This window comes from Pseudonocardia alaniniphila (assembly GCF_022524485.1).
Taxonomy (GTDB): domain Bacteria; phylum Actinomycetota; class Actinomycetes; order Mycobacteriales; family Pseudonocardiaceae; genus Pseudonocardia; species Pseudonocardia alaniniphila.
Genome location: NZ_JAKXMK010000027.1, coordinates 1 through 56,356 on the forward strand (window position 1 = coordinate 1; position 56,356 = coordinate 56,356).

Sequence of the window (56,356 nt, forward strand, 5' to 3'; positions counted from 1 at the left end):
GCTCCGGTCGTCCCAGCTCCGGTCGTCCCAGCTCCGGTCGTCCCAGCTCCGGTCGTCCCAGCTCCGGTCGTCCCAGCTCCGGTCGTCCCAGCCCCGGTCGTCCCGATCCCGGTCGTCGCTACCCCGGTCGTCGTCGCGCCGGTCGTCGGCGTCGACCCGGGTGATCGCGCCGGTCGTCGCGTCCACGCGCACGTCGTGCTCACCCGTCCGGCCCACGATCTCGACCTTCCACTCCAGCCGGCCGTGCTCGAACTCCCGCTCGATCTCGGTGACCCTCCCGGTGCCCATGTGCGCCAGGGCGATCGCGACGGCCTCGTCGCGAGAGATCTCGCCGACGCGGGTGGATCCCGCCTGCGTCGTGACCGGGACCGTGGTGGGAACCGTCGTGGTGCTGCTCCCGTCCTGGACGGCGACGGGCCGCGGGGTGGCCGTGCTGCTCGTGTCGGCAGTGGCGGCAGTGGCGATCGCGGTGCCGCCGATCAGCAGTGCGGCGACCGTGGCGGTCGTGGCGATCACGATGCGGGGCGTGGGCATTTCTGCTCCTTCAGGTCGTTTGTCCGTCGACCTGGACAGTGCCGATCATCGGGCTAGCGCCACGCTGCAAGAGTCCTAAGCGCGCCTTAGGCCGGAGTGTCGGGGCCACCGAGGTCGACCACGACCTCGAGCCCACCGTCGGCGGAGCGACTCAGCTCGAGCTGCCCGCCCGCCTGCTCGGCGCTACGGCGGGCGATGTCGAGCCCGAGGCCCGTTGATCCGGCGCCGCTGGTGCCGCGCCGGACGGCTGACCCGTCGGACAGGCCCGGTCCGGAGTCGGCGACCACCAGCCGGGCGCCGCCGTCCGGTCGCGGCGTGAGCCTCACCGCGAACGACGTGCCGTCCGGAGTGTGGGCGAAGACGTTGCCGAGCAGCGCGTCCACGCAGGCCGCGAGGTCCGCCTCGCCCAGCGCTACCGGCAGTGGTCCCGCCGCGATGTCGACCACCGTTTCCCGGTCTGTGTCCTCGGCCAGAACGGCCCAGAACTCGACGCGCTCGCGCACCACTGCTGCGGCGTCGCTTCCGGTGCGTCCCGCGCCCGGGCCGGTGCCGCGGCGCCTGGCCTGTTCGATCGCCTGGGTGACCGCCCGCTGTACCGCGTCGACGCCCGCGCCGATCCGGGCCGCGTCGCCCTGAGCGGAGAGTGCCTCGGCGTCCAGGCGCAACGCGGTGAGCGGCGTGCGGACGCGGTGGGCGAGGTCGGCCACGGTCTCGCGCTCCTCGCGCAACAGGTCCGTGATGCGGGCGGCCAGTCCGTTGAGTGACTCGGCGACCACGCCGAGCTCGCTGGGCGCGCTGCTGTCGGCGCGGGCGTCCAGCTCGCCGATGGCGAGGCGGTGCGACACCGCTGCAAGGTCGGTGGTGGACCGGACCAGGGAGCGGGCGAGGCTGTCGGCGACCGCGAGGCTGAGCCCGAGCAGGCCGACACCGAGCGCTCCCAGCATCAGCCACGCCCCCGGAACGCCACGGCCGAGCTCGGCATCAGGCACGAACGAGCGGATCACTCCGGCGCCACCGATCTGGTCGCGCACCGCGAAGACGATCTCCCGGCCGCCGTCCACCTCCGCGGAGCTGCTGGTGCCGAGCGCTCCCAGCTCGACGAGCGGAGTCCGATCGGCGGCCGAGCCGAGGACGGCGCCGTCGGCGAGGAACACGCTGACGGCGTCGGGCGAGCTGAGATCGAGCTGCTGGACGGCGAGCGCGAGGGCGGCCCGGTCGGTGGTGCCCACGAGCGAGCTGAGCGACTGGGCCTCGACGGTGGCGGCCTGCACCGCCCGGTCGGCGGCGACGGTGCGCAGCAGCAAGGCGAGCGGCACGAGGAAGGCGATGAGGACCAGCGACGTCGTCGCCCCGACGAGAACCAGGATGCGGCGGCGCATCTGCTCCCCTCAGCCCTGCGGTGCGGAGATCCGCACCCCGACGCCGCGCACGGCGTGCAGGTAGCGCGGCTCCTGTGCGGTCTCCCCGAGCTTGCGGCGCAGCCAGGAGAGGTGGACGTCGACGGTCTTGTCGGCGCCGCCGTAGGGCAGCCGCCAGACCTCGGTGAGCAGCTCACGCTTGCTGACGACCTGGCCGGAGCGGGCGGCGAGGTAGTGCAGGAGGGCGAACTCGCGAGGTGTGAGGTCGAGCGCGGTGCCGTCGAGGCTCGCCTCCCGCGACCGCGGGTCCACCCGCAGACCGCCCACCACGACCGCTGCGTCGGCCGCGGTGTCCCCGCTGCGGCGGAGCACGGCCCGGATGCGGGCGTCGAGCTGCGCAGCGCTGAACGGCTTCACCAGGTAGTCGTCGGCGCCCGCGTCGAGCACGGCCACGATCTCGGCCTCGTCGTCGCGGGCGGTCGCCACGATCACCGGCACGCGGCTCGCCCCGCGCAACATCCGGAGCATCGTGGTGCCGTCGAGGTCGGGAAGGCCGAGATCGAGCACGACGAGGTCGGGCCGGTTCGTCACGGCCGACTCGAGCCCGGGGAGCGCTGCGCCGGCGGAGTCGACGGCGTGACCCCGCTCGGTCAGTCCGCGCTTCAGCGCGCCGCGGATAGCCGGGTCGTCCTCGATGAGAAGTACCTGGGCCACCTGCCGAACCGTAGGACAACGGACATCGTTCCACGCGAAATCCGTGACGCGGCGGCTTTGCGATAGTGCGGCCTTAGGAGAGTCTTAACCCCCGCCACGACAGGCTGAGCGGATGTCGACGCCCCGACGCCCGCGCCCGGCTCTCGTCGCCCTCGCCTGGGCGGCGGCCGTGGTCGCCGCGACGCTCGTGGGGATGAGCGCGGTCGGCGCGATCGGCACCGGCATCCTCGGGGGCGGGCAGCAGCCGCTCACACCCGCCGAGGTGGACCGGGCCCTCGCCGCAGCCCGCTCGGCGCCGACTCCGCCGCTCGCTGCGCCACCACCGGTGTCCCCGCTACCCCCCTCGCCTGCCGCCGCCGACGTCGTCGCGAGCCCCGGCGGCACGATCGTCGCGCGATGTGCAGGAGATGTCGTCGAGATCGTCTCCGCGAGCCCCGCTCAGGGCTTCCGGCTCGACGACGAGCGGGAGGGAGCCCGCGTCGAGTTCGAGTCCGAGGAGCAGAAAGTGGAGGTACGGCTACGCTGCGAGAGCGGCCGTCCGGTCGGCGCGGTGCGGCTCGACGACGACTGATGGGCCGTCGAAATCCGGTGGTCGCACGGAGCAGAGTCCTGCACTGTGAGGCCGTGCGAGCACTGACCGACGAGCAGGTCGACCGTTTCGTCGACGACGGCTTCGTGCACGTCGAGGGCGCGTTCCCGCGTGAGCTGGCCGATGCGGGCCGGGAGCTGCTGTGGACGGCCACCGGCTGCGACCCCGCGGACGCCACCACGTGGACGCGCCCCGTGATCAGGCTGGGTGACTTCCCGCAGGAGCCGTTCCGCGCCGCGGCGAACACGCCACGGTTGCACGCGGCCTTCGACCAGCTGGTGGGGACCGGGCGCTGGTTTCCGCGTGGCAGCCTCGGCACCTTTCCCGTCCGGTTCCCGCACCCGGACCCGCCCGGCGACGACGGGTGGCACGTGGAAGGGAGCTTCGCCAACGACGGCGGCGGCTACCAGCTGAACATCCGCTCGCGCGGCCGCGCGTTGCTGATGCTGTTCCTGTTCTCCGACGTCGGCCCCGACGACGCCCCCACCCGCGTCCGCACCGGTTCGCACCACGACGCCGCCCGGCTGCTCGCGCCCTACGGCGACGAGGGGGCCGAGTTCTTCGCCTTCGCGCGCGAGGTGGTGCCGGCCACCGAGCACCGGCCTGAGGTCGCGGCCACCGGGGCGGCGGGCGACGTCTATCTCTGCCACCCCTTCCTCGTGCACTCCGCGCAGCCCCACCACGGCACGACACCGCGGTTCATGGCCCAGCCGCCCCTCATGCCGAGAGGCGAACTCGATCTCGAGCACCCGGCGTCGCCCGTGGAACGGGCCGTGCACCTCGCGTTGGCGTGACCGTCAGCCCAAGCCCGATACGCGGAGCGTGATGTTGAGCCTGCCCGCGGCGAGCCCGGTGTCGGGCAGGTCGAACGCGGGGAGCAGCTTCGGCACGCCGTGGTAGGCCAGCCTGCTCTCGTCGCCGAAGACGACCAGATCGCCGGAATGCAGCTCGACGTCGGTCCACGGCCGGCCGCGGTTCTCCGTGTTGCCGAAGCGGAACAGGCACGGCGCCCCGATGCTGAATGACACGACGGGCTCCAGCGACTCCTCGTCACTGTCGCGGTGCAACCCCATCTTCGCGCCGGCGTCGTAGTGGTTGATCAGCGCGATGTCGGGCCGGTAGCCGCGGGCGCGCTCCGGGTCGTCGTAGGCCTCGGCCAGGGCATCACGGCCGAGGTCGCCGAGCCAGTCGGGGAGCGGGGTGACCGGCGAGCCGTCCTGGTCGTCGCGGGTGCGGGAGTAGCGGTAGGGGTACCAGTGCCAACCCAGGCAGACGCTGCGCACCGACATCTGGCCGCCGTTCGGCATGACGGCCGCGCGGATTCCCGGACCCTCGCTCGCCCATTCACGGCAGGCACGAACCAGCTCGCGCTGCCTGTCGAGATCGAGCCAGTCCGGCACGTGCACAGCGCCCGGGGCGAGCACCCGCCGCTCCCGGGGAATCAGGCCGGGTATCACGGCTCCAGTGTCCCGGAGCCGCGGTGGCGCGTCAGGGGATCGGGGCGGTGCCGTCCAAAACCCGCGAGTGCACGACGGGGGGTACGTGATCACATAGCGCAATGACGACTGACACGACGGCGACCGCCCACGCGACCCGGTTCCGGCAGCTGCACGAAACCGGTGTGCTGGTGCTGCCGAACGCGTGGGACGCGGCCTCAGCCCGTCTCATCGAGGACGCCGGTGCGCAGGCCATCGCCACCACCAGCGCAGGCCTCGCGTGGAGCCTGGGACACGCCGACGGCAACCACCTCCCCCGCGAGCTCGCGGCCGATGCCGTCCGGCGGATCGTGAACGTGGTGAGCGTGCCGGTCACCGCCGACATCGAGACGGGCTACGGCGAGACCCCAGCCGAGCTGCGCAGCACGATCGAGGCGATCATCGGGGCCGGCGTGGCAGGGATCAACATCGAGGACGCCGGGGCTCCGCTACGGGAGACCGGCGAGCAGGCCGGGCGCATCCGCACCGTGCGCGAGGCCGCTGATGCGACGGGCGTGCCGCTGTTCGTCAATGCCCGGATCGACACCTACCTACGTCAGGTCGGCGATCCGGCGGGCCGGCTGGACGAGACCGTCTCGCGGGCTCGCGCCTACATCGACGCAGGTGCGGACGGGATCTTCGTGCCCGGTCTGCTCGACGCCGAGACGTTGCGCGAGTTGGCAGGCCTGCTCCCGGCCCCGCTGAACGTGATGGCGGGACCCGGGGCCCCTGCGGTCGCGGAACTCGCTGCGCTGGGGGTGCGCCGGGTCAGTGTCGGCACGGCGATCGCGCAGGCGGCGTACGCGACGGCACGCCGTGGCGCCCGCGAGCTCCTGGGCAGCGGTACGTACGACTCGCTGGCGGTGGGCGGTGTCGACTACGGCGAGCTGAACGCGCTGCTCTCCTGATCCGCCGTCAGCGCGCGTTGTGGAAGATGATGCCGAGCACGTGCCGCTCGCCGCTGTGCACGGCGCTCACGCCGTGGCGCATCTGCACGCGGTGATAGCCCCGTGAGCCGAGTTTCGGCCGGTTCCGCACCGGGAAGATCACGGCTTCGCCCTGGCGCGGGCGCACCACGACGGGCCGGGACTGCTGGCGGGGGCGCTGCTCGACGAACACGCTCTCGCCGCCGCTGAAGTCCTCGTCCGGCCTGCTCAGCATCACCAGGAACTGCAGCGGGAACGTGAGGTCCCCGTAGACGTCCTGGTGGAGGCAGTTGTAGCCGCCGGGGCCGTAGCGCAGCACGAGTGGGGTGGGCCGGTGCTGGCCCAGCGCCGCGCATTCGGCCAGTAGCTCGTCGAGCGTGGTGGGGAACGTGCGCTCGCCGAGGCGCTCGGCCCACCGGTTGGCGATGGTGGCAAGGGGCGGGTAGAGCTGCTCGCGCAGCGTCTGGACCAGCGGCGGGAGCGGGTCGGCGAAGTAGCGGTAGCTTCCTTCGCCGAACGCGTGCCGGGCCATCACGACCGTGCTGCGGAACCGCTCGACCTCGTCGAACATCGCGACCACGCTCGAGCACTGCTGCGGTGACAACAGCGGTGGGGTGGTGGCGACACCCTCGGCGTCGAGCTGTTCCTGCAGTGCCGGCCAGTCCAGACGGTGCAGGGCACGTTCCGGTGCAGCGGTACTCATGACTCCACTGTCACCGATACCCGGGTCCGTTGCTGGCGGGAAACGGCCACCGGGTCAGGGCAGGATTGCCGCTCATGCGGACCGGACCGAACAACGCCCTGACCGACGTGCCCGGCCTTCGGGTCGGGCATGCCTCCCTCGCCGGGCGCGGGGTGCTGAGTGGCACGACGGTCGTGGTCGCGCCGCCCGACGGAGCCGTCGCTGGCGTGGACCTGCGCGGCTGGACGCCCGGCACCCGCGAGACGGATCTCCTCGACCCGGGCCGGATGGTGCAGCGGGTGCATGCCGTCGTGCTCACCGGCGGCAGCGCCTACGGGCTGGCCGCTGCCGACGGCGTGATGGCGCGGCTGGAAGCGGAGGGATGCGGGTTCACGGTGCCCGGCGGGGTGGTGCCGATCGTGCCCGCCGCCGCCATCTGTGACCTGGGCCGCGGCGGGGATCGCGGAGTGCACCCGGACGGGGCGGCCGGGGCCGCCGCGTTCGACGCCGCGAGCACCGGCCCGGTCGCCCAAGGGTCGGTCGGAGCGGGCACGGGGGCCGTCTCAGGCGGGCTGAAGGGAGGGGTCGGCACCGCGAGCACGGTGCTCGACGGGGGCGCGGTGGTGGCCGCGCTCGTGGTCGTCGACTCGGCGGGGTCGGGTGTGGACCCGGCCACCGGCACGCTGCGCGGAGCGCGGGCCGGGCTGCCCGGCGAGTTTCCGGACGAGGCCGTGGACGAGGCCGGACGATCCGCGCTGCTCGCCGCCGCGGCAACCCCGCCGACAGCGGACCCGGCGACGACGCTCGCGGTGGTGGCCACCGACCTCGCACTGGACAAGGCGGGATGCGCTCGGCTGGCTGCGATGGGCCACGACGGGCTCACCCGCTCGATCCCGGCAGGGCACATGGGCTCCGACGCCTGCGTGGTCTTCGGTCTCTCCACGTCCGCCGGCCCCGCCCCGGGGATGCTGGACCTCTTCGTGCTCCACGCCGTGGCCGCCGACGTGGTGGCGCGGGCCGTCGCGCACGCGCTGCTCGCGGCGTCCACCGTGAGCACGGACTCCGGCTCGTGGCCGGCCTACGGTGATCTTGCGATCCGCGCCGTGTCAGATTGAGACGAGGAGCCCGGCGGATCGGCCTAGCGTGCGTGAGCGCCGTCACGGGTGTGGCGGAGCACCGTCGCGAGGAGGAGCCGATGAAGGCGCTCGTCTACCACGGCCCGGGCCAGAAGTCCTGGGAAACCGTTGCGGATCCCAAGCCGATGGACCCGACCGACATCGTCGTGCAGATCGACACGACGACGATCTGCGGGACGGACCTGCACATCCTCAAAGGAGACGTTCCCACCGTCGAGCCGGGCCGCATCCTCGGACACGAGGCCGTGGGCACAGTCGTCGCCGTGGGCACGGCCGTGAGCGGTCTCAAGGTCGACGACCGGGTGATCGTCCCAGCGATCACGTCCTGCGGGCGCTGCGCGTACTGCAAGCGCGGCATGCCGAGCCACTGCCAGGGAGCCGGCGGAATCGGCTGGATCTTCGGCCACCTCATCGACGGCACGCAGGCCGAGTACGCCCGCGTGCCGTTCGCCGAGACGAGCGTGCACAAGGTGCCCGACGGGGTGACCGACCAACAGGTGCTCTTCCTCACCGACATCCTGCCCACCGGCTACGAGGTGGGCGTCCGCAACGGCCGGGTGAAGCCGGGCGACGTCGTCGTGGTCGTCGGGGCAGGCCCGGTCGGCCTGGCCGCGATCCAGACCGCGGAACTCGCGGGAGCCGCCACCGTGGTCGCCGTGGACGTCGCCGACTCGCGGCTCGAACACGCCCTCCGGTTCGGCGCCGACCACGTCCTCAACTCCGCCGGTGGGAACGTCGAGGAGCTGATCGCCTCGCTCACCGACGACGGGCTGGGTGCCGACGTCGCGATCGAGGCCGTCGGGATCCCCGAGACGTTCGACCTCTGCACCCGCGTGGTCCGCCCCGGCGGCGTCGTGGCCAACATCGGCGTGCACGGCCACCCCACGACGCTGCACCTCGAAGACCTGTGGATCAACAACGTGACCATCACGACCGGGCTCGTCGACGGGACGACGGTGCCCATGCTCATGAAGCTCGTTCAGTCCGGCAAGATCGCGGGCGACCTGTTCGGTACCCATGAGTTCGCGCTCGACGACATGCTGTCGGCCTACGACACCTTCGCCGAGGCGGGCGCGAACAACGCCCTCAAGGTGGTGATCAGGAGGTAGCCGGACGGGGTCAGCGCTGTTTGTTCGCTACGCAAGCTCCGCTCAGCGGACCTGGACCTCGTCGCCGATCTGCAGAGTGTCGAAGAAGGTGACCGCATCGTCGTGCGAGAGGTGTACGCAGCCGGCGCTCTGCCGCTGCAGGCTTCCCTCGTGGAAGGCGATGCCGCCGGGGGCGAAGAACACCGAGTACGGCATCGGCGCGTTGTTGAACTCGGCGCTGCGGTGGTCCTGCTCCTTGCGCTGCACGGTGAACGTGCCGGGCGGGGTCTCCTGGCCAGGCGCGCCGTGGGTGATCGGGACCGCTCCGCGCACGACCTGCCCGTCCTCGATCAGCCATGCCTTGTTGTGCGCGAGGTCCACGCAGGCCTCTGCGGTGACAGTGCATGGCGTGCCCGGCACGAGCTCCGCCTCGTCGCCTGCTGGTGTCACGTCTCCTGCCGGAGCGGTGGCCGCTCCTGGTGTGGCGGCCATCGCGAGGCCGGCCAGTGGTGACGCCGTGAGGCCGATCATCCCGGCTCCGACCGCTCCGGTCAGCGCCGCCGCGCGACCCGCTCCCGCCCACGGGCGGACCTTCTGCTTGCTGTGCCTACCCATGTGCGCCCACGTCCGCCCTTCACGCTCCCACCCGCCCAACTGGGTGGCGCGGGGGGAGGTGACGGGCGATAAACGTGATCAACATGACAGTGCGTGCATCAGACCGTCTGTGATTCCCCCGTTAGGAGGACATGGAGCCGGTGATCCACGGGCAGAGCGGGCTCAGCCCCCGGCAAACGGCGGGAGCACGTCGAGCGTGGCGTTGTCGGGGAGCCTGGTCGACCGGTCGCGCACGGCGACCTCGTCGAGCAGGAAGCTGCAGCGTTCCAGCACCCGGGCCAGCTCGCCACCGTGCCGATCTCCGACGGCGGCGAGCACGCTGTCGACGGTGACGTCGCCGGCCAGCTCCAGCGGTTCCGTCTCGGCGCCTGCGGCAGCCCTGGCCGCGGCGAAGTACCGGACGGTCACGCGGGTCATCGTGGTCGTGCTCATGTCTGCCATCCTCGCTCAGCCGCCGATCGCGCTCATCGGGCGGTCCGGCTGGAGGAAGCCGGGGTCGTCGATGCCGTGGCCGGCGAGCTTGCCCCACATGGCGTTGCGCCAGACGTCGGCGATCTCGGCGTCGGTGGAGCCGCCGCGCAGCAGTGCCCGCAGGTCGGTCTCGGTGCGCGCGAACAGGCACGAGCGGATCTGGCCGTCGGCGGTGAGCCGGGTGCGGTCACAGGCGCCGCAGAACGGACGCGTGACGGACGCGATGACGCCGACCACGGCGGGACCGCCGTCCACGAGCCAGCGCTCGGCGGGGGCGCCGCCACGCTCCGTGGGGTCGGGTGTGAGCTCGAAGCCCTCCCGCAGTCGCTGCATGACCTCGCCGGCAGTGACCATCTCCGAGCGCTCCCAGCCGTGCTGGGCGTCGAGGGGCATCTGCTCGATGAAGCGCAGCTCGTACCCGTTGTCGATCGCGAAGCGCAGGAGCGGGACTGCCTCGTCGTCGTTCACGCCGCGCAGCAACACCGTGTTGATCTTGATCGGGTTGAGCCCGGCCGCACGCGCCCCGGCGAGCCCGTCCAGCACGTCGGAGAGCCGGTCGCGCCGGGTGATGCTGGCGAACCGCTCCTCCTGCAGCGTGTCCATCGAGACGTTCAGGCGGTTGACGCCGGCCGCCGCGAGCGCTTCCGCCCGGCGGGCGAGCCCGACGCCGTTCGTGGTGAGTGAGATGTCCGGGCGCGGTTCCAGGGCTGCCGAGGCGGCGATGATCCCCTCGAGTCCCTTGCGCAGCAGTGGCTCGCCGCCGGTGAACCGCAGTTCCTCGACGCCGAGGTCGCGCACCGCGATGGTGATCAGCCGCAACAGTTCGTCGTCGGTGAGCTGCTCGGCGCGCGGCATCCAGTCGAGGCCCTCCGCCGGCATGCAGTACGAGCAGCGGAGGTTGCAGCGGTCGGTCAGTGAGATGCGCAGGTCGGTGGCCACTCGGCCGAACGAGTCGATGAGTCGGGGGTCGGCGGGGCGGGCTGGGTCCCGGGGCGCGGCACGCCGCACCGCGGGGATACCGAGATCGAGAGCCGTCACAACAAGAGCCTAACCGCCTTGAATGCCCGTTTGCGCGGCGACAAACAGCAGCTCAGAGGCTGTCTCCGCATCTGCGGATGCTTACCCGTGCCCTGTTCCGCAGCTGCTGATCCGTTCCCTGTTCTCGGCTATTCAAAAGGAGCGGTTGATCACGCTGCGGAATAAGGAGCCAGCATGAGGGTTCGTCAGGTGTGCCGGGCCAGCTCCTGACGGGCGACGGTGCGCATGTGCACCTCGTCGGGACCGTCGGCCAGGCGCAGGGCCCGCGCCCAGTTGTAGAAGTAGGCGAGCGGCAGGTCGTCGCTCATTCCGGCGCCGCCGTGGATCTGGATGGCCCGGTCGATCACGTCGCACGCGATGCGCGGGCACACCACCTTGATCGCCGCGATCTCGGTGGCCGCGCCCTTCGACCCGAACCTGTCGATCAGCCAGGCCGTCTTCAGCACCAGCAGCCGGGCCTGCTCGACCTCGATGCGCGACTGCGCGATCTGCTCGCGTACGACGCCCTGGTCGGCCAATGGCCTGCCGAACGCCACACGTGAGTTCGCCCGGCGGACCATCAGGTCGATGGCCCGCTCGGCCATCCCGATCAGGCGCATGCAGTGGTGGATGCGCCCCGGGCCCAGCCGGGCCTGCGCGATCGCGAAGCCGCCACCCTCCTCGCCGAGCAGGTTCGCCCCCGGCACGCGCACATCGTGGAACACGAGTTCCGAATGCCCGTGCTGATCCTGGTAACCGAAGGTCGGCAGGTGCCGGACGATTTCCAGTCCGGGGGTGTCGCGGGGCACCAGCACCATCGACTGCTGCCGGTGCGCGGCCGCGTCGGGGTCGGTCTTGCCCATCGCGATGAAGATCTTGCAGCGCGTGTCGGCCGATCCGGAGATCCACCATTTCCGGCCGGTGATCACGTAGTCGTCGCCGTCGCGGTGAATTCGGGTCTGCACGTTGCGGGCGTCCGAGGACGCGACGTCGGGCTCCGTCATCGCGAATGCCGACCGGATCTCGCCCTCGAGCAGCGGGGTGAGCCACTCCTGCTTCTGCTCGGGTGTGCCGAACAAGTGCAGCGTCTCCATGTTCCCGGTGTCCGGCGCCTGGCAGTTGATGGCCTCGGGGGCGATCACCGGCGACCAGCCGGAGATCTCCGCCACCGGCGCGTACTCGAGGTTCGACAGGCCGGAGACGCTCGGCAGGAACAGGTTCCACAGACCGCGGGAACGCGCCTCCGTCTTCAGCTCCTCGACGACGGGTGGCAGGTCCCACTCCTGCGGGGTGCCGCGCCGCTCCGCACGGAACGCGTCGTACTCCGCCTCTGCCGGCAGCACCTTCTCGTCGAGAAACGCCCGCATGCGCTTGGTGAAGTCGGCAGCAGCGGCGCTGGGTTCGAAGTCCACGACCTGCACCCAACCACAGCGGAACCCCGGCGTGGGCGAAGTCGCATTCGCGGCTTTAGGATCTGCGATGTGCCGCAATTCAGGATCTCCGATGCCGCTCGTCTGCTGGGAGTCAGCGACGACACGGTGCGTCGCTGGGTGGATGCGGGGACGCTTCCCGTCCAGCCCGACGCCTCGAACCGCAAGGTGATCGACGGCGCGGCGCTCGCCGCGTTCGCGCGCGAAAACGCGCACACCCCACCCGACCCCTCCGACGTGCAGAGCTCGGCGCGCAACCGCTTCGTCGGGCTGGTCACGTCGGTGATCACCGACACGGTGATGGCCCAGGTCGAGATGCAGTGCGGGCCGCACCGGGTGGTGTCCCTGATGTCCAGTGAGGCAGTGCGGGAGCTGGGGCTCGAGCCCGGCGCCCTGGCCGTCGCAGTGATCAAGTCGACCACGGTCGTCATCGAGACCCCCGGAGGAAGTTCGTGAGAACGCGGATGATGACCGCCACGGCCGCGGCCGGGCTGGTGCTCCTGGCCGGTTGTGGCGGCGGAACGCCGAGCGACACGAACGCCGGCGGCGCACCCACGCCGGAGAACCGCACCCTCACGGTGCTGGCTGCCGCCTCGCTGACCGAGACGTTCGGTGAGCTGGAGAAGCAGTTCGAGACCGACAACCCCGGCGTGGACGTCGTCATGAGCTACGGCGGCTCGTCCGACCTGGCGCAGCAGATCGTCAACGGGGCGCCCGCCGACGTGTTCGCCTCGGCGAGCGACGCCACGATGAAGACGGTCACCGACGCCGGGCTCGCCAACGGGGCGCCCACGATCTTCGCCAAGAACGTGCTGGAGATCGCCACCGTGCCGGGCAACCCGAAGGGCATCACGACCTTCGCCGACCTCGCGAACCCCGACCTCAAGGTCGTCGTCTGTGCCCCGCAGGTGCCCTGCGGCGCCGCCGCTCAGAAGGTCGAGACCTCCACCGGCGTGGACATCAAGCCGGTCAGCGAGGAGACCGACGTCAAGAACGTCCTCGGCAAGGTCACCACCGGCAACGCCGACGCCGGCCTCGTCTACGTCACCGACGTCACGGCGGCAGGGTCCCAGGTGCAGGGCGTGAACTTCCCGGAGGCCGAGCAGGCCACCACGAACTACCCGATCGCCACGCTCAAGAACGGCCCGCAGCAGCAGCTCGCGGAGTCGTTCGTGAGCCTGGTGACCGGTACGCAGGGTCAGAAGGCGCTGCAGGCAGCAGGTTTCGGAACGCCGTGACCACAACCCTCGGCGAGACGCCGACCCGACGCCGGCCCGATGACCACGAGGTCGGCGTCGGAGTTCCCCGTCTGCTGTGGGTACCAGCCGGGCTGGCCTTCGCGCTCATCGCGTTGCCGGTGCTCGGGCTCGCGATCAAGGCCGACTGGCCGCAGGTGCCGGCGCAGCTGGTCAGCCCGGCTGCGCTCGACGCACTGCGGCTGTCGCTGATCACCGCGACGATATCGACGCTGCTCTGCATCATCTTCGGTGGCCCGCTCGCCGTGGTGCTGGCGCGCAGCAGGCTGCCCGGCCTGCGGCTGCTGCGTTCGGTGGTGCTGCTGCCGCTGGTGCTGCCTCCCGTCGTGGGCGGCTTGGCGTTGCTGTACCTGCTCGGGCGCACCGGGTTCGTCGGTCGCGGACTGGATCTCGCGTTCGGCGTGACGATCCCGTTCACCACGAGCGCGGTGGTGCTGGCGCAGACGTTCGTGGCGATGCCGTTCCTCGTCGTCAGCATGGAGGGCGCGCTGCGCACCGCCGGCCGGCGGTACGAGGCGGTGGCGGCCACGCTCGGGGCGTCGCCGGGGCTGGCCTTCCGGCGCGTGACGGTGCCGCTGGTTCTCCCGGGGCTCGCCTCGGGTGCGGTGCTGGCGTTCGCCCGGTGCCTCGGCGAGTTCGGGGCGACGGTGGCCTTCGCCGGGAGCCTTCAGGGCACCACCCAGACGCTGCCGCTGCTGGTCTACCAGTTGCGCGAGACCGACGTGGAAGCAGCGGTGGCGCTGTCGCTGCTGCTGGTCGTGGTGGCCGTCGCGGTGATCGCGGTAGCGGCGCCACGCACCGTCGAAGTCCGGTGAGCGGCCTCGACGCGCGCGTCGTCGTGCGACGCGCGGCGTTCACCCTCGATGTGACCCTCCGGGCCGAGCCGGGGCAGGTACTGGCGGTGCTCGGCCCCAATGGATCGGGCAAGTCGACGCTGCTCGGAGTGCTGGCCGGACTCTTGCGCCCCGACGAGGGGCACGTCCGGGTCGGGGACGAGCTGGTGACCGACCCGGCAGCACAGGTGCTCGTGCCGCCCCACCAGCGCGGAGTGGGGTTGCTGGCACAACAGGCCCTGCTCTTCCCGCACCTGACGGCCGTCGGGAACGTCGCCTTCGGCCCCCGGGCACACGGCGTGCCGCGCCGCGAGGCGGAGGCGCGGGCTCGCGAGCTGCTCGAAGCGGTCGGCGTGGCGGAGCTGGCCGACCGGAAACCCGCCCGGATGTCCGGCGGGCAGCAGCAGCGCGTGGCGCTGGCGCGGGCCCTGGCGCCGGACCCAGGCCTTCTGCTGCTCGACGAGCCGCTGGCAGCGCTCGACGTCGACGCGACTCCGGCGATGCGCTCGTTGTTGCGCCAGATGCTGCGCGGTGAGCGTGCGAACCGCCCCAAGCAGACCGCCGTCCTGGTCACCCACTCGGCGCTCGACGCACTCGTGCTGGCCGATCACGTCGTGGTGCTGACCCAGGGTCGTGTGGTGGAGGAGGGCCCCGTCCGGGACGTGCTCGCCCGCCCGCGAAGCGCGTTCACGGCGCGGATCGCCGGCCTGGACCTCGTGCCGGGCACGGCGTGCGCCGAGGGGCTGCTGACGGCCGACGGCTTGGTCGTATCGGGCATGTCCGGTCGCGACGGAGAGGTTCCCGCCACCGGCGAATCCGTGGTTGCGGTGTTCCCGCCCTCGGCGGTCGCGGTCTTCGCGGACCGGCCGCACGGCAGCCCGCGCAATGTCGTGCCGGTTCGCCTGGCGGCGATCGAGCCGCGCGGCGACATGGTGCGGCTGCGTGCCAGGGCGATGCCCGGCGGCCCGCATTGGGTGGACGGGCTCGCTGCCGACGTGACACCCGCGGCGATGGCCGATCTCGCCGTCGAGCCGGGAGCCGAGCTGTGGTTCGCGGTCAAGGCCGCCGAGGTGGCGATCCACGCGGCCGACTGATCTCCGGGTTCGGTGAACCATCTCCCCTCAGGATCCGTAACTTGTTATAGTTGTTTGCAAACAAGTCACGTGGAGGGGGAATCATGGCTGGTCAGTTCGGGGGGACGTACCGGCGCGCGGTGGTCACGCTCGTGCCGCCGGTGGTAGCCGCCGCGGTCGTGGTGGGCGTGTACGCCGCGCTCGCCCATCGGCTTCCGGCTCAGGCGTACGGGACGGGCGGATTCGGCGACTCGACGTCCTGGAGCCAGGTGATCGGGGTGAGCGTCGGATGGTCGGTCGCCGCCATGATCTGGGGTGGGGCCTGGCTGTACGGACGTCGCCGGATTCCGACGGCGCAACGGTGGATCGGTGTGAGCACGTGGGTTGCATCGGTGCTGATCGCCGGCTACGTGCTCCAGGTCGTCCTGCGCAATGTGGATCTCGCGGGCCCGCCCGCACGGCCCGAGCCCGCCTGGGCCTCGCCACTGGTTGTCGTGCCCGTGCTCGTGGTCGTGGGGCTCCTCGCATGGTGGGCGATGGGTCCCGACCCGGAGCAGCCCGACGCCGCGACCGGTCCTCGGCCCGGCGCTCCGCGTCTTCAGCTCTCGGGTGGGGAGCGCGCCCTGTTCACGCGCTCGGTGTTCTCCCGGCGCAGTCTCGCGTGGGTGCTCTTCTGGGTCGTGCTGGCTGTGTGGCAGTTCGCCACCGGAACCGGCTACCTGGTCGCCACCTTCTCGGTGCTGGCCGCGCTCGCGGCGGCGTGGCAGTCCTGGGTCCGTGTCCGTGTCGACGAGCAGGGTGTCCGGGTCGTCCAGCCGCTGCTCGGGCGGGTCATGCTCGGAGTGGAGACCCGGCACCTCGTCGAGGCGACGGCGGGCACGCTCGACCCCCGCGCCCTGCCTCGCGGGACCTACGGCGTGTTCCACACCCCGCAGCTCTCCGGCTACCGGGCGAGCGTCAGTGGAGAAGTGCTGCGGCTGCAGACGTCGAACGGACACTGGTTCATCGTCACCGTCCCCGGCGCGGCCACGGCTGCGGGCCTGGTGAACACCCAGCTGGACCGGCGGCGCGAGACAGCGGGCGACGACCGTTGCTGATCCGCATCGACCCGACGTCCGCCGTACCGCTGGGCGACCAGGTGGCCGCCTCGGTGCGGCGGGCGATCGCCGACGGGCAGGTGGTGGCGGGGGAGAAGCTACCGCCGGCCCGGGAGGTCGCCGAGTCGTTGGGCATCAACCTGCACACGGTGCTGCGCGGCTACCAGCGCCTGCGGGACGAGGGGCTGGTGGATCTGCGCCGGGGCCGCGGCGCCGTGCTCACCTCGGCGGCGACGAGCGGCCAGGCCAGGATCGCCGAACGTGCGGCCGAGCTGGTGGATCTCGCCCGCAGTATGGGTCTCGGTGAGCAGGACGTGCTGGGCCTCGTCCGAAGCGCGTTCCAACAGGGATAGCGATGGGGTCGGCGGATCCGTCGCGGGGTCGGATCCGCCGACCATCTGCTGCTCTGTGTAGTCACAGATGACGCAATGCGACAAGCGATCGTCACATCCGTAACTTACGCCCCTATCGTGTCTCTGTTCCCAATGTTGCTGTATCCGTAGCGTCGCTCCACGTGACGCGCCTGCCCACGTGGATCGCCCCGGTGGCGACCGCACTCGCGCTCCTCGGTGCGTTCGTGAGCCCCGGGAGCGCGGAGGCGCTCGTCGAGTCGCCCCGGACCGTCGAGTACGTGGTGCACACCCACTCCGCGACCGACACGGCGGCCGTCGCCGGTGCGCTCGGCGTCCGGCCGACGGCCACGTTCGATCGGGCGTTCGCCGGCTTCGCCGCCCGCCTTGATCAGGCCCAGGTCCAACGGCTCGGTGCGCTGCCCGGCGTGGTCGGCTTCGAGGAGGACCGCAGGCTGGACGTGCTCGTGCCGCGAGCCCTCCGGGGGCTGAAGGCGCTGGAAGGCGTCCAGGACAGCCCGCCCAACTGGGGGCTCGACCGCATCGACCAGCGGGGGCTCCCACTCGACGGCCGCTTCACCGCGCGGGCGACGGGCGCAGGCGTGACGATCTACGTGTTGGACACCGGCATCGACACGACCCATCCCGAGTTCACCGGGAGGGCCACAGTCGGGCTGAACTCCGCTGACGACGTCAACGGCGACTGCGACGGCCACGGCACCGTGGTGGCGGGCATCGCGGGCTCCTACCACTACGGGGTGGCCAAGGAGGCGCAGCTGCGCTCGGTCAAGGTGCTCGACTGCGGTGGCTCGGGCTCCTTGTCGTCCCTGCTGGCGGGGATCGACTACGTGGCCAGGGACCACCGGGGTCCGTCCGTCGCGGTGATGTCGTGGAGCTACGGCCAGTCGGATGTGCTCACGTCAGCGGTGACGGAACTCGTCAACAGAGGCGTCTTCGTGGCCTCGTCCGCGGGCAACTCCGGTTCGAACGACTGCGGGTCGGCGCCGCGCGCATCGCGGGGTGTGCTGGTCGTGGCGAACTCGACCATCGACGACGAACGGGGTCCGAGGTCCTCCACAGGAGACTGTGTGGACCTCTATGCCCCGGGCACGGGCATCCGGTCGACCTTCCCCGGCGGCGGCACGGCGTCCTACACGGGCACGTCGATGGCCGCGCCGCACGCCGCCGGGGTGGCGGCCCTCTACAAGCAGACCTACGGTGACGCGCCCAGCAGCACCGTGGAGCAGTGGATCGTGGGCAGCGCGACGCCGGGTGTCATCGACGGCGGCGGCGCGGGTGGCACCCCGAACCTCCTGCTCTACATGGGCGGCCTGTGACGAGTCAGGTGCCGGACCTGCTCAGTACTTGCTCATGACGTGCTTGATGCGGGTGTAGTCCTCGAGCGAGTACCCGGACAGGTCCTTGCCGTAGCCGGACTCCTTGAACCCGCCGTGCGGCATCTCCGCGACCAGCGGGATGTGGCAGTTGACCCAGACGCAGCCGAAGTCCAGGGCCCGCGACAGCCTGATCGTGCGGGAGTGGTCGCTCGTCCAGACGCTCGACGCGAGGCCGTAGGGCGTGCCGTTGGCGAACGCGACGGCCTCGTCCTCGTCGGTGAAGGTCTGCACCGTGATGACCGGGCCGAAGACCTCGGTCTGCACGATCTCGTCGTCCTGCTGCAGCCCGCTCACCACGGTGGGCGGGTAGAACCAGCCCGGGCCGTCGGCCGGTGCGCCACCCGTGAGCACCCGCGCGTGCGACGGCACCCGTTCGAGCAGGCCCGAGACCTTCGAGAGCTGGTCCGGGTTGTTCAGCGGCGGGATGAAGAGGTCCTCGGCACCGGGCTGCTCGTCACGGGAGAACAGGACACCGCCTGCCTCCGCGGCCAGTGCCTCTGCGAGCGCGTCGGCCACGTCGGCGTGCGCGATCACCCGGGTGGCCGCGGTGCAGTCCTGACCGGCGTTGAAGAACCCGGCCACGGCGATGTCGGCCGCGGCGGCCTTGACGTCGACGTCGTCGAACACGATGACCGGCGCGTTGCCGCCGAGCTCGAGGTGCACCCGGGCGACGCGGGACGCCGCGGCGGCGGCCACCGACTTGCCTGCCGGGATGCTGCCCGTGATCGCCAGCATGGCCGGGATCGGGTGCTCGCTCATCGCGACGCCGGTGGAGCGGTCGCCGCACACGACGTTGAGCACGCCGGGAGGGAGCGCCTCGGAGAACAGCTCGCCGAGCCGAACCGTGCTGGCCGGAGTGGTGTCCGACGGCTTGAGCACCATGGTGTTGCCTGCGGCGATCGCCGGGCCGATCTTCCAGATCGCCATCATCATCGGGTAGTTCCACGGCGTGATCGAGCCGATCACCCCGAGCGGTTCCCGCCGGATCGACGAGGAATGACTCTCCATGTACTCGCCCGTGGAGCGGCCCTCGAGGTGCCGGGCGGCACCGGCGAAGAACCGGAGCTGGTCGACCATCGGGCCGATCTCCTCCGACAGCGTCAGCCCGGTGGGCTTGCCCGTGTCGCGCGCCTCGATCTCGACGAGCTCCTCGCCGTGGGCCTGGACCGCGTCGGCCATCGCGAGCAGCGCGTTCATGCGGTCGCTCGGCGTGGTGTCGCGCCAGCCCTCGTCGAACGCGCGCCGGGCGCTGCGGTAGGCGGCGTCGACGTCGGCGGGCCCGGAGAGCGGCGAGGTTGCGTACACCTCGCCCGTCTTCGGGTCCGAGATGTCGAGGGTGCGCCCGTCGGCCGCGGGTGCTGGCTTACCGTCGACGATGTTGTGGAACGTCTGCATGACGGGCCCCTCTCACTTCGTGTAGTTCACTTGGTAGCCGCGCTTATTTCGTCGCTGCGCCGGCGGAGTCACCGGACAGCCGGTTGGCCAGGTAGACCGGGAGCACCGAGATCACGACCAGCACCGCGGCCGCGACGTTGACCACCGGCAGCTGGTTGGGGCGGAAGAGGTTCTGGAAGATCCACAGCGGCAGCGTCTGAAGGCCTGGTCCCGCGGTGAACGTCGTGACGATGATCTCGTCGAAGGACAGCGCGAACGCCAGCAGGGCACCGGCAACGATGGCACCGCGCAGCGCCGGGAAGGTGACGTGTCGCCAGGTGGCCCACGGCGTGGCTCCGAGGTCCATCGAGGCCTCCTCCAGCGTGCCCGCCATCCGCCGCAACCGTGCGGAGGCATTGTTCACCACGATCACGATGCAGAACGTGGCGTGGCCCGCCACCAGCGTGAAGAAGGTCAGCCCGCCCAGAACCTGGGTGAACATCGTGTTCAGCGCGATGCCGGTGACGATGCCCGGCAGCGCGATCGGCAGCACCACGAGCAGCGACACGGCGTCGCGGCCGAAGAACTCGTAGCGGGTGAGCGCCAGCGAGGCGAGGGTGCCGAGGACCACGGCGACGAGCGTGGCCAGCAGCGCCACCTCCACCGAGGTGAGCAGGGCCGCGCGCACGCCGTCGTTGGTGGCGGTGACCTGCCACCAGTGCAGGGTGAGGCCCGGTGGCGGCCAGGCGAAGACCCGGCTCGTCGAGAACGAGTTGAGGATCACCAGCAGCAGCGGCACATAGACGAACGTCAGGACGCCGGCGGCGGCCGCGCGCAGCAGCCAGCGGGCCGGGGTGGAGAGGATCACGGGTGCCGCCCTCCTAGAGCCGGGACAGGGCGCCGGTGCGCCGGATCGTCAGCAGGTAGGCCGCCATCACGATCAGCGGCAGGATGGCCACGGCTGCGGCGAACGGAAGATCGACCGAGAAGGTCGAGTAGACCATGTTGCCCAGCATCTGATGGGTGCCGCCGACGGTCTGCACCGTGATGTAGTCGCCGAGCGACAACGAGAACGTGAACACCGAGCCTGCGGCGATCGACGGCGCGAGCAGCGGCAGCATCACGGTGCGGAAGGACGTCCACGGGCGGGCGCCGAGATCCGCGGTGGCCTCGAGGAACGAGCCGCGCATCGAACTGATCCCCGCGTACACCGGCAGCACCATGTAGGGCAGCCAGAGATAGGTGAGGGTCACGATCACGGCGATCCAGCCGTAGCCCGGGCTCAGCGAGCCGAGGAGACCACCCTCCGGCACGAGCAGCATGCGCCATGCGTAGATCTTGACCAGGTACGACGCCCACAGCGGGGTCAGCACGAGCGCCACCAGCACCGGGCGCGAGCGCGGACGTGCCACGAGCGCCATGAAGGCCGCCAGCGGGAGCGCGAGCACGACGCAGAGCAGCGTGACGCCCACCGCGACCCCCACCGTGCGCAGAGCGGTGAGCAGGTACTCCGGCGTGGTCAGGACGTCGACGACGTTGTCGGTGGAGAACTCGTACTCGATCCGCCCGGTGAAGCTGTTGGTGCTGAAGAAGGCCGTGGCCAGCAGCAGGGCCAGCGGCGCGATGTACAAGAGGACGAGCCAGACGAGCGCGGGCGTGAGCAGACCGGTGAGGCGAAGGGCCGGTCGACGGTGCAGCACCGCCTGCAGGCGCCGCGACAGGGCGGGCGGCGCCGGGGTGCTTGTCACGCTGGACAAGATCTCCTCCACGATGCGAGGTACGGCCGGGTGCGACCCACCGTTGCGGGTCACACCCGGCCGCGGGTGTCGATCTGTGGTGCTGGCTCAGCTGTTCTGGAGCTCGGTCCAGGCACGGACCCAGTCGTCGTAGCCGATGCACTCCACGTCCCGGCGACCGTCGATGCACTGCTCGATGGGGGTCGTCCAGTAGTAGACGTTGTCCCAGAAGCCCGTCTCCTGCGCGTGGTACTGGGTGCAGTGGTCCGGGTTCTTGGTCAGCGCGCAGGACTTGGTGTTGGCCGGGGCCTCACCGAAGTACTCCGCGACCTGCGCGTTCGCCTCGGGGGAGACGATGTGGTTCAGCCACTGGTACGCGCAGTTGATGTGCTCGGTGTTCTTCTTGATCATCCACGTGTCCGACCAGCCGGTCGCTCCCTCGACGGGCTTGGTGGTGCCCACCGTGGTGGCGTCGGTGTTGGCCAGGTTCGCGGTGAGCTGCCAGCCCATCCCCTCCGACAGGGTGCCGGAAGCGAGGCCCTGGCCCTGCTTCACGTAGTCGCCCCAGTACTCGCCCAGCATCGGCTTCTGCTGGCGCAGCAGCGCCATCGCGGCGTCGAACTGCGTCTGGTCGAGAGCGTAGGGGTTCTTGATCCCCAGCTCCGGCTGCTTGGCCATCAGGTAGACGGCGGCGTCGGCGATGTAGATCGCGTCACCGTAGGCGCTGAGCTTGCCGGCTGCCGGCGAGCCCGGCTCCCACATGTCCGCCCACGAGGTGGGCGGGGTGGGGTGCGTGGCGAGGTTGTAGAGCAGCAGGTTCGCCCCGCGGCCGTGCGGGATGCCGTAGCTCTTCCCGGCAACGGTGTTCCAGGGCTTGTTCTTCAGGTCGGGCAGGATGTCCGCATAGTTGGGGACCAGGTCGGTGTTGACCGGCTGCACGCGGTCGCCGTAGACGAGCCGCAGCGACGCGTCACCGGACGCCGAGACCACGTCGTACTCGCCCGTGGAGAACAGCTGCACGGCCTCGGCCGAGGTGGCGAACGTCTTGACCGACACCTGGCAGCCGGTGGCCTGCTCGAACGGGGTGACCCAGTCGACGGCCGGGTCGGTGGACCCGTCCTCGGCATAGCCCGGCCACGCCAGCACGGACAGCGCCCCCTCGCCCTGACCGACGGGACCGGCGTAGGCGGTGGCCTCCGGCGGGGAGTCGTCCAGAACCGGAGCAGTGTCCTCACTGCTGCCGCACGCGGCGAGTGCCAGCCCGAGGGCTCCGACCAGCGCGACTGTGCGCAGCGCTGTCTGACATCTCATATGGATCTCTCTCTCCCGTTCTCTCAGCAGCGCGGTCGGGCGACGGCGCGACTCGTTATCCCCCGGGGCACACGTCCCCCCGAGGTGGCTCACATGAGACGGACCTCGTGCTCCGGCTTCCACGAGAGCCGGACTGCCTGGCCGCGGCTGAGCGGCTGCCCGTCCGCACCCCCGTTGAGCAGCAGGGCGGACAGCACCCCACCGGCTTCGAGGGCGACGACGCAACGTGTGGTGGCCCCGGTGTAGACGAGCTCTTCGACGACTCCGTCAGCACTCGTCCGATCCGGGACGGCCGGGGTGTCGGCGGCGGCGACGCTGATCTTCTCCGGCCGGATGCTCCAGCTGCCATCGCGGCCGAGCACCGACTCGGCGGCCTCTCCGGCCAGCACGTTCGAGGTGCCGACGAACCCGGCGACGAACGACGACGTCGGCCGTTCGTAGACCTCCTGCGGGGACCCGGACTGTGCCACGCGACCTTCCGAGAAGACGATCGTGCGGTCGGCCAGGGTCAACGCCTCGTCCTGGTCGTGCGTGACGAACACGAACGTGATGCCGGAGGAGCGCTGGATCTCCTTGAGCTCGATCTGCATCTGCTCGCGCAGCTTCAGGTCGAGCGCGCCGAGCGGCTCGTCGAGCAGCAGGACCGCCGGCCGGTCCACCAGCGCGCGGGCCAGGGCGACCCGCTGGCGCTGCCCGCCGGAGAGCGCCGTGGGGTTGCGGTCCTCCAGCCCTTCCAGGCGCACGGTGGCCAGTGCGGCGAGCGCCCGCTCCCGGCGCTCGGCCCGCGGGACACGTGCGATCCGCAGGGGGTACTCGACGTTCCGCAGCACCGACAGGTGCGGGAACAGCGCGTAGTCCTGGAACACGGTGTGCACATCGCGGTCGAACGGCGGAGCCGTCGTGACGTCGCGATCGCGCAGCAGCACCGTGCCGGCCGTGGGCTGCTCGAAGCCGGCGATCAGGCGCAGAACCGTGGTCTTCCCGGAGCCCGACGGGCCTAGCAGCGTGACGAACTCACCCTCGGCGATGTCGAGGTCCAGGTCGTGGACCGCGACCACTCCACCTGAGAACTCCTTGCGGACACCGCGCAGGGAGATCGCCGGAATCTCGCCGGTGTGCTGCTGCGGCGTGACCGGGACGGATCGAGCGACAGACGGCACGCACCCCTCCGAGTGATATTCGAGGATAACTTATGAGTTTATATGTTTTGAGTCAAATGCTGTGTCAGTCTGGTCTCTCCGACGCACAGAGGAGATGGGACGGGTGCGCAGGGACAGGCCAACGCTGACGGTGGGAGGTAAAGCTGGGGTCTTCGCCCCCCTCGAGGTCAGTAAGCGCGCCGACGCGGTAGTGCGTCGGCTGTCGGAGGGTATCCGCCTCGGTCTGCTCCTCCCCGACGAGCACCTGCCCAGCGAGAGTGACCTCGCTGAATCCTTCGGGGTGTCCCCGGTGACCATTCGGGAAGCGCTGACGACGCTGCGTGAACAAGGTCTGGTCGTCACCCGCCGTGGCCGTGGCGGCGGCAGCTTCGTGCGGGACGTTCGTGGCGGGGCATCGGACCTCCTCCGCGACCGGTTGCGCGAGGTGAGCCCGTCGGAGCTGCGTGACCTGGCCGACCACTACGTGGCGATCAGCGGTACCAGCGCCCTGCTCGCGGCCTACCGCGCCGGTGAGCAGGAGGTGGCGTTGATCACTGCCACTGTTTCGGATCTGGAGTGTGCCACCCACGCCGCCGCGCGGCGCCGGGCCGAGTTTCGCTTCCAGGTGGAGCTGGCGGCCGCAGCGCAGTCACCACGCCTCACGCGCGCGACGATCAGCCTGCAGTCCGAGGTCGGGCCCCTGTTGTGGCTGGCCACCTCCAGCGACGCCGACCGCGCCGAGGTGCTGGGGCGTCATCGCGAGATCCTCGCCGCCGTGGCCGCGGGGGACGGCACCCGCGCGCGATCCCACGCGGTTGCCCACGTCTACGCAGCGCTGGCCCGGGCCATTGCCCTCCAGCTCACGCTGCCGGCGGACGACGAGGACGAGGATGTGCAGCCCGGCGCGGCGGCCGAGGAGCGTGCCTGGTAGGCCCCTATTCGAAGGCTGGTCAATCGGGTTTCGTAGCCGTGCGACAGCGCGTTCGTTGCCGTCGACCACCTGCGTCGCGTGGCTGGGCAGCGCCTCCCGTCCCTGGTTGCGGGTGCACGCCTGTACCGCGCCGATCCCAGGGCCGGTCGCTCCGGTCCTGGGTGCCCGGTTCGCCGCTGGTCCGGTGCGGGCTCGCTGGTCGGACGGCGCCTGCCTCCGCGTGAGGGCGGGGGATGACCCGGCTGGGCTCGTGAGCCGTCCCCGCTCGTGACCGGGCTGCCGTGCGAAAACGCTGTACCGCACCACGTTCGGGTTTCTGATGGGCGCTGTGGTCGCATTTCAATTCTGGGTGACGGTCCTCCCGGAGGAGATTCTCGGCAGGCCTTCTGTGGTTCGTCCGGGTCGACAACGGTCGCATTTATAGAATACTTCGCCGACGCTCATTTTGATAAGTCCTGATATTTTTCCGGATACATTTCCCCCGTGCCGGTCAAGCTCTCATCGGTTGTGTCACTACTTAGTGACACGACGTCGGGTGGGTCGTTTCCGGTGATCATCGGACTATCGGTCGCGGTATCGGCCGCAGGGGCGTGGACCGTGCGTCGCGCGATGGGTCGCAGTCTCCGTGCCCGGCAGGGTTGCCCGGCCGTTGCCTCGCGCGACGTGGCGGCGGATCGGAAGCGCTCTGCCGAACGGAGTCGATCATGATCCGCTGTTCGGTTCAGCCCTGTTCGGCTGATTAGGCCAAGACGCACGCTTGTCCTAACTGATCTGTACGGGAGGTTGATCCGCTCTGATCGATATGACTGCTCGCCTCCTGTAGGAACGCTCAGTCGTCAGCCCGTGGTCGGCGCGACTACGGCGAGCTCGTGGGAGGAGCAATCCGCCGGTCTGTCGGTCGCGGCCGAGTGAGACTCCCGCGGGCCTGTCGTTGCTCCGGGGCGCGGTGGCGGAGAGGTGCGGGTCGGTGTCGGACCGATCGACGAGCAGCGCCACGCCGGCTGCTCCGGCAGGCACTCGATGCGCCCGCAGCGCTCGCCTCCCCAAGATCGGCGTAGCCGCGATCAGCCTCGGCGAACACGGGAGTGCCTGGCGAAGGCCGACGGCCGCCGGGTAGCGACCCGGGGGCGCTGACCGACCCGATGGCCTCGGGAGGCGGGTGTTCGCTCTGCGCTCAGAACGGTGGTGGTTCATCGTCGGTTGCCGTGGTGGGGCGGGGTTCGGTGAGTGGTGGTGGATCGACCCGGTACGTGTGCCCGCTGGGTGTGGTCCAGACGATCGACCCGTCCACGTACTGGGTGAGGCTCCACCCCGGGTAGCCCTTCAACCGGTGGTGCGGCCGGCACTTCGGCCCGAGGTTGGCCGCTGAGGTGGGGCCTTGGCCGTTGGCTGGGTCGTAGGGCTGGTTGTGGTCCAGATCGCACAGGTGTGCGGGTACGCGGCAACCGGGGTGTTGGCAGTACTGATGGCGGGCGATGAGGTGTTCGGTCAGGTGTGGTGGTGGTCGGTAGCGAGTGGTGCCGTAGTCGAGCAGGGCGCCACTGAAGGGGTCGGTGACCAGTCGCCGCCAGACGCTGTCGGGATCGGCGGCGAGTTCTCGGGCGTGTTCGGCGGGGATGGGGCCATAGCCGGCGAGTTCGCCGGGTTCGTTGCTGGTTCCACGCAGGGTGTCGAGCGGGACGGTGACCCGGATCTGCACCGACACCTTGTTGGTCACCGCGGGCACCCCGCCGTCGGGTGCGACTCCGGGTAGCCGCTCCGATCCCGGCACCGGCGAGCCCGACTCGGTGATCTGGAGGCTGTCATCCAGGGAGCTGGCCGGGGTTGTGGCGGTGTCGGTTGGGGTGCGGGCGGCGGCTGTCTGGGTGTCAGCTGCCCCGACGCCACTCCGCTTGGTTTCGGTGGGCATGAGGGCAGATGTGGGAGTGGTCGACGCGGCGCTCGTCGCGGTGGCGGGCTGTGGAACAGCGCTGGCGGTGGTCTTGGTTGCGGCTGCTGTCGTGGTCTCGGGTGTGGCTGCGCGGGTCCTGGCGGCGGTCGAGGTGGCATGGCGGGAGTGAGCTGTGCCCGGGATGGAGCCGCTCGCGACGGTCGCGGCAGGGATCGGGGTCGTTGCCGGGGTTGCGTCGGAGTCCGTCCCGCTCTGCGAGCCTGGTCGCGGGGTGGCGGTGCTCTTCTCGGCGGTCCGTTGGCTGGCGTTGCTGCAGAATCCGGTCTCGCGCAGCACCAGATCGACCAGGGCGTCGGCCCGTCGGGCAGCCATCGACCGTTCGTCGGTGCTGCCGCAGCCGCGGGCGTGTTGATCCAGTACGGCGAAGGTGCCTACCGCCTCGGCCGCGGGCAGGGTCGCGGACAGGGTGGCCATGCCGTCGCATTCCGGGTAGAGCACCACCCCGCGCTCACGGCGCTTGCGCTCCCGCCGTCGCAGCGCGGAATCGGAGTCCGCGCGTAGGACGGCGCGTCGGACCGCGGCGCGCAGTTGGCCGTTGGTCTGCTCCGGGGCTCGCGGCAACACCTTTTGTTCGACCGCTGCCGCCGCGGCGGGGTCGAGGTCGGCGCAGCCGTCGGTGACGATCCGCGCCTTGGTCAGCGTGATCGCCCCGTCGTGCAGCGCGGCGAACGTGGCCGGGAACTCCTCCACCAGTTGCCGGGCCTCACCCACTCGCCACGCCACCCCACCGGGGGACATGCGCAGCATCAACGCGACCTCGGCCTGCGCGGACTTCACCGCCTGCATCGCGTTCAGCCCCAGCGGAGGAGCGGTTTCGGCGGTGGCGACGAACTGGGCGATCTCCTCGTACTGGCGTGCTTGGGCCCAGGCGATGATCTTCTCCCAGCCCCCGATCCGTTCCAGCAGTTCGAACCGATCGGAGGTCGGCTCGGCCTGGGCCAGGAGCATGGTCATGATCCCGTCGGGGGCGTACCCGGACCAGGACAGCGGTGTGGTCTGCGGGTCGGGCGCAGTCTCCACACCACCATATTCGAACATGTGTTCGAGTCTAATCGCGGGCACCGACAATTCCGGCCCGCCGTGCCACGACGGGCCAGTCGGGCGGACGGTTGGCGAGACCGGTCGATGCGACCGGAGCCGAGGCGCTGCCGTGGCGCAGTTCGATGTCGACCAGGAACGGGTTGTTGTCCGCTGCTTGCGCGAGTGGGGTCCGTCGCCGGTCGCCCCGCGCATGCCTCCCCGTTCCGAGTGGAACGGGCGACCGTCGGTCGACGAGGCGGCTGGACGCCCGACCTGCCGGCCGCTCGCTGATGTCGACCGGCTCGAGCGTGACCCCGCGATTTTCGGCATCCGCGACCGGTCAGCCGCGGCACGGTCTGCGGGCTATTCCGTCCGGAGCGCGGTGCCGAGCCACGCGCACGGCGCTGCCCCAGCTCGTGCTCGCCGCGCTCGGCCCAGACCCATCATCAGCCGGAGTGGACCTGACGCTGCGGCCCGGTCGGCCCGTGACGTGTCGGTGCCGTGCGAGCATGGATTGATGGATGCCGCTCGAGAGCAGCCGTCAGACTCGCGCAAGGACCCCGTCGACGAGCTGAGAGAAGCAGCGGAGACCCTGCGTGGGTTCGTGCCGCAGTTTCGTGACGGCCGCCCGGTGAGCGAGTTCGTGCCGCTCGCGATCGGGAAGTTGATCGACGCAGTGGCCGACTCGATCGCGAGGGGGGACGACGTGCGCGACGCGATCAGCGGTAGCGCGTTGGAGATCGCCCGTCACCTGCACTACTTCCCCTCGGGGCCCTCCGAACCCTCCGGTAAGCCTTAGGGCGTCAGCTCGGTGAAGCCGGTGTAGGGCACCAGCGCGTCCGGGATGCGGACGGAGCCGTCGGCCCGCTGCCCCTGCTCGAGGATCGCGACCAGCGTGCGGCCTACCGGGAGGCCCGAGCCGTTGAGAGTGGCCGCGAAGCCCCGTGCCCCGTCCTTGGCCTTCGTGCGGATGCCGGCCCGGCGCGCCTGGAACGTGCCGAAGTCCGAGACCGACGAGATCTCCCGGTACTTCTGCTGCCCGGGCAGCCACACCTCGATGTCGTAGGTGAACTCGGCGGAGAAGCCGATGTCGCCCGCAGCCAGCTTGACCACGCGGTAGGCCAGCCCGAGCCCCTGCATCGCCGCCTCGGCGTGCGAGAGGAGCACCTCCAGCTCGTCGCGCGAGCGCTCGGCCTCGACGATCCGCACCAGCTCGACCTTCGAGAACTCGTGCAGCCGGATCAGCCCACGGGTGTCGCGGCCGTAGGAGCCTGCTTCCGAGCGGAAGCACGGGGTGTGTGCGGTGTAGGCCAGCGGGAGGTCCTCGACGGCGAGGGTCTCCTTGGCGTGCAGGTTGGTGAGCGGCACCTCGGCGGTGGGGATGAGGTACAGCTCGCGGTCGGCCACGCCGGTCTTGAACAGGTCCTGCTCGAACTTCGGCAGCTGGCCGGTTCCGGTCATCGTGACGCGATTGACGAGGGTGGGCACCGACCACTCGACGTAGCCGTGTCGCTCGGTGTGCAGGTCGAGCAGGTAGCGGGCGATCGCACGCTCCAGCGCCGCGCCCTTGCCGCGGAGAATCGCGAACCGTGGGCCGGCGAGCTTCGTGGCCCGCGGCAGGTCGAGGATGCCGAGCTTCTCGCCCAGGTCGACGTGGTCGAGCGGGGTGAAGTCGAACGTCGGCGGCTCGCCCCAGGTGCGGACCATCTCGGCGTCCTCGTCGGAGGCGCCGTCGGGCAGGTCGTCGCTGGGCAGGTTGGGCACGCCCAGCAGGAAGTCCTGCAGCTCCGCCTCCAGCTCGCGGTGCTCGTCCTCGGCGGCCGAGACGATGCCCTTCAGCTCCCGGGCGCGGCTGACGAGTGCGTCGCGCTCCTGCGGGTCGCCTCCGCGCCCGGCGCTCTTCACCGCAGCAGCGACGCGCTTGGACTCCGCCCGTGCCTCGTCGCCGCGCTGGATGGCGGAGTTGCGCCGCGAGAGCAACTTCTCCAGGGACGTGACGTCCAGGGCGAAGCCACGCCGTGCGAGCTTGCGCACGGCGTCGGTGGAGGGATCGAGCAGGACTCGCGGGTCATGCATCACCCGAGGGTATCGCCGGGCGCGACCGCATTCGGGGGCGCCTCCTCCAGTGAAGGTGGCGGCGCCCTGGGTGATCGCAGCAGGATATGCGTCGTGTCACAGAGCAGTGGCACGTGAAGCAGACGAAAGGTCCGTGCCGTGTCCGCTGCCGCCCCCGCCATCCCCTCGTACGCCTCCGGCACGTCCGACGTGCCCCTGCTCGGCGACACCATCGGCGACAACCTCGACCGCACGGCTTCCACCTACCCGGACGGCGAGGCCCTGGTGGAGGTGCCGACCGGGCGCCGGTGGACCTACACGCAGCTGCGGGACGACGTCGATGTGGTGGCGATGGGCCTGCTCGCGGCGGGCCTGGGGAAGGGCGATCGCGTCGGGATCTGGGCTCCCAACGTCGCCGAGTGGACGCTCATCCAGTACGCCACGGCGAAGATCGGTGTCGTTCTCGTCAACATCAACCCGGCCTACCGCACCCATGAGCTCGAGTTCGTGCTCAAGCAGGCCGGTGTGTCGGTGCTGGTGGCAGCCGTCAGCTTCAAGACCTCCGACTACGCCGGGATGATCGAGCAGGTCCGCCCGGACTGCCCCGAGCTGCGCCAGGTGATCCTCATCGGCACCCCGGACTGGGACGAGCTGGTGGCGGCGGGCCGTGCGGGTGACCGGGCCGAGCTGGCGCGGCGGCAGGGCGAGCTCAGCCCGGACGACCCGATCAACATCCAGTACACCTCGGGCACCACGGGCTTCCCGAAGGGCGCCACGCTCAGCCACCACAACATCCTCAACAACGGCTACTTCGTGGGACGGCTCTGCGGCTACACGTCCGCGGACCGGGTGTGCATCCCGGTGCCCTTCTACCACTGCTTCGGCATGGTGATGGGCAACCTCGGCTGCACCACGAACGGCGCCACGATGGTGATCCCCGGTCCGGGGTTCGACCCGAAGGCCACGCTCACAGCCGTGGCGCAGGAGCGGTGCACGTCGCTCTACGGGGTGCCGACGATGTTCATCGCGGAGCTCAACGATCCCGGCTTCGGGAGCTACGACCTGTCCTCGCTCCGCACCGGGATCATGGCCGGATCGCCGTGCCCGGTGGAGGTGATGAAGCAGGTGGTCGATCGGATGGGCATGACCGAGGTGACGATCTGCTACGGGATGACCGAGACGTCGCCGGTGTCGATGCAGACCCGGGCCGACGACTCGCTGGAACGCCGGGTCTCCACGGTGGGCCGGGTGCACCCGCACGTCGAGATCAAGATCGTCGACCCGGAGACGGGCCTGACCCTTCCGCGAGGGGAGCCCGGCGAGCTCTGCACCCGTGGCTACTCGGTGATGCTCGGGTACTGGAACGAGCCAGAGAAGACGGCGGACGCGATCGACCAGGCCCGCTGGATGCACACCGGTGATCTCGGGGTGATGGACGCCGACGGCTACGTCAACATCACCGGGCGGATCAAGGACATGGTCATCAGGGGTGGGGAGAACGTCTATCCCCGGGAGATCGAGGAGTTCCTCTACACCCATCCCGACGTGCTCGACGCCCAGGTCGTGGGCGTGCCGGACGCGAAGTACGGCGAGGAGCTGTGTGCCTGGGTGACGATTCGGGAGGGCGCCGCCGAGCTCACCGCCGAGGCGGTCCGGGAGTTCGCCACCGGCAAGCTGGCGCACTACAAGATCCCGCGTTACGTGCTGGTCGTCGATGGGTTCCCGATGACCGTCACGGGCAAGGTCCGCAAGGTCGAGATGCGCGAGAAGAGCGTGGAGTTGCTCGATCTCGGTGACGTGGCCGCCACTCATCACGCGTAAGTGCAGGGCTGGTCCCGTTCGACGGCTGCGTAAAGGGGCGCTCGCGGTCTAGGGTGGTCGCACGCGTCCCGGTGTCGCTCGACGGGCCAGACATAGCGACGGCCCAGGCATCAGGGGCGCGTTCGTCGTGCTGTCCACCGAGGTACTGCGCGGCGCAGGGTCGATCGAGGAACGGGTGAGCAGGGTGCCGACCGGCAGGGTCAAGTGGTACGACTCCGAGAAGGGGTTCGGGTTCCTCGCTCAGGACGGCGGTGAGGACGTCTACGTCCGAAAGGCTGCGCTGCCGGCCGGGGTGCAGGCGCTGAAAGCAGGGCAGCGCGTCGAGTTCGGCATGGCGGAGGGCCGCCGCGGACCGCAGGCGTTGTCGGTGCGGCTGGTCGATACGCCGCCGTCCGTCGTGGAAGCCACCCGGCGGCCCGCCGAGGATCTGCACAGCCTCATCGAGGACATGATCCGGCTGCTGGAGACCAAGGTGCAGCCCGACCTGCGCCGAGGCCGCTACCCGGAACGCAAGACGGCCAAGCTCGCTGCCGAGGTGGTGCGCGCCGTCGCGCGGGATCTCGACGGCTCCTAGGAGCGCGCTGATCAACTCGGCCCTACTGCGCGGCGCCCAGGCGGCGCCCTCGCGGCGTTGTCGTCGGGCCCGATACAACAGCGGTATCGGCCCCTCCTCCGCCTTGCGATGCCACCACCTGGATCGCCGCTCGCTACGGGCGGAGTTGTTCAGCAACCTCCTAGCGTCACCCGGTCGTGTTGAGCACCCAGCTCGCGCGGATCGGGAACTCGATCTCCCCGGTCTCCGGGTCGGCCTGCGGCGGGGGTCCGTACTGCTGCACCTGGGCGGTGACGAGCCGGTCGTTCGGCGCCGGTAGCTCGAGCGTGTAGTCCTTCTGCGCGTTCGGGGCGAACACGGGGCTGCGCCCGTCGGTCTGCGTCCCGCCCGGGTCGCGGTAGGTGAACACCACCTGCCACGGCGTCTCGGAGATGTCCTGCGGCACCGTCACCTTGAGCGCGGTGCCCACCGGCACGGCGAGTCGCACGGGAGCACCTGGGTCGCCCTTGCAGTCGGTGAGCTTGATGTCGCAGTACTGGGTGGGTCGCGCGACGGCGGTGTCCTGCCCGGCCGCGAACGTCACCTCGGGCGGAGCCGCGCTTCCGCATCCGGCCAGCACGAGTGCGGCGACGGGAAGCGGGAGAAGACGGCCCAGGTGACGAAGACGGCGTGGCACCGGTCCACCCTACGGTCGACCGGTCAGCGCACCGCCCGGGCCGGTGGGGGCGCCGTGGAGCGCACCCGGTGGCCGAGGATCGGCAGCAGGCTGCCGCCGCGGCTCACGAGTGCCGTCTGCACGCCTGCCAGCGCGACGACGGCCGCGACCACCGCGAACCCGATCCAGAACGTGGTGTGCGGCAGCAGCACGCCCAGCGCGCCGCCGAACACCCACGCCAGCTGCAGCACCGTCTCCGAGCGACCGAACGCCGACGCGCGCGACTCCTCGGGAAGGTCGCGCTGGATCACGGCGTCGAGGCTGACCTTGGCGATCGCGCTGGCCGTGGCCCCGATGAGTCCGACGAGGGCAGCGGTGAGGATGCCGGGGAACACGGCAGCCACCACGGCCACGGTGACGGCGGCCGCGATGCAGGTGAGGATCGTGCGATCCGACCGGCCGAACTGGCGACGGGAGCCGACCGCGTTGCCCAGGAAGGATCCCGCCCCTGCCGCGGCGCCGACGATGCCGATCAGGAACAGCTGCCGGGCAGGGTCGGCCTCCGTCTGGCCCTTCACCACGAACGCGACGAACAACGTGAGGAACCCGGTGAGCACGCGGACCGCGCCGTTGCCCCAGAGCGAGACCACCACCGGCCGGCCCATGGGACTGCGCTTGCCGCGCCTGGTGGTGCGCAACGTGGCCGGCACCTCGCCGGCCGTGGACTCCACCCACCGCGGGATCCGCAGGCACAGCACGGTGCCGACGACCGAGAGTGCGGCCGTGTAGAACAGCGCGCCCGGTGATCCGGCGAACGACGCCACTCCGGCGGCTCCGGCACCGAAGACGCCCCCCGCGACCAGCCCGAACGTCGTGAGGCGTGAGTTGGTGGTGACCAGCGTGATGGTCGGTGGCAGGACCCTCGGCGTGACCGCCGCCTTGAGCACCGAGTACGACTTGCTGAGCACGAGCATGCCGAGGGCGGCCGGGTACAGCAGCCAGGTGTCGTAGGAGAACGCCATCACCACCGCGAGCACGGCCCGGCCGGCGAACGAGACGGCCAGCGCGGCGCGGCGCCCCCGCTGCAGCCGGTCGAGCAGTGGCCCGATCACCGGCGCGACCACGGCGAACGGGGCCACCGTGATCACCAGGTAGAGAGCGACGTTGGCCTTGCTCTCCGCGGTGGCCGCGGCGAAGAACAGCGTGTTGGCCAGGGCGACCGCCACGGCGGCGTCCACCGCGTAGCTCATCATCGTGGCGTAGGTCAGCGCGGTGAGCCCGGAGCGATCGGCGCCGTCGGCGGTGGCGGCCCGCTGGAAGGCCCGGATCCCGCTCTGGGTCAGCTGTCGGCTGCGCAGCGCCGCCACCCGCGTGACGGTGAGCTTGCGTGGCATCCGCTGCGTGGGCGGCTCGTCCTGGCGCTCGGGGCCGGGAGCCGGCGGCGGGCCCGTGTCGGCGGGGGGCACGTCGTCGGGGATATCGGCCGCAGGACGGTGACCGGGATCAGGGGGTGGCGGCCACGACGGGGGCGGGGTGCGGCGGTGGGCCGCCGGGTCGTAGTCCGGGTCGTCGTGCCAGGGGTAACGCCTTCGCGGCTCGTACGGCGACCGCTCGGATGTGGAGGACGGCGTGCGGGTGGCCGGCTCGGTCTCCAGCGGGAGAGTGCGATGTGGGGTGGCGGGCGGAGCGACCTTCGCGGTGCGCTCGCCGTCGACCGTGACCCACGTCCGGCGGCCGCCCCGCCGGTTGCGGCGGGGTGGGAAGGATTCGGAGCGGGGCACGTGGTCATTCTGACGTATCGGCGGCCTCTTCGCGGACCTTCGCCGCGCCCCCGAAAGGTGCGCGCGCAAGGCACCGGATCAGGCGAATCGTGGTCGGGACGGGAGCAGGCGACCCGCGGGTGCAGGAGGGCGGGCGGGGGTCAGGCCGGGACGAAGCGGACGCGGAACATCGACGGCCAGTTCTTGCCGGTGATCAGGTACTCCCCGTCACCGAGCGCGGCGATCCCGTTCAGGACGTCGGCGTTGGCACGCTGGGCCGGGTTCAACAGGCCCGCGGCGTCGACGACCGCCGTGACGTGCCCGGTGGCCGGATCGATGCGCACGATCCGGTCGGTCTGCCACACGTTGGCCCACACCTGCCCGTCCGTGCACTCCAGCTCGTTGAGCTCGGTGACCGGCTGCCCGTTGAGCGTGACGGCGACCGAGCCCATGTCGGCGAACGTGGTGGGGTCCTGGAAGTGCAGCTGGTCGCTGCCATCGCTGCGCACGAGCCTGCTCCCGTCGTGGCACAGGCCCCAGCCCTCGTCCGCCAGCGGCAGCCTGCGCAGCAGGGTGAAGTTCGTCCGGTCCCACTCCAGCACCACGTTGTCGCGCCACGTGAGCTGCCAGATGCGGTCGCCGACGACCGTGATCCCCTCTCCGAAGAGCCTCTCGGGCAGCGGGACGGACCGGCGCACGGCGCCGGTGGCAGGGTCCACCTCGCGCAGCTGGGACTTGCCGGCGAGTCCCGTGCCCTCGTACAGGCCACCGTCCGCGATCTCGAACCCTTGCGTGAACGCGGTGGGATCGTGCGGCAGCACGGCCAGCACCTCCGGCCGCAGGGCGGATGCTCCGGCGTCGGGGACCGCAGCAGGGGAGGCGGCACCGCACCCGGCGAGCATGAGTACCAGCGCCCCGGCGAGTGCATGCCCGAAGGTCATGGCGTGGAGGGTGGCACAATCCCTTCGGTGAACGCTGTACCGACCCTCGACCCGCCTGTCCGGCTCGTGGCTGCGGTGGAGCAGGCCCGGTCCGCTGCCATCGACGAGGCTGCACTCGACGTGGGCGCCGCTGCCGCTCCCGGCCTGGTCGGCGAGCACCTCGAGGCCGTGCCGGAGGGACCTGGCGGCGTCACCCACTACTTCGACGCCACCTACGGCGGCTACCGCGGCTGGCGATGGTCGGTCACCCTGGCCACCGGGGGCGACGACTCGCCGATCACGGTGAGCGAGGTCGTCCTGCTGCCCGGCTCCGATGCGCTCGTCGCACCTGCCTGGGTGCCGTGGGGCCAGCGCGTCCAGCCCGGCGACCTCGGCGTCGGCGACCTGCTGCCCGCACCGGAGGGCGACGAGCGGCTCGTTCCCGGATATCTCGCGTCCACCGACCCCGCTGTCGAGGAGGTCGTGGTGGAGGTCGGCCTCGGCCGCCCGAAGGTGCTGTCGCGCCGGGGCCGCGAGCTCGCTGCGCAGCGGTGGTTCGAGGGCCCGCACGGCCCGGCATCGGACATGGCCCGCGCTGCTCCCGGCCGTTGCGGGACCTGCGGGTTCTTCCTGCCGATCGCCGGCTCGATGCGAGGCGCGTTCGGGGTGTGCGGCAACGAGTACGGCCCCGCCGACGGAGCCGTCGTCGCCGTCGCCTTCGGGTGCGGGGCTCACTCCGACGTACAGGTGGAGCCGGTCTCACCGGTGGCCGTCGCCGAGCTCGTGTACGACGACGGGGTCGACCTGGAGCCGGTCGAGAAGGGGTGAGCGCACCCAGCGTCGGCGCTGCGAGCGTCGTCATGGATCCCTTCGGTACGGCCGCACTGCGTGCCGCGGTGCTCGATTCCTGGGCGGGGTCGCCCACTCGTTTCCGCGAGGACGCCAACGCCGAGGAGGACCTGCGCCTCGGCGGCTACGCCGACGCGTGGTTCGTCGAGCTCGCCCAGAACGCCGCCGACGCGGCCCGGGCCGCCGGGCAGCGCGGGCGCCTGCGCGTCCAGGTCGTCGACGGCGAGCTGTGGGTGGCCAACACCGGCGTACCCCTGGACGCGGCCGGTGTGGCGGCGCTGGCCTCCCTGCGGGCATCCGCCAAGCGCGACGACCCCGGTTCCGTCGGCCGGTTCGGGGTCGGGTTCGCCGGGGTGCTGGCCGTGTCCGACGCGCCGCGGGTGGTGAGCACCGCGGGCGCGGTGGCGTTCTCCGCGAGGCGCACCGCCGAGGCGGTCGCAGCGCTCCCCGGCCCGGCGGCCGAGCTGGCCCGCCGCGACGAGCCACCCGTGCTGCGACTGGTGTGGCCGGTCGACGAGCGGCCGACTGCGGGGTTCGACACCGAGGTGCGGTTGCCGGTGCGTCCCGGTGTGGACCTGCACGCGCTGCTCGCCCAGGCCCGCGCGGGCGCCCCCGACCTGCTGCTCGCCCTGCCCGACATCGTCGAGATCGCCGTCGGGGACGACGTGCTGACCAGGGTCGACGGACCGGGGCCCGGCGAGGTGTCGATCGGCGGGCGGCGTTGGTTGCTCGCTCGGCAGGACGGCACGCACGCTGCGGACGATGCGCTGACACAGGCCACGGAGGAGCGGTCGCGCCGTGACTGGACGGCCTGCTGGGCGTTGCCGCTCACGGCCGACGGCAGCCCCGACCCCCTCTCCGAGGACGTGCTGCACGCTCCGACCGCCGCGGCTGAGCGGCTCGCGCTGCCCGCGCGGCTGATCGCCACCGTGCCGCTGGAGCCCGACCGCCGCAGGGTCCGTCCGGGGCCCGCCACCGACCGGGTGCTGGCCGGCGCGGCGCAGGCCTACCTCGACCTCGTGCGTGCGGTCGCTCCTCTCCAGCGGCTCGCACTCGTGCCCGAGCCCGGATTCCCGCGTTCCGAGCTCGACGGGCGCCTGCGTCAGCTGCTCCTCGATGCGCTGCGCACCGCGGCCTGGCTCCCCGCCGCCACCGGTGCCGAGCTGGTGCCCGGCCGTGCGGAGTGGCTCGACCTGCCCGGCGCCGATCTTCCGGGCGCACCACTGCCCGGCCTGCTCGCCGAGGCCGGGTTCGACCGGCTGCTGGCTCCGATGGCCACCTCGGCGGGCCCCGCCGCTCTGGCCGAGCTGGGTGTGCACCGGCTGAGCGCGGCCGAGCTGGTCACCCGGCTGTTCGGCGTCGAACGTCCGGCCGCGTGGTGGCGCGCTCTCTACGCCGAGCTGGCACCGATCGCCGACACGGTTCCCGGCCTCGTCGACGAGCTGCGTGCGCTCCCCGTCCCGCTGGCTGACGGCCGCGTCGCCGCAGGCCCGGCCACGGTGCTCCTGCCGCCCGAGGACGGCACCGATGCCGCGCGAGCGGTGCAGCACATCGCGGCCCTCGCCCTGCCCGGCCTGCACGTGGCCGACGCCGCGGCGGTGCACCCGCTGCTCAGCCGCCTCGGTGCCACCGTCGCCGACCCCGCCGGACTGCTCGAACACCCCGCGCTGACCGAGGCCGTGGAGCGGTCCGTGGACGACGCCGAGGCCGGCCTCGACACCGGGCCGCTCGCCGAGGCGGTGCTGGAGCTCGTCGCCGAGCTCGGGAGCGCGCCCGCAGGCCTCGCCGCGCTGGCGCTGCCGGATCGCGAGGGGCGTCCCGCCCGTGCCGACGAGCTGATGCTGCCCGACGCGGCGCTGCGTCCCCTGCTGGCCGCTGACGTCCCGCTCGACGTGCTGGACGAGGGCCTCGCCACGCGGGTGCCGCGGTCGGCCCTCACGGCTGTCGGTGTCGTCGACGGGTTCGCGGTGGTCACCGACGAGGAGCCGGTTTCTCCCGACCACGACCTCGATGACGAGGAACGCTGGTGGGATTCCCTCGATGCGCCGCCCACGCGGCTCGTCGCGGTGCGCGACCTCGACCTCGTCGCCGACGACGCCTGGCCCGCCGCGCTCGCTCTGCTCGGAGCCGTCCGGGAGACGCGGGCCGCAGTGATGGCACCCGGCTCCTACACCGCGTGGTGGCTGGGCAGGCACGCCCGGCTCGGCGGTCGCCGCCCCGGCCACTGGCGCCTGCCCACAGCGGAGGCACTGGCGGCGCTCTACGACCCGCCGCCCACACCCGGCGACACCCCCGGCGTGCTCGACGACGAGGCCCTTCTCACCGCCATCGGGGTGCGTGCCGACCTCTCGATCACTGACACCGCGGTGGCCGCCGACCTGCTGGCCCGGCTGGTCGACCCGGAGCGGCACCCCGACGTCGCGCTCGTGGCGGACGCGCACGAGGCGCTGGCGGAGGCTGTCGCCGTGGGACGCGTCCGTTCCGCCGACCTCGACATGCCGGAGCAGGTCAGAGCCCTCGACGGCAGCGTCGCGAACGTCGACGTCGCCATGGTGCTCGACGCGCCGTGGCTCGCGGCGGTGCTCCCGGCGGGTGAGCTCGTCACGGGCGGCGACCCGGTGGCATTGGCCGAGCTGCTGGACCTCCCGGCCGCCTCCGAGATCGTCGCCGCCGACGTGGAGGGGCCCGGGCGCACGGTGCGCTGGGCGGAGATCAGCGACGTCGTCGTGGCGTGTCACACGCTCGGGGTGCCGGTGCCTCCGGGTGAGCTCGCGCTCCACGACGAGCTTTGGGTGGTGGTGCGACGCCCGGCGAGCGGCCGCTTCAAGGTGCTGAGCTGGCGTGACGCGTCGGGACGGTGGCATGCGGCGGACCCGCTGCGGGCCCTGCTCGGTCTGCTCACCGAGGACGAAGCCGTCGGGTGACTGCCGCGGCCGCGTGCTACACAGGAGCCCGTGACCTCCGCCAGTGACGGTGCGGCGCGACGCCGACCCCGCCGGGTGTGCCTGCTGTCCGTGCACACTTCGCCCCTCGAACAGCCGGGCACCGGCGACGCGGGCGGCATGAACGTCTACATCGTGGAGACCGCCCGTCGGATGGCTGCACGCGGCGTCGACGTCGAGATCTTCACCCGCGCGACCTCGTCGGAGAACCCACCGGTGGTGGAGCTGACACCAGGTGTGCTGGTCCGGCACGTGGTCGCCGGACCGTTCGAGGGGCTCGGGAAGCACGAGCTGCCGAGCCAGCTCTGCGCCTTCACGGCGGGCGTGCTGCGTACGGAGGCCCGCCACGAGCCCGGCTACTACGACATCGTCCACTCGCACTACTGGCTCTCCGGTCAGGCAGGCTGGCTCGCGAGGGACCGCTGGGGAGTTCCACTCGTGCACAGCGCCCACACGCTGGCACGCGTGAAGAACGCGGCGCTCGCCGATGGCGACCCGCCGGAGCCCAAGGTCCGGGTGATCGGCGAGGACCAGGTGGTCGCCGAGGCCGACCGCCTCATCGCCAACACCGACGAGGAGGCGCGCCAGCTCGTGGAGCTCTATGGTGCCGACCCTCGTCGCACCGCCACCGTTGCGCCCGGTGTGGACCTCGTCCGCTTCACCCCCGGCGACCGCGGGGCGTCCCGCCGGGCGCTCGGCCTCGCGCCCGACGCCGTGGTGCTCGCGTTCGTCGGCCGCATCCAGCCGCTCAAGGCTCCCGACGTGCTGCTGCGCGCGGCGGCCGAGATGCTCCGCCGCGACCCCGGGTTGCGCTCGCGACTCGTCGTGCTGGTCGCGGGCGGACCGTCCGGCAGCGGCCTGGCCGAGCCCACGGCGCTGCAGGAGCTGGGCTCCTCCCTCGGGATCACCGACGTGTTGTGGTTCCTGCCTCCGCAGACGAGGCAGAACCTGGTGGACGTCTACCGGGCTGCCGACGTCGTCGCCGTACCGAGTCACAACGAGTCGTTCGGGCTGGTGGCACTGGAGGCCCAGGCTTGTGGCACGCCGGTGGTCGCGGCGTCGGTCGGCGGTCTGTCGGTGGCGGTGGCCCACGGGCGGTCCGGCCTGCTCGTGCCGGGGCACCGGGCGGGGCAGTGGGCCGACGCGCTCGGCGCGGTGGTCAGCTCTCCTGGCCGCCGTGACGAGCTGGGCAGCGGTGCCGTGCAGCACGCACACAAGTTCTCGTGGGAGCGCACGGCCGACGCGCTGCTGGTCACCTACGCCGAGGCGGCCGCCGAGTACGCGGAACGCCAAGGGCTGGTGGTGCGCCCGACGATCCCGGCGGGATGATCGGTCCGTGAGCACGGAGGACGTGGCGGTGGTCGAGGAGCGGGTGGCGGGCGCGCTGGCCGAGCTGGAGGCCGACCACCATCGGCGCGGAGCCGGGCAGTTCCTCGTGACGCTGCCCGGCACCAACCGGTTGCAGACGCACTGCTGGCTGCTGGTCCGTGAGCACTCGCTGTTCGTGCAGGCCTTCGTGTGCCGGCAGCCCGACGAGGACCACGACGCCGTCTACCGGTTCTTGTTGCAGCGCAACGCCCGGCTCTACGGCGTGCACTACGCGCTGGACCGGGTCGGCGACATCCATCTGATCGGACGGCTCTCCCTGCACGCCGTCACGACCGCCGAGCTCGACCGTGTGCTCGGTCAGGTGCTGGAGGCCGCCGACGGCGACTTCAACACCTTGCTCGAACTCGGCTTCGCCTCCTCGATCCGCCGCGAGCATGCCTGGCGGCAGGAGCGCGGCGAGAGCCTCGCCAACCTGAAGGCCTTCGAGCACCTCTTCGACTGACGGGTTTGCCGTTCTTGCAAGATCTCTTGTCATCCGGTGGCGTCAGGCTCGACAGTCGACCCTTCGCAGAAGGGAACATCGATGGACGAACGCTTCACCGCTCCGTTCTGGGACGAGCGCTACAGCTCGGCCACCCGCATCTGGAGTGGCCGGCCGAACCCGCAGCTCGTGGCCGAGGTCGGCGGCCTGTCGCCCGGCACCGCCCTCGACGCCGGCTGCGGGGAGGGCGCCGACACCACCTGGCTCGCCCAGCAGGGATGGCGAGTGACCGCGGTGGACGTCTCCGCCGTGGCCCTCGCACGGGCCGCGGCCCATACCGATCCGGAGATCGCCGACCGGATCACCTGGCAGCAGGTCGACCTTCTCTCCGACTGGGCTCCCGAACAGCTGGCCCACGACCTGGTCAACTCCCAGTTCATGCACTTCCCCCGCGCGGTACGCGACAAGGTGTTCGCCGGCCTCGCAGCCGCGGTGGCCCCCGGCGGCAGCCTGCTCGTCGTCGGGCACCATCCCTCCGATCTCGAGACGACCGCGCGGCGGCCGCAGGACCCGGACCTGATGTTCACGGCGGAGGAGCTCGCGGCGGCCCTGGATCCCGGCCAGTGGGACGTCCTCGTCGCCGAGGCCAGACCGCGCCTGGCCGACGACCCGGACGGTCGGGAGATCACCATTCACGACGCCGTTCTGCGGGCCCGCAGGCATCCCTGATCCAGGTCGGCATCGGGGTCGTTCCAGCGGTCGTGACGCGATCGTGACCAGTCGGGACCAACCGTGATCCATGCCGCCACCGTCCTTCCCCCGATACCCCCGGGCTCGCCGGGGCGAGGAGGCGGTGACGGTGGCTCGGTGGGGCAGACGCAAGACAGTGGTGGCCGCGGCGGCGGTGGTCGGAGTGCTTGCGGTCGGCACCGGTGTGGTGCTCGTCGGCTTCTCGCCGGGAGGTAGCTCGCCGGGAGTCGCGACCGTGGCTCCCGCCCACCCCAGCTCCGGGCCGACGGTGAAGGGCGTCGTCCCCATGGACGGCGGGGCCGGGGCGTACTCGGAGCGTGCGGCCGGGAACGATGCGCGCTCGGTCGCCCCGCCTCAGGCCGTGGTTCCGGACAAGGCGGCCGGCGTTTCGGTCGGCACCCTGGGGCCGCAACTGGTGCGCACGGCCCAGATCTCCGTCGAGGTGAAGGATCCGACGGCGTCGTCGCGGCAGGTGCGGACCGCGGCAGCCGGCGTGAACGGGTTCGTCACCGAGGAGCAGTCGAGCGACACGGGCGGCCTGCTGGTGCTCCGCGTCCCGGCCGACGCGCTCGATCGCCTCGTCGACGAGATCGCAGCCGTCGGGCGGGTGGTGGGGCGCAGCAGCCAGGTGCTCGACGCCACCGAGGAGGTCGTCGATCTCGACGCGCGGGTAACGAGCCAGCAGGCCAGCGTCGCTCGGGTGCGGGCGTTGCTCGCGGAAGCCACTTCGATCGGTGACGTGGTGGCGATCGAGTCGGAACTGGCGCGCCGGGAGGCCGACCTCGACTCGCTGACGAGCCGGCTCGACGCCCTGCGCGACCGGGTGGCGCTGTCGACGTTGACCGTCGATCTGCGGTCGCCGGGAGCCCCGCCGGTGGGCGACCAGCCCCCGCCGGGATTCCGCGACGGTCTGGTGGCGGGCTGGGACGGGCTGCGTGCAGCAGGCACCGCTGCGGCCGCGGTGATCGGGTTCCTCTTGCCGTTCCTGCCGGTGGTAGCCATGCTGGGCGGGATCATCTGGCTGGCCAGGCGCGTTGTCCGGGCTCGAAGGGCGCCGGCATCCGCAAGTGCGGGTGGGCGGAGCGGCCCGGGATCTGAGGGGGAGTCATGAACTCGGGCCACTCCGCTTACACCACCGCATCAACCGCGCGATCGGGGGCACCGCACGGTTGTGGGTTCCGGTCACGGCGAGGGGACGCCGCGCCCGGCTCGGTGCCGGCGAGTGGGGCTCACCGGACCGACGACGATCACGATGTCAGTGATTCATGACCAGAACAACACTTTCGTGTTACCCCATTCGGGTGTTTCGGTCGTGGGACCCGTGACCTCGCGTTCGTCTTAGAGTTGGCGCCGTCCGATCTGTGCGCCGTTTGGTGGAACCGGCAGTGCTGGCAGTCGCAAGGGAGCCCTGAAAAATGCCTGTCCGTAGTCACTACCCGGATGTCGAGGTCCCCGACGTCTCGCTCTTCGACTTCCTTTTCCGTAACTTCGGCGAACGGGCCGATGCCGCGGCGCTGGTGGACGGCGGGTCCGGAGCGACCGTCACCTTCTCCGAGTTGGAGCGGATGGTCCGGAAGATCGCCGCGGCGCTCGCGGAGCGAGGCATCGGCGCGGGCGATGTGGTGGGCATGTTCGCCCCGAACACACCGCTCTACCCCGCGGTGTTCCACGGTGTGCTGCGCGCCAACGCCATCGTCACCAGCGCCAACTCGCTCTACACGCCCGGCGAGCTCACCCACCAGCTGATCGACTCCGGCGCCAAGCTGCTGTTCACGGTCTCGCCGTTCCTCGACCGGGCCGCAGCGGCGGTGGCCCAGGCCGGGCTGCCTCCCGAGTCGATCATTCTGCTGGACGGGCAGGTGGACGGCTATACGTCGCTCGGCGACCTGCTGGCGAGCGAGGCGGAGCCGCCGGCACAGACGGTGGGCGCGGAGGACACCGCAGTGCTGCCCTACTCGTCGGGTACCACCGGGCGCGCCAAGGGCGTGATACTCACGCATCGCAATCTGGTTGCGAACCTGCTGCAGATCGAGCGCATGGGAAAGGTCTCCCCGCAGACCAGGATCCTGGCCGTGTTGCCGTTCTTCCACATCTACGGCATGACCGTGATGATGAACCAGGGTCTGCACAAGCAGTGCACCGTGGTCACGATGGCGAAATTCGACCTGTCGGAATTCCTTCGTGTCATCGCGGAGTACCGGGTCAATCGCGTCTACATCGCTCCTCCCGTGGCTGTCGCACTCGCCAAGCACCCGATGGTCGACGACTACGACCTGTCCTGCATCGACATCATCATCTCGGGTGCCGCCCCGCTCGACGCCGAACTCGGCCACGCGGTCGCCGTCCGCCTCGGCTGCACCGTGCTGCAGGGCTACGGGATGACGGAGCTGTCGCCGGTCAGCCACGCCATGCCCGACGACAGCACGGACATGGACCTCAACAGCTCCGGCTTCGCCCTTCCCAACATCGAGTGCAAGCTCGTCGACCCGGACACCGGCCGGGAGGTGGGCCCCGGCGAGCGGGGCGAGCTGTGGGTCAAGGGCCCGAACGTGATGAGCGGCTACCTCAACAACCCCGAGGCCACCGCGATCACGTTGGACGACGAGGGCTACCTGCACACCGGGGACGTCGCCACGGTCACCGAGGAGGGCGTGTTCTCGATCGTCGACAGGGTCAAGGAGCTGATCAAGTACAAGGGCTACCAGGTACCTCCCGCCGAGCTCGAGGCGTTGTTGCTGACGCACGACAAGATCGCCGACGCGGCGGTCATCGGGGTGCGGGACGCCGAGGGCGAGGAGGTGCCGAAGGCGTTCGTCGTCCGGCAGGCATCCGGGGCGGACCTCACCGCCGAGGACGTCATGACCTTCGTCGCGGAGCGCATCGCGCCGCACAAGAAGGTGCGCGTGGTGGAGTTCATCGACGAGATCCCGAAGTCCGCCTCCGGCAAGATCCTGCGCAAGGACCTGCGCGCCCGGGAGGCCCAGGCGCGCTGAGCACTCGGACCAGCCGGGATGCGGCCCTGACCGGGTAGAAGCGGTGGTGGCGCAGCCCAGGTGGCCGTGACGGCCCGGCGCGCGTGGCCGGCTACCCCGGCCACAGCCGCGCAGGCTCACCTCTCCGTCGGCCTGTCGGCGATCTCCGGCACTTCCCCGAACGCGGCGATGAGGACGGTGAGGTCCTCGGGACGCATCGGCCGACCGTGATCCTTGCGCAGGTCCGCTGGCTCCTTCACGAGCTCCACCGGCACTTCCGGCAGCCCGAGACGAAGCGCCACTGCGATCCGATGGTTCCCGTCGAGGAACCCGAAGCAAGTGTTGAAGCCCAGCCGCAGCGGTACGAGGATCCCGTGCTCCCGAACACTCGCCGTCAGGGCGTCAAGATGCGCCGGCGTATCGACGACCTCGATCGGCGCACCGATGAACTCGCGATCCGCGGCCCGGTAGCGGACCACCAGCTCGGTTGGTAACGAGACAACCACGCTGTCGGCCGACCGCGTGCGCGCGTGGTCGCCGGATAGGCCGTTGTCGTCCATTGCGTGCCCCCTCGGCGATGATGATCCACGTCTCTGCGGCCGCCACAAGGGCGCCTACGGAGTCGCTGCGCGCACGCGCCACCCCTTGCCCCACCGCTCCACGAGCAACGAGGGGACGGGCGGATGCGCAGGTCTGAGCGCGAGACTGCCCAGGCACGGGACCGGTACGAAACGACTACGCGGATGTTGGTCCTGGTCACGGCTCAATTGGCACGGGTCCGATGTGGTCAGTTCTCCACAGTGGACGGTGTGTGTGGCAGGTCGGGGCGGTCTCGGGTGTCATCCGCTGAGCACCGCTGGGCTGTGCCGCACCGGCCGCTTGTGGTGGCGCGCGCTGTTCGAGGTGACAAAGGGAGCTCCATGAGGGCGGCGCTGAACCCGGGGAAGTCCTTCCGGCCCACCTCGGTGAACCCGTAGCCCCGATAGATCGCCTTGAGTGTCTCGTTGTCAGCCGAACAATCCAGCCGGAAGTACTCGGCTCCCGCATCCAGACCCATGCGTCGGGCAGCATCGAGCATCACCCGCCCCAGGCCCTTGCGGCTGTGCTCCGACCCGACCATGAGCCCGTGGACATACACCGCCTTGCCTGGAGTGTCGGTCCAGAACTCCTCATCGGACCAGATCACGCGCATCGCTGCGACAAGCTCGGCGGCAGGTCGGGCGAGCACCCACCACTGTCCGGACCGCACCTGCGCGGTGACGTGATCGATGTTGACCATGCCGATCGGCCACTGCCGGATACCGCGGCCGGCCAACCAAACCTCGCGCGCACGACGCATGGAGAAGATTGCTCCGACGTCAGCTTCGGTGGCGAGGCGCACGGGAAGCGACATGTCATGACCGTATGGCCTCTGATCGGAAGCACCCGTGCGCGCCCCTTCTGCCGATCATCTGTCACGACGCTGCATCCAGCAGCGCGGGCCGGCCACGCCGGCTCGGCTCGCCTGCTCCCGCCTTCGGCCCGCGCCGGCCGACAGGTCCGGCTACCCGGTCCTACCCCGCATAGCGACGCCGTGACCACAAGCCGTGCTTCGGGGCGTCCGCACTGCCAGCGGCGAGATCGAGGGTGGCCAGGCCGGCTCCATCGGGCCCCAGTGCTCGCACGACGGGCGGGTGAGTCCTCCAGACCACGAGCAGACGTCCGTGTCTCGGGGCCGGCTTGAGCTCTCCACGGCCGAGATCGACTGCCGCGACCTCGTGCGCCACACGTAGTTCCGCGCAGCTGACGAACTGCGGCTGATCAGGCGGGTACGACCCGGAAGGGAGTGCCGTGCAGCCGCCAGCTGTCGAGGTCAACGCGCCGAGCATGTCGGCGGCAGGCGGCCGATCGGCCAGCCCGTCCTTGTCGTCGGTGTGGCCCCCGCTGCCCAGACGGATCCACTCCCCGTCCTGGAATGCGAGCGTGTGGATCTCGTGCCAGAACGTGCCGTGCCCACGGCGGACGAACCAGGTGGCCGCCACGTAGCCGTGGACGTCGTAGGCCACCGCAGCGAAACGGCGCCGCCTGCTCAACCGGGTCGGGTCGGCGTCGAACCCCGACTCGATCAGGCGGACGCTCTCGGCTGATGCGTCGTAGGCCATGACACGGACCACCTAGCTGCTCGAACGGCTCCGATGACCGCCCCGAAAGGCAAGTCGGGTCAGGGCTCCATGGCGGGGCGGGCTCCGGGGCGTTCCATGTAGCCGCTGTCGGGCGGGGCGAAGCCGAACCGCTTGTAGAGCGAGTGTGCATCCCGCGTGTGCAGCGCCCAGCGGAAGATGTGCCCCGGTCCCTCGTCGACCATGAACCGGACCAGCTCGACGCCGAGGCCCTTGCCGCGCACCGACGGATCGATGAAGACGTCGGCCAGGTAGGCGAGCGAGACGCCGTCGGAGAGGGCCCGTGCGAAGCCCACCGTGGCGCCGGACGCCGTCTCGTAGGCAGCGACCACGCGCCATGCGCCGTCGATCTGCTTCTCCACGTCCTCCCGCTCACGCCACCGTGCCCAGTACGCCTCGGTCGACAGGAATCGCCACACGGCATCCCGGTCGATCCGGCGAGGGTCGTCATCCAACTCGAAAGCACCGAACACGGAGATCACGGGGCGACCCTGCCATCCGGTCGACCACTGGGCCATCCGATAACAGGTCGTGCACACGTCAGGCGCGAAGTGTGCCGAAGCGGTTACGGTGGTCGGCGATCGATTCGTGACCATCCCGGAGGTCGCTGGTGCCGCAGCCCCTCTCGTTGCTGGACTTCCTGCGCGGGTTGCAGACCGACGCGGACTTCCGTTCTGCGTTCACGGCCGCCCCGGAGGCCACCATCGTCGAGCACGGACTGGGCGGCCTCAGTCCCGACGACATCCACGACGCATTGGTGCTGGTCGAGGACAACGAGACTGCCGACTTCGACCACGACTACGCCGCTGCGGCCGGTGTGGTCCACCCCGCGCCGCCGCCGGCCGAGGGCGAGGACGGGCCCGCCGCGCAGTACCTCAGTGAGTACCTCGCGAGCGTCTTCCCCGGCGCGGACGCCCCGGTCGCCGACGGATGGAGCACCGCCGACCCGGACCTCGACTTCGATCTCGGCCCGTTCGCGTCCGGCGACACACCCGGTGCCACCCATGACGGCATCGGCTTCGGGGAAGGGGCGGACGGCCTCGCCGCCGATGTCGACCTCGACGCGGACCCGGGCTCCGGCCCCGAGGTCGGAGACCGGTTCGCGGGGGACTTCAGTGACGCGTTCGGTGGTGGCGCAGAAGCCTTCGACGGTCCCGCGTTCGACGACGACCGACCCGACGACGTGACTGAACCGCATCACGCCGCCCCCGACGGACCCCACCATCCGATCGACTGAGCGCCACGCCCGGCTACCGCGCCGGGTCGCGCCCGCGTTTGGGCGTGACGCTGCTGATCCGGTCGGCCAGCTCGGCCGGCACCTGCCAGTCCCCGGGAGTTCCGGACGCGCACGCGTCGTGTGCCGCGGCCGCGGCGATCACGGCAGCGGCATGGCCTGCGTCGAGCCGCGAGAACCGGACGCGCGCCTTGCCCGGCCCGTCGACCGCGGCGACGCCGTCGTCGGGGCAGCCGCCGAGGCACTGCACCTTCCGGACCGTCACGGCCGCCCCGCCCGGGTGCTCGGCGATCGCGGCTGCCAGTGCACGGCCGAACTCGCCCGAGTCGTGGCTGTCGTAGCGGGGGCAGGTGCGACAGATCAACAGTGTCACCGCGGTCGCCCGCGCCGCGTAGGAACGGGGGGACTGGCCTCGTTCGTCATGGCGCCATCTCTTTCCTGGTGACGGGGCCGGCGCGAACGCTGACCGTGGCCCGTGGGGGCGGGCCACGGTCAGACGTGCTGCCGGGAGAGTCATCCGGCAGGCTCCGGGGCGCCGTCGTCAGGCGGAGGCGGGCGCCACGTTGCGGTCGCTGCTGCCCGGGTTGGGCGGCGTCGGCGCGGGCTCGTCGGCCGCCTCCTTGTGGAAGCGCCCGTCCTTCATGATGTAGTCGAGCTTGTCGCGGTCCTGCAGCACCGTGATGTCGGCGAGCGGGTCGCCGTCCACGAGGAGCAGGTCGGCGAGGTAGCCGGGCTGCACCTTCCCGAGCTCGTCGGGGCGCAGCATGATCTCGCCGCCCCACGCGGTGGCGGCGATGATCGCCTCCATCGGCGTGAACCCGAGGAGCTCGACGAAATGCTCCAGGTCGCGGGCGTAGGTGCCATGTGGTGTCCAGGCGAAGCCGTAGTCGCCACCGGGAAGGATCTTCACGCCGCGCCGGTGCATCTCGCGCAGCCCCTGGATGGCGGTCTCCAACTCCTTCTTGTAGCCGACGGCCTCCGCGGCCTCCTGCGGGAACCCGAACGACTCGGCCTCGTAGAGCGTGGCGACGAGCCAGTTGATGCCGGGCGCGACGAACACCCAGTCCTTGTTGGCCTCGAGCATGTCCATGCCCTCGGCGTCGGTGAAGCTGGCGTGGTAGATGATGTCGACCTTGTTCCGGACGCACATCTTCACGCTCTCGGCGCTGCGGGCGTGTGCACAGACCCGCTTGCCACGACGGTGCGCCTCCGCCACGGCGGCGGCCGTCTCCTCGTCGGAGAAGTAGGTGTCCTCGGCCCGCTGCGTGCCGGTGATCTCCTCGCCCGTCATCGACAGCTTGATCTGGTCGACGCCGATGTCGATCAGCTCGCGCACGGCCTTGCGCATGCCCTCCGGGCCGTCGGCGAACTTCGTGATCGACTTGATCAGCGCCCCGCCGGTGACCGCGATCTCCGGGCCGTTGGCCAGGTAACGGGGGCCAGGGATGCGGCCGGCGTTGATGGCATCGCGGCAGACCACGTCGAGGCGGTCCTTCGCCGACGCGGCCCCGAGGCACATCGTGTAGCCGGAGTCGATGTAGGTCCTGGCCGACTCGATGCAGAACAGGAGGTGCTCCTCGACGGGCAGCGTGCCCAGTCCGTCGAGGTCGGCGCTGTTGTTCCAGCTGAAGTGGGTGTGGGCGTCGCAGAGCCCGGACATCAGAGTGCGTCCACGGCCCTCGATCACCCGGGCGCCGTCGGCGGCCCCGGGGTCGACGTCGCCGACGACGGCGATGCGGTCGTTCACGACCAGCACGTCGCCGGGATAGGGATCGGCTCCGGTGGAGTCGAGGATGCTGACGCCGCGGAACAGGATCTTGCTCGTCGGGACGGGCACGGTGGGTCTCCTCGTCGCTGAGGGTGGAACTACAGGAACTTGAGCAGGAGGTCGGTGGTGGCGCGGGCCGCCTCGAGCGCGGTCCAGTGGCCGACGCCCGGCAGGATCTCCACGGTTGCCGAGCCGTGCGCGGTGGCGAGCTCCTGGCTCGCCTCGGGCGGTCCCACCTTGTCGTCGGAACCGGTGACGAGCAGCAGGGGGAGCTTCGGGTCGATGGGGCCGGGGTCGGTGGCGGCGGCGAGTGCCTCGCAGTTGCGGGCGTAGCCCTCCGGGTCCTGACGCATTACGAGCTCGCGCACGAACGCCGCCACCTCGGGCCGGTCGCGGCGGGTGGTTTCGGACACGGCGTTCGCGACCACACCGGGCGCCACGGCTGCGGTGCCTTTCTCCCGCAGGACGGCGGCCCGGTCGCGCTGGGCTTGCCGGCCCGCCTCGGCAGGCTCCCGCACGGCCCCGAGCAGTGCGAGCCCGGAGACGCGGCCGGGGTGGCGGGCGGCGAGCGCGCGCACGACGAGGGTGCCCATCGAGTGCCCGACCACCTTGGCGCTGTCGACGCCGAGCTCGCCGAGCACGGCGGCCAGGTCGTCGGCGTGGGACTCCACGCTGATGCCGTCGGCCACCGGCGAGCGGCCTGCTCCAGCGGAGTCGACCCGGATCACGCGGAAGCGGTCGACCAGTGCGTCGGCCTGGACCTGGTAGAAGTTCGAGGTGCCGCCGAGGCCGTGCACGAGCAGCACGGCCGGGCCGTCCCCCTCCACCTCGACGGCGAGTTCCTTACCGTTGACCTGCACAGTGGTCCTCTCTCAGCGGATACGGTTGGACAGCGTGCCCAGGCCGGTGATCGTGATCTCGACTACGTCGCCGCTGGTGAGGAATCGCGGCGGGTCGAAACCGAGGCCGACCCCGGCGGGCGTGCCCGTGGCGATGAGGTCTCCGGGCAGCAGCGTGGTGCCGGCCGAGATCGTGGCGATCAACTCGGGCACGTCGAAGATCAGGTCCTTGAGCGGCGCGAACTGGCGACGCTCCCCGTTGACCGTGGTCTCCAGCTCGAGCGCGGTGACGTCGCCGATCTCGTCGGCCGTGACGGCGTAGGGCCCCATCGGGCAGTGGGTGTCGAACGACTTGCCGAGCAGCCACTGCTTGTGGTCGCGCTGCACGTCCCGCGCCGTGACGTCGTTGATGATCGTGTAGCCCCACACGTGGCTGTAGGCGTCCTCGCGGGAGATCCCGCGGCCGCCCTTGCCGATGATGACGGTGAGCTCGCCCTCGTAGTCGAGCTCGGTGGTGGGGCCGGGGTCCACGAGCGCGCCCGGACCGGTCACGGCCGTGGTGGCCTTCGTGAACATGATCGGCTTGTCCGGGACGGCCTCGGAGCGGCTCGGGGTGTCGTAGCCGCTGCGCCCGAACTCAGCAGCATGCTCGACATAGTTTTTGCCGACGCACCAGATGTTGCGCCGCGGTTCGGGGATCGGGGCCAGCAGCTGGACGGATGCCAGCGGCACCGAGGTCAGCTCGGCCGACCGCTCATGCAGGAGCGGGCCGAGCGCGTCCCACGCGCCGATCACGTCGAGGACACCGGCTCCGGGCGGGAGCAACTCCTGGACGTCGTGGACCGCGTCCCCGTCGGCGCTGACCACGCCGACTCTCGGCGCGGCCCCGGCGGAGAAGGTCACCAGCTTCATCTCTCACACCAATCTCAACCAATTGAACCAATCAGAACCTGATCGACCGTACGGTGTCCCGGCTCTGCTGTCGATAGCACGCAGGCGAACGATCGGCGACGGCAAATTGGTCACGATTGGTTCAGCGTGCGGTAGGGTACGACCGTGCTGGCGGTGGAGAGGTCCCTGCGTGCGCTGCTGGAGCAGGGCACACAGAGCGGCACGCTCGGCCCCGGCTCGAAGCTCCCCACCGAGCGCGACCTGGTGGAGCGGCTGTCCGCGCCGCGCAGCGCGATCCGCCGTGCGCTCGAGGTCCTGGAACGCGACGGGGTGGTGATCCGCCACGTCGGACGGGGCACGTTCCTCACCGAGGCGGCGCTTCCGCCTGCCGACGGTGCACCGCCCGACACCAGTCCGGCCGAGATCATGCAGGTGCGGCTGCTGATCGAACCGCCGGTTGCGGAGCTGGCCGCCCGGGTGGCCACCCAGGCCGATCTCGACCGGATCGCCGAGTGCCTCCACGGCGGTGAGGGCAGCGAGGGTTTCGAGGACTTCGAGGCCTGGGACGCCCGGCTCCATCGGGCCATCGCGCTCGCCGTGCACAACGGCCTGCTGATCAGCATGTTCGACGTGATGAACACCGCGCGCAGCCTGCCGGTGTGGGGCAGCCTCAAGCGGCGCACCTCCAGCCCCGAGCGGCGGCTGCGCTACCACGAGGAGCACGCCGCGATCGTCGAGGCGCTTCGCGACCGCGATCCCACCGGTGCCCGCGACTGCATGCGCCAGCACCTGCAGAACGTCTCCGACAGCCTGCTGGGCCGCCACTAGTGTCGCGGAAACGGGGTTCCTTGCCCGGATCCGGTGACCCAGGTGCAGTGTCCCTGCGGGACACCCGCACCCGGGCAATCGCAAGGCGGAGGAGGGGCCGATACCGCTGTTGTATCGGCGCCGACGACAACGCCGCGAGGCGCCGCCTGGGCTCCGCTGTCGTCGGAGGCGGGTAAGGCGACCTCGTTTCCTCGACACCAGCCCGAATCGCGTCACTCGGGCGGGTGCGGGGTGCCGGAGCCGGGCGCGGCAACATACGGTGGGACGTATGGCGCAGCAGGCACAGATACGGTCCTCACCGATCGACGAGCAGCTGTGCTTCGCCATCTACGCCGCGTCCCGGGCGATGACCGGCTACTACCGCCCCCTGCTGGACGCGATCGGGCTGACCTACCCGCAGTACCTGGTAATGCTCGTGCTCTGGGAGCGAGGGGACGCCACCGTCACGGGGATCGGGCAGGCCCTGCAACTGGAGACGGGCACGCTCTCTCCGCTCCTGCGCAGGCTGGAGACGCTCGGGCTCGTGCGCCGCAACCGCCAGGTCGACGACCATCGTTCCGTTCTGGTGACATTGACGCCCGCGGGCAGTGCGTTGGAGCGCGATGTCATCAGCACGCAGAAGCGCGTGGGGGAGGCCACCGGGCTCAGCCGCGCCGAGAGCGTCGAGCTGCGTGAAGCGCTGCACGGGCTCACCGGTCGCCTCCGCTCGGCTGCAGGCTGACCTCGGGCGTACGGAGACCACTGTGATGAGCACCTACCAACATGCCGCGCGCCGCAACACCTGCCCGCCGTCCGCAACCAGGAGGACGACATGACGGCGCGCACGCTCGACCGCCTCGCCGGCGAGCCCCTGTGGGCTCAGCTGCTGGCCGACCTGCGTCGCCGACTGGAGCGCGACGAGTTCGGCGTGGCCTTCCCCGGCGAGCTCGCTCTGGTGGCCGAGTACGGCGTCAGCCGCCACACCGTGCGCGAGGCGGTGCGGCGGCTGCGGGACGAGGGCCTGGTCATCGCCGGTCGCGGCCGCACTCCGCGCAGGGCCGAGCCCGCGGAGATCGAGCAGCCGCTCGGTGAGATCTTCAGCCTGTTCTCGGCGGTGGAGGCCACCGGTCAGGTGCAGCGCAGCGTCGTGCGCACCCTCGACGTCCGCGCCGACGGCGTGGTCGCGGCCCGGCTCGGGCTGGAGGAGTCGACGCCGCTCGTGCACCTCGAGCGGCTGCGCTTCGCCGATGCCGACCCTCTCGCGGTCGACCGCGTCTGGCTGCCCGAGCGGCTCGCTGCGCCACTGCTGGACGTCGACTTCAGCCGCACCGCGCTCTACACGGTGTACGCAGCCCGGTGCGGCGTGCGCGTGACGGGCGGCAGCGAGCGGGTGCGGGCCGTGGTGCCCAACGAGGCCGAGCGCGAACTGCTCGGCATCGGCGCCGGCGTGGCGGCTTTCGCGATCGACCGGCTCGGCTGCGCGGGCGAGCTGCCCGTCGAGTGGCGGCAGACGCTCGTGCGTGCCGACCGGTTCAGCGTGACCGCGCGCTTCTCCGCGCGGGAGGGCTACCGCATGGGTGGAGGGGTCTGAGCCCGGGCGCTCCTAGCGCGCGTTCAGCTCGCGGTGACCGAGACGCCGATGCCGCCCTGGGTGTCGGCGCCGTATCGCTCGATCTCGGCGTCGATGTCCAGCGCGAGGGTCCCGATCGTCTCGTCGCCGGTGAGCAGGTGGGCCGGTACGAGCCAGCTGACCTCGAACTCGAGGCCGTCGGGGTCGTGGGCGTACAGGGCCTTGGTGGTGCCGTGGTCGGAGGCTCCTACGAGTGAGCCGTGATCAGTGAGCACGGCCGCGATGCGCTTGAGCTCGGTGAGCGTGTCGACTTCCCAGGCGAGGTGGTAGAGCCCCACCGTGCTGCGGCCGGCCTGTGACGCCCCGGCGGAACTCCCGATCACGAAGAGGCCGAGATCGTGGTCGTTCGTCGACCCCTCTGCCTGCAGGAAGCTCGCGCGCCCCGGCATGTTGTGAACGACCCGGAAACCGAGTGCCTCTGTATAGAAGGCCACGCTCCGGTCGAGGTTGCGGACGTAGAGCACGGCGTGGTTGAGACGTTGGACGGGCATCCGGTCCTCCGACGAGTCTGTGTCGAACACGACGGTACGTCAGAAAATGTGAGGGTTCAACTTCTAGGTACCCTGAGGCTGTGGATGGTGACGAGGAGCGCTGGCTGACGCCCGATGAGCTGCAGACGTGGTTGTCCTACGTGGCCACGACCACACTTCTGGAGGCCGCGCTGGATCGGCAGCTGCAGCGCGAGGCGTCGATGTCGCACGCCTACTACCAGATCCTGGCCATGCTCTCGGACTCTCCGCGGCGGACGCTGCGGATGAGCGACCTCGCCGCCGTCACGCAGAGCTCGCAGAGCAGGCTCTCCCATGCCGTGGCCCGGCTCGAGGGCAACGGCTGGATCCGCCGGGTGCCCTGCCTCGACGATCGGCGCAGCACACTCGCCCAGCTCACCGACGAGGGCTTCGCGGCGTTGGCCGAGGCCGCGCCGGGCCACGTCCGGACCGTGCGCGAGCTCATGTTCGACCGCCTGACGCCGGAGCAGGTGTCGCAGCTGCGGGAGATCTGTACCGCCGTGCTCGGCGGGCTCACGGTGGAGCACCGGGGTAAGGCGTTGTTGGAGAGCATCATCGAGCGCTCGGGCGAGGCCGCGGGGAAGGTCGAGCACCCCTGTCCTGGCCCGGGTGTTTCGTAGCCACTGATCCTGTCCGTCCGGCCATGGGTGATCATGTGCCCCTCGGTCGGAAGGGGGCGGTATGTGGGGCACACGCTGCGGCCTGGCGCTGGTGCTGGTGGCGGGAATGGCGCTCGCCGGTTGCTCGACCACTGTTGCGGGCGTCGCCGCTCCCGCGCGGGCGAGCGGCTCGTCGTCCGCCGCCCCGGCCTCGGCGTCGTCGGGCAAGCCCTTCAACGACGCGAAGGGCCGCTTCACGCTCATCCCGCCTGCCAAGTGGGTGATCGACGACAGCGGGGAGCAGGGGACGGCGGCGCTGTTCCTGGAACCCCGGTCGGCGGCCACCGAGGCACGAGGGTTCAGTGCCAACATCAACGTGCTCGTCGTCCCGTCACCGATGGACCTGTCCACCGCCGTCACCGGCGCCCGGCAGGAGCTGACGAGCCTCGACGGCTACGCGTCCACAACCGACGAGTCGCTCGTGCTGCGCGACGGCACGCCTGCACACCTGCTCGGCGGGACGTTCGTCGACCCCGGGTCAGGGCTCGAACTGCGCAACGAGCAGCTGTTCGCCGTGCACGACGGCTCCGCGATCGTGGCGACGGGCACGTCGCTGGCGGACTCCTGGGAGACCTATGAACCCGTGCTCGACACCGCACTCCGGAGCCTGACGGTCGACGCATGAGCCGGTGTCGCCCTGCGCCTGGCAGAGTTGCCGCCATGGGAACACTGGTGCTGCTGCGACACGGCCAGAGCGTCTGGAACGCCGAGAACCTGTTCACCGGGTGGGTGGACGTGCCGCTGTCCGAGACGGGAGAGCAGGAGGCCCGCCGCGGCGGTGAGCTGCTGCGCGAGGCGGATCTGCTGCCCGACGTCGTCCACACCTCCGTGCTCCGCCGGGCGATCTCCACGGCGAACCTCGCCCTCGACGCGTGCGACCGGCACTGGATCCCCGTTCGCCGCGACTGGCGTCTCAACGAGCGGCACTACGGCGCGCTGCAAGGCAAGAACAAGAAGCAGACGCTGGAGGAGTTCGGCGAGGAGCAGTTCATGGAGTGGCGGCGCTCCTACGACGTCCCGCCGCCCCCCATCGAGCTCGGCTCCGAGTTCAGCCAGGACGGCGACGCCCGCTACCACGACATCGAGGTTCCGCGCACGGAGTGCCTCGCCGACGTGGTCGAGCGCTTCCTGCCGTACTGGGAGTCGGCGGTCGTGCCCGACCTGCGGGCCGGCAAGGTCGTGCTGCTCGCCGCGCACGGCAACTCGCTGCGCGCGCTGGTCAAGCACCTCGACGGGATCTCCGACAGCGACATCGTGGGTCTGAACATCC

Annotated in this window: 58 protein-coding genes (1 of these 58 cut by a window edge); 30 read left to right on the forward strand and 28 right to left on the reverse strand. The window is 71.1% G+C overall.

What is annotated here, in order from left to right; translation table 11 throughout:
* From MMF94_RS28010 to MMF94_RS28020, 3 genes are all read right to left on the reverse strand, one after another.
* On the reverse strand, positions 1-534 hold a 534-nt coding region (locus MMF94_RS28010), incomplete at its 3' end, for a PepSY domain-containing protein (RefSeq protein WP_241040212.1).
* An 86-nt stretch (positions 535-620) separates the two neighbouring features.
* Positions 621-1,913 carry a sensor histidine kinase gene (locus tag MMF94_RS28015; RefSeq protein ID WP_241040213.1) on the reverse strand — a complete coding sequence of 431 codons (1,293 nt, stop codon included), beginning with the start codon at positions 1,911-1,913 and terminating at the stop codon, positions 621-623.
* A gap of 9 nt (positions 1,914-1,922) precedes the next feature.
* A complete protein-coding gene (locus MMF94_RS28020) occupies positions 1,923-2,606 on the reverse strand; it encodes a response regulator transcription factor (RefSeq protein ID WP_241040214.1) in 684 nt (227 codons plus the stop codon).
* Between the two features lie 112 nt (positions 2,607-2,718).
* On the opposite strand from MMF94_RS28020, the gene MMF94_RS28025 reads away from it, so the two are divergent.
* Together MMF94_RS28025 and MMF94_RS28030 are read left to right on the forward strand one after the other, a co-directional pair.
* A complete protein-coding gene (locus MMF94_RS28025; protein WP_241040215.1) occupies positions 2,719-3,177 on the forward strand; it encodes a hypothetical protein in 459 nt (152 codons plus the stop codon).
* A 53-nt stretch (positions 3,178-3,230) separates the two neighbouring features.
* On the forward strand, positions 3,231-3,989 hold the full coding sequence (locus MMF94_RS28030; RefSeq protein WP_241040216.1) for a phytanoyl-CoA dioxygenase family protein: 759 nt from the start codon (positions 3,231-3,233) through the stop codon (positions 3,987-3,989).
* Between the two features lie 3 nt (positions 3,990-3,992).
* Here the strand turns inward: MMF94_RS28030 and MMF94_RS28035 are convergent, their stop codons facing one another.
* On the reverse strand, positions 3,993-4,649 hold the full coding sequence (locus MMF94_RS28035; RefSeq protein WP_241040332.1) for an alpha-ketoglutarate-dependent dioxygenase AlkB family protein: 657 nt from the start codon (positions 4,647-4,649) through the stop codon (positions 3,993-3,995).
* A 104-nt stretch (positions 4,650-4,753) separates the two neighbouring features.
* On the opposite strand from MMF94_RS28035, the gene MMF94_RS28040 reads away from it, so the two are divergent.
* Entirely contained in the window at positions 4,754-5,578 is an 825-nt protein-coding gene (locus MMF94_RS28040) for an isocitrate lyase/PEP mutase family protein (protein WP_241040217.1), read from the forward strand.
* Between the two features lie 7 nt (positions 5,579-5,585).
* Here the strand turns inward: MMF94_RS28040 and MMF94_RS28045 are convergent, their stop codons facing one another.
* The gene (locus tag MMF94_RS28045; RefSeq protein WP_241040218.1) at positions 5,586-6,299 is read right to left on the reverse strand and encodes a 2OG-Fe(II) oxygenase; all 714 of its coding nucleotides are present in this window, start codon (positions 6,297-6,299) and stop codon (positions 5,586-5,588) included.
* Between the two features lie 74 nt (positions 6,300-6,373).
* On the opposite strand from MMF94_RS28045, the gene MMF94_RS28050 reads away from it, so the two are divergent.
* Positions 6,374-7,393, forward strand: coding sequence for a P1 family peptidase (locus tag MMF94_RS28050; protein WP_241040219.1), 1,020 nt, complete (start codon positions 6,374-6,376; stop codon positions 7,391-7,393).
* A gap of 32 nt (positions 7,394-7,425) precedes the next feature.
* Entirely contained in the window at positions 7,426-8,523 is a 1,098-nt protein-coding gene (locus MMF94_RS28055; RefSeq protein WP_338104372.1) for a zinc-binding dehydrogenase, read from the forward strand.
* Between the two features lie 42 nt (positions 8,524-8,565).
* Here the strand turns inward: MMF94_RS28055 and MMF94_RS28060 are convergent, their stop codons facing one another.
* The 4 genes from MMF94_RS28060 to MMF94_RS28075 form a co-directional block, all read right to left on the reverse strand.
* A complete protein-coding gene (locus MMF94_RS28060; protein WP_338104373.1) occupies positions 8,566-9,117 on the reverse strand; it encodes a L,D-transpeptidase in 552 nt (183 codons plus the stop codon).
* A gap of 162 nt (positions 9,118-9,279) precedes the next feature.
* Entirely contained in the window at positions 9,280-9,549 is a 270-nt protein-coding gene (locus MMF94_RS28065; RefSeq protein WP_241040220.1) for a MoaD/ThiS family protein, read from the reverse strand.
* 15 nt (positions 9,550-9,564) lie between these two features.
* Positions 9,565-10,626 carry a GTP 3',8-cyclase MoaA gene (gene moaA / locus MMF94_RS28070; protein WP_241040221.1) on the reverse strand — a complete coding sequence of 354 codons (1,062 nt, stop codon included), beginning with the start codon at positions 10,624-10,626 and terminating at the stop codon, positions 9,565-9,567.
* Positions 10,627-10,811: 185 nt separating this feature from the next.
* On the reverse strand, positions 10,812-12,017 hold the full coding sequence (locus MMF94_RS28075; protein ID WP_241040222.1) for an acyl-CoA dehydrogenase family protein: 1,206 nt from the start codon (positions 12,015-12,017) through the stop codon (positions 10,812-10,814).
* A 69-nt stretch (positions 12,018-12,086) separates the two neighbouring features.
* On the opposite strand from MMF94_RS28075, the gene MMF94_RS28080 reads away from it, so the two are divergent.
* From MMF94_RS28080 to MMF94_RS28110, 7 genes are all read left to right on the forward strand, one after another.
* Positions 12,087-12,491 carry a TOBE domain-containing protein gene (locus tag MMF94_RS28080; RefSeq protein WP_241040223.1) on the forward strand — a complete coding sequence of 135 codons (405 nt, stop codon included), beginning with the start codon at positions 12,087-12,089 and terminating at the stop codon, positions 12,489-12,491.
* Between the two features lie 11 nt (positions 12,492-12,502).
* A complete protein-coding gene (modA, locus tag MMF94_RS28085) occupies positions 12,503-13,273 on the forward strand; it encodes a molybdate ABC transporter substrate-binding protein (RefSeq protein WP_379660308.1) in 771 nt (256 codons plus the stop codon).
* Complete coding sequence (locus MMF94_RS28090) at positions 13,270-14,106, forward strand: ABC transporter permease (protein ID WP_379660303.1); 837 nt, start codon at positions 13,270-13,272, stop codon at positions 14,104-14,106. Before modA ends, MMF94_RS28090 begins: the two co-directional genes overlap by 4 nt.
* The gene (locus tag MMF94_RS28095) at positions 14,103-15,218 is read left to right on the forward strand and encodes a sulfate/molybdate ABC transporter ATP-binding protein (RefSeq protein ID WP_241040225.1); all 1,116 of its coding nucleotides are present in this window, start codon (positions 14,103-14,105) and stop codon (positions 15,216-15,218) included. The genes MMF94_RS28090 and MMF94_RS28095 overlap by 4 nt, the downstream gene beginning before the upstream one ends.
* Before the next feature lie 83 nt (positions 15,219-15,301).
* Positions 15,302-16,294: a hypothetical protein gene (locus MMF94_RS28100; protein WP_241040226.1), complete on the forward strand. Its 993-nt coding sequence runs from the start codon at positions 15,302-15,304 to the stop codon at positions 16,292-16,294.
* The gene (locus tag MMF94_RS28105) at positions 16,288-16,647 is read left to right on the forward strand and encodes a GntR family transcriptional regulator (RefSeq protein ID WP_241040227.1); all 360 of its coding nucleotides are present in this window, start codon (positions 16,288-16,290) and stop codon (positions 16,645-16,647) included. Before MMF94_RS28100 ends, MMF94_RS28105 begins: the two co-directional genes overlap by 7 nt.
* A 161-nt stretch (positions 16,648-16,808) precedes the next feature.
* Positions 16,809-17,981, forward strand: a complete 1,173-nt coding sequence (locus MMF94_RS28110) for a S8 family peptidase (protein WP_241040228.1) — start codon at positions 16,809-16,811, stop codon at positions 17,979-17,981.
* A gap of 21 nt (positions 17,982-18,002) precedes the next feature.
* On the opposite strand, the gene MMF94_RS28115 is transcribed toward MMF94_RS28110, so the two are convergent.
* From MMF94_RS28115 to MMF94_RS28135, 5 genes are all read right to left on the reverse strand, one after another.
* On the reverse strand, positions 18,003-19,436 hold the full coding sequence (locus tag MMF94_RS28115) for an aminobutyraldehyde dehydrogenase (protein ID WP_241040229.1): 1,434 nt from the start codon (positions 19,434-19,436) through the stop codon (positions 18,003-18,005).
* A gap of 43 nt (positions 19,437-19,479) precedes the next feature.
* The gene (locus MMF94_RS28120; RefSeq protein WP_379660302.1) at positions 19,480-20,283 is read right to left on the reverse strand and encodes an ABC transporter permease; all 804 of its coding nucleotides are present in this window, start codon (positions 20,281-20,283) and stop codon (positions 19,480-19,482) included.
* Between the two features lie 13 nt (positions 20,284-20,296).
* Positions 20,297-21,163 (reverse strand): ABC transporter permease, encoded by an 867-nt coding sequence (locus tag MMF94_RS28125; RefSeq protein ID WP_241040230.1) that lies wholly within the window; start codon positions 21,161-21,163, stop codon positions 20,297-20,299.
* 96 nt (positions 21,164-21,259) lie between these two features.
* The gene (locus tag MMF94_RS28130; RefSeq protein ID WP_241040231.1) at positions 21,260-22,462 is read right to left on the reverse strand and encodes an extracellular solute-binding protein; all 1,203 of its coding nucleotides are present in this window, start codon (positions 22,460-22,462) and stop codon (positions 21,260-21,262) included.
* 89 nt (positions 22,463-22,551) lie between these two features.
* Positions 22,552-23,622, reverse strand: a complete 1,071-nt coding sequence (locus MMF94_RS28135) for an ABC transporter ATP-binding protein (RefSeq protein ID WP_241040232.1) — start codon at positions 23,620-23,622, stop codon at positions 22,552-22,554.
* A gap of 94 nt (positions 23,623-23,716) precedes the next feature.
* On the opposite strand from MMF94_RS28135, the gene MMF94_RS28140 reads away from it, so the two are divergent.
* Positions 23,717-24,532, forward strand: coding sequence for a FadR/GntR family transcriptional regulator (locus tag MMF94_RS28140; protein ID WP_241040233.1), 816 nt, complete (start codon positions 23,717-23,719; stop codon positions 24,530-24,532).
* Positions 24,533-25,706: 1,174 nt separating this feature from the next.
* On the opposite strand, the gene MMF94_RS28145 is transcribed toward MMF94_RS28140, so the two are convergent.
* Complete coding sequence (locus MMF94_RS28145; protein WP_241040234.1) at positions 25,707-27,521, reverse strand: HNH endonuclease signature motif containing protein; 1,815 nt, start codon at positions 27,519-27,521, stop codon at positions 25,707-25,709.
* Positions 27,522-28,020: 499 nt separating this feature from the next.
* Between MMF94_RS28145 and MMF94_RS28150 the strand changes: the two genes are divergently transcribed.
* The gene (locus MMF94_RS28150) at positions 28,021-28,302 is read left to right on the forward strand and encodes a hypothetical protein (protein WP_241040235.1); all 282 of its coding nucleotides are present in this window, start codon (positions 28,021-28,023) and stop codon (positions 28,300-28,302) included.
* On the opposite strand, the gene serS is transcribed toward MMF94_RS28150, so the two are convergent.
* Positions 28,299-29,579, reverse strand: a complete 1,281-nt coding sequence (gene serS / locus MMF94_RS28155; protein WP_241040236.1) for a serine--tRNA ligase — start codon at positions 29,577-29,579, stop codon at positions 28,299-28,301. The two genes, MMF94_RS28150 and serS, sit on opposite strands and share 4 nt — an antisense overlap.
* A gap of 138 nt (positions 29,580-29,717) precedes the next feature.
* Here serS and MMF94_RS28160 point away from each other — a divergent pair, with 138 nt between their 5' ends.
* Positions 29,718-31,379, forward strand: a complete 1,662-nt coding sequence (locus MMF94_RS28160; RefSeq protein WP_241040237.1) for an AMP-binding protein — start codon at positions 29,718-29,720, stop codon at positions 31,377-31,379.
* A 184-nt stretch (positions 31,380-31,563) separates the two neighbouring features.
* Positions 31,564-31,953, forward strand: coding sequence for a cold-shock protein (locus MMF94_RS28165; RefSeq protein ID WP_241040337.1), 390 nt, complete (start codon positions 31,564-31,566; stop codon positions 31,951-31,953).
* 166 nt (positions 31,954-32,119) lie between these two features.
* Here MMF94_RS28165 and MMF94_RS28170 read toward each other — a convergent pair whose 3' ends face one another.
* The 3 genes from MMF94_RS28170 to MMF94_RS28180 all read right to left on the reverse strand — a co-directional run bounded on the left by MMF94_RS28170 (position 32,120) and on the right by MMF94_RS28180 (position 35,288).
* Positions 32,120-32,608: a DUF2771 family protein gene (locus tag MMF94_RS28170; protein WP_241040238.1), complete on the reverse strand. Its 489-nt coding sequence runs from the start codon at positions 32,606-32,608 to the stop codon at positions 32,120-32,122.
* Positions 32,609-32,631: 23 nt separating this feature from the next.
* Entirely contained in the window at positions 32,632-34,368 is a 1,737-nt protein-coding gene (locus tag MMF94_RS28175) for an MFS transporter (protein ID WP_241040239.1), read from the reverse strand.
* A 140-nt stretch (positions 34,369-34,508) separates the two neighbouring features.
* On the reverse strand, positions 34,509-35,288 hold the full coding sequence (locus MMF94_RS28180) for a glutaminyl-peptide cyclotransferase (RefSeq protein ID WP_241040240.1): 780 nt from the start codon (positions 35,286-35,288) through the stop codon (positions 34,509-34,511).
* A gap of 27 nt (positions 35,289-35,315) precedes the next feature.
* On the opposite strand from MMF94_RS28180, the gene MMF94_RS28185 reads away from it, so the two are divergent.
* From MMF94_RS28185 to MMF94_RS28215, 7 genes are all read left to right on the forward strand, one after another.
* Positions 35,316-36,095 carry a DUF3027 domain-containing protein gene (locus MMF94_RS28185; protein WP_338104374.1) on the forward strand — a complete coding sequence of 260 codons (780 nt, stop codon included), beginning with the start codon at positions 35,316-35,318 and terminating at the stop codon, positions 36,093-36,095.
* Complete coding sequence (locus tag MMF94_RS28190; RefSeq protein WP_241040241.1) at positions 36,092-39,040, forward strand: sacsin N-terminal ATP-binding-like domain-containing protein; 2,949 nt, start codon at positions 36,092-36,094, stop codon at positions 39,038-39,040. Before MMF94_RS28185 ends, MMF94_RS28190 begins: the two co-directional genes overlap by 4 nt.
* Positions 39,041-39,070: 30 nt before the next feature.
* Entirely contained in the window at positions 39,071-40,387 is a 1,317-nt protein-coding gene (mshA, locus tag MMF94_RS28195) for a D-inositol-3-phosphate glycosyltransferase (RefSeq protein ID WP_241040242.1), read from the forward strand.
* Between the two features lie 43 nt (positions 40,388-40,430).
* Positions 40,431-40,889 carry a type III secretion system chaperone family protein gene (locus MMF94_RS28200; protein WP_379660307.1) on the forward strand — a complete coding sequence of 153 codons (459 nt, stop codon included), beginning with the start codon at positions 40,431-40,433 and terminating at the stop codon, positions 40,887-40,889.
* A gap of 81 nt (positions 40,890-40,970) precedes the next feature.
* Positions 40,971-41,597, forward strand: a complete 627-nt coding sequence (locus tag MMF94_RS28205) for a class I SAM-dependent methyltransferase (RefSeq protein ID WP_241040243.1) — start codon at positions 40,971-40,973, stop codon at positions 41,595-41,597.
* A 124-nt stretch (positions 41,598-41,721) separates the two neighbouring features.
* Positions 41,722-42,729 (forward strand): DUF4349 domain-containing protein, encoded by a 1,008-nt coding sequence (locus MMF94_RS28210; protein ID WP_241040244.1) that lies wholly within the window; start codon positions 41,722-41,724, stop codon positions 42,727-42,729.
* Positions 42,730-43,033: 304 nt separating this feature from the next.
* Complete coding sequence (locus tag MMF94_RS28215) at positions 43,034-44,611, forward strand: AMP-binding protein (RefSeq protein ID WP_241040245.1); 1,578 nt, start codon at positions 43,034-43,036, stop codon at positions 44,609-44,611.
* 116 nt (positions 44,612-44,727) lie between these two features.
* Here the strand turns inward: MMF94_RS28215 and MMF94_RS28220 are convergent, their stop codons facing one another.
* The 4 genes from MMF94_RS28220 to MMF94_RS28235 all read right to left on the reverse strand — a co-directional run bounded on the left by MMF94_RS28220 (position 44,728) and on the right by MMF94_RS28235 (position 47,228).
* Positions 44,728-45,150, reverse strand: coding sequence for a ParB N-terminal domain-containing protein (locus MMF94_RS28220; protein ID WP_241040246.1), 423 nt, complete (start codon positions 45,148-45,150; stop codon positions 44,728-44,730).
* Positions 45,151-45,377: 227 nt separating this feature from the next.
* The gene (locus tag MMF94_RS28225) at positions 45,378-45,983 is read right to left on the reverse strand and encodes a GNAT family N-acetyltransferase (protein WP_241040247.1); all 606 of its coding nucleotides are present in this window, start codon (positions 45,981-45,983) and stop codon (positions 45,378-45,380) included.
* Positions 45,984-46,143: 160 nt separating this feature from the next.
* The gene (locus MMF94_RS28230) at positions 46,144-46,731 is read right to left on the reverse strand and encodes a hypothetical protein (protein WP_241040248.1); all 588 of its coding nucleotides are present in this window, start codon (positions 46,729-46,731) and stop codon (positions 46,144-46,146) included.
* A 59-nt stretch (positions 46,732-46,790) separates the two neighbouring features.
* On the reverse strand, positions 46,791-47,228 hold the full coding sequence (locus MMF94_RS28235) for a GNAT family N-acetyltransferase (RefSeq protein WP_241040340.1): 438 nt from the start codon (positions 47,226-47,228) through the stop codon (positions 46,791-46,793).
* A 131-nt stretch (positions 47,229-47,359) separates the two neighbouring features.
* Here MMF94_RS28235 and MMF94_RS28240 point away from each other — a divergent pair, with 131 nt between their 5' ends.
* Complete coding sequence (locus MMF94_RS28240; RefSeq protein ID WP_241040249.1) at positions 47,360-47,986, forward strand: IniB N-terminal domain-containing protein; 627 nt, start codon at positions 47,360-47,362, stop codon at positions 47,984-47,986.
* A 13-nt stretch (positions 47,987-47,999) separates the two neighbouring features.
* Here MMF94_RS28240 and MMF94_RS28245 read toward each other — a convergent pair whose 3' ends face one another.
* From MMF94_RS28245 to MMF94_RS28260, 4 genes are all read right to left on the reverse strand, one after another.
* The gene (locus MMF94_RS28245; RefSeq protein WP_241040250.1) at positions 48,000-48,356 is read right to left on the reverse strand and encodes a DUF1636 family protein; all 357 of its coding nucleotides are present in this window, start codon (positions 48,354-48,356) and stop codon (positions 48,000-48,002) included.
* A gap of 168 nt (positions 48,357-48,524) precedes the next feature.
* Positions 48,525-49,820: a metal-dependent hydrolase family protein gene (locus MMF94_RS28250; RefSeq protein WP_241040251.1), complete on the reverse strand. Its 1,296-nt coding sequence runs from the start codon at positions 49,818-49,820 to the stop codon at positions 48,525-48,527.
* A gap of 29 nt (positions 49,821-49,849) precedes the next feature.
* Complete coding sequence (locus MMF94_RS28255) at positions 49,850-50,611, reverse strand: alpha/beta fold hydrolase (protein ID WP_241040252.1); 762 nt, start codon at positions 50,609-50,611, stop codon at positions 49,850-49,852.
* Positions 50,612-50,623: 12 nt separating this feature from the next.
* Positions 50,624-51,502 (reverse strand): fumarylacetoacetate hydrolase family protein, encoded by an 879-nt coding sequence (locus MMF94_RS28260; protein WP_241040253.1) that lies wholly within the window; start codon positions 51,500-51,502, stop codon positions 50,624-50,626.
* A 144-nt stretch (positions 51,503-51,646) separates the two neighbouring features.
* Between MMF94_RS28260 and MMF94_RS28265 the strand changes: the two genes are divergently transcribed.
* The 3 genes from MMF94_RS28265 (at position 51,647) to MMF94_RS28275 (ending at position 53,879) form a co-directional block, all read left to right on the forward strand.
* Positions 51,647-52,309 (forward strand): FadR/GntR family transcriptional regulator, encoded by a 663-nt coding sequence (locus MMF94_RS28265; protein ID WP_241040254.1) that lies wholly within the window; start codon positions 51,647-51,649, stop codon positions 52,307-52,309.
* A 268-nt stretch (positions 52,310-52,577) separates the two neighbouring features.
* Positions 52,578-53,030: a MarR family winged helix-turn-helix transcriptional regulator gene (locus tag MMF94_RS28270; RefSeq protein ID WP_241040255.1), complete on the forward strand. Its 453-nt coding sequence runs from the start codon at positions 52,578-52,580 to the stop codon at positions 53,028-53,030.
* A 90-nt stretch (positions 53,031-53,120) separates the two neighbouring features.
* Entirely contained in the window at positions 53,121-53,879 is a 759-nt protein-coding gene (locus MMF94_RS28275; RefSeq protein WP_241040256.1) for a GntR family transcriptional regulator, read from the forward strand.
* 23 nt (positions 53,880-53,902) lie between these two features.
* Here MMF94_RS28275 and MMF94_RS28280 read toward each other — a convergent pair whose 3' ends face one another.
* Positions 53,903-54,409, reverse strand: coding sequence for a VOC family protein (locus tag MMF94_RS28280; protein WP_241040257.1), 507 nt, complete (start codon positions 54,407-54,409; stop codon positions 53,903-53,905).
* 80 nt (positions 54,410-54,489) lie between these two features.
* On the opposite strand from MMF94_RS28280, the gene MMF94_RS28285 reads away from it, so the two are divergent.
* The 3 genes from MMF94_RS28285 to MMF94_RS28295 all read left to right on the forward strand — a co-directional run.
* Positions 54,490-55,047: a MarR family winged helix-turn-helix transcriptional regulator gene (locus MMF94_RS28285; protein ID WP_241040258.1), complete on the forward strand. Its 558-nt coding sequence runs from the start codon at positions 54,490-54,492 to the stop codon at positions 55,045-55,047.
* Between the two features lie 61 nt (positions 55,048-55,108).
* Positions 55,109-55,711: a hypothetical protein gene (locus MMF94_RS28290; protein WP_241040259.1), complete on the forward strand. Its 603-nt coding sequence runs from the start codon at positions 55,109-55,111 to the stop codon at positions 55,709-55,711.
* A gap of 35 nt (positions 55,712-55,746) precedes the next feature.
* Positions 55,747-56,356, forward strand: the 5' portion of a protein-coding gene (locus MMF94_RS28295) for a phosphoglyceromutase (protein ID WP_241040260.1). 125 nt of this gene lie beyond the right edge of the window; the window shows 610 of its 735 coding nt (coding positions 1-610); it begins with the start codon at positions 55,747-55,749; the stop codon falls past the right edge of the window.

Bases quoted from the DNA above. Each gene is read 5' to 3' on its own strand.
- MMF94_RS28150 (WP_241040235.1), top strand. From the start codon at position 28,021: ATGGATGCCGCTCGAGAGCAGCCGTCAGACTCGCGCAAGGACCCCGTC.
- MMF94_RS28215 (WP_241040245.1), top strand. From the start codon at position 43,034: ATGCCTGTCCGTAGTCACTACCCGGATGTCGAGGTCCCCGACGTCTCG.
- MMF94_RS28220 (WP_241040246.1), bottom strand. From the start codon at position 45,150: ATGGACGACAACGGCCTATCCGGCGACCACGCGCGCACGCGGTCGGCC.
- MMF94_RS28280 (WP_241040257.1), bottom strand. From the start codon at position 54,409: ATGCCCGTCCAACGTCTCAACCACGCCGTGCTCTACGTCCGCAACCTC.
- MMF94_RS28180 (WP_241040240.1), bottom strand. From the start codon at position 35,288: ATGACCTTCGGGCATGCACTCGCCGGGGCGCTGGTACTCATGCTCGCC.
- MMF94_RS28270 (WP_241040255.1), top strand. From the start codon at position 52,578: ATGGCGCAGCAGGCACAGATACGGTCCTCACCGATCGACGAGCAGCTG.
- MMF94_RS28225 (WP_241040247.1), bottom strand. From the start codon at position 45,983: ATGTCGCTTCCCGTGCGCCTCGCCACCGAAGCTGACGTCGGAGCAATC.
- MMF94_RS28050 (WP_241040219.1), top strand. From the start codon at position 6,374: ATGCGGACCGGACCGAACAACGCCCTGACCGACGTGCCCGGCCTTCGG.
- MMF94_RS28130 (WP_241040231.1), bottom strand. From the start codon at position 22,462: ATGAGATGTCAGACAGCGCTGCGCACAGTCGCGCTGGTCGGAGCCCTC.
- modA (WP_379660308.1), top strand. From the start codon at position 12,503: ATGACCGCCACGGCCGCGGCCGGGCTGGTGCTCCTGGCCGGTTGTGGC.
- MMF94_RS28230 (WP_241040248.1), bottom strand. From the start codon at position 46,731: ATGGCCTACGACGCATCAGCCGAGAGCGTCCGCCTGATCGAGTCGGGG.
- MMF94_RS28100 (WP_241040226.1), top strand. From the start codon at position 15,302: ATGGCTGGTCAGTTCGGGGGGACGTACCGGCGCGCGGTGGTCACGCTC.
- MMF94_RS28140 (WP_241040233.1), top strand. From the start codon at position 23,717: ATGGGACGGGTGCGCAGGGACAGGCCAACGCTGACGGTGGGAGGTAAA.
- serS (WP_241040236.1), bottom strand. From the start codon at position 29,579: ATGCATGACCCGCGAGTCCTGCTCGATCCCTCCACCGACGCCGTGCGC.
- MMF94_RS28060 (WP_338104373.1), bottom strand. From the start codon at position 9,117: ATGGGTAGGCACAGCAAGCAGAAGGTCCGCCCGTGGGCGGGAGCGGGT.
- MMF94_RS28145 (WP_241040234.1), bottom strand. From the start codon at position 27,521: ATGTTCGAATATGGTGGTGTGGAGACTGCGCCCGACCCGCAGACCACA.
- MMF94_RS28065 (WP_241040220.1), bottom strand. From the start codon at position 9,549: ATGAGCACGACCACGATGACCCGCGTGACCGTCCGGTACTTCGCCGCG.
- MMF94_RS28115 (WP_241040229.1), bottom strand. From the start codon at position 19,436: ATGCAGACGTTCCACAACATCGTCGACGGTAAGCCAGCACCCGCGGCC.
- MMF94_RS28045 (WP_241040218.1), bottom strand. From the start codon at position 6,299: ATGAGTACCGCTGCACCGGAACGTGCCCTGCACCGTCTGGACTGGCCG.
- MMF94_RS28040 (WP_241040217.1), top strand. From the start codon at position 4,754: ATGACGACTGACACGACGGCGACCGCCCACGCGACCCGGTTCCGGCAG.
- MMF94_RS28205 (WP_241040243.1), top strand. From the start codon at position 40,971: ATGGACGAACGCTTCACCGCTCCGTTCTGGGACGAGCGCTACAGCTCG.
- MMF94_RS28260 (WP_241040253.1), bottom strand. From the start codon at position 51,502: ATGAAGCTGGTGACCTTCTCCGCCGGGGCCGCGCCGAGAGTCGGCGTG.
- MMF94_RS28290 (WP_241040259.1), top strand. From the start codon at position 55,109: ATGTGGGGCACACGCTGCGGCCTGGCGCTGGTGCTGGTGGCGGGAATG.
- MMF94_RS28275 (WP_241040256.1), top strand. From the start codon at position 53,121: ATGACGGCGCGCACGCTCGACCGCCTCGCCGGCGAGCCCCTGTGGGCT.
- MMF94_RS28015 (WP_241040213.1), bottom strand. From the start codon at position 1,913: ATGCGCCGCCGCATCCTGGTTCTCGTCGGGGCGACGACGTCGCTGGTC.
- MMF94_RS28025 (WP_241040215.1), top strand. From the start codon at position 2,719: ATGTCGACGCCCCGACGCCCGCGCCCGGCTCTCGTCGCCCTCGCCTGG.